This window comes from Micromonospora sp. IBSANI012 (assembly GCF_052814045.1).
Window position 1 is genome coordinate 6512482 of sequence record NZ_CP199933.1, and the last position, 56633, is coordinate 6569114.

At 72.5% G+C, this 56633-nt stretch carries 55 protein-coding genes (2 of these 55 only partly in view); 37 read left to right on the forward strand and 18 right to left on the reverse strand.

The window, feature by feature from the left end:
• From corA to ACTWM8_RS30180, 3 genes are all read right to left on the reverse strand, one after another.
• A protein-coding gene (gene corA / locus ACTWM8_RS30170) for a magnesium/cobalt transporter CorA (protein WP_446211888.1) crosses the window boundary here: on the reverse strand, positions 1–772 show its 5' portion. The gene continues 377 nt to the left of window position 1, outside the view; 772 of the gene's 1149 nt are visible here — the first part of the coding sequence; its start codon is at positions 770–772; its stop codon lies beyond the left edge, outside the window.
• A gap of 389 nt (positions 773–1161) precedes the next feature.
• Complete coding sequence (locus ACTWM8_RS30175) at positions 1162–2256, reverse strand: aminotransferase-like domain-containing protein (RefSeq protein WP_446211889.1); 1095 nt, start codon at positions 2254–2256, stop codon at positions 1162–1164.
• A gap of 166 nt (positions 2257–2422) precedes the next feature.
• Positions 2423–2812, reverse strand: a complete 390-nt coding sequence (locus tag ACTWM8_RS30180; RefSeq protein ID WP_154941200.1) for a CBS domain-containing protein — start codon at positions 2810–2812, stop codon at positions 2423–2425.
• 288 nt (positions 2813–3100) lie between these two features.
• Here ACTWM8_RS30180 and ACTWM8_RS30185 point away from each other — a divergent pair, with 288 nt between their 5' ends.
• From ACTWM8_RS30185 to ACTWM8_RS30200, 4 genes are all read left to right on the forward strand, one after another.
• A complete protein-coding gene (locus ACTWM8_RS30185; RefSeq protein ID WP_377609262.1) occupies positions 3101–3871 on the forward strand; it encodes a hypothetical protein in 771 nt (256 codons plus the stop codon).
• Between the two features lie 90 nt (positions 3872–3961).
• A complete protein-coding gene (locus ACTWM8_RS30190) occupies positions 3962–4693 on the forward strand; it encodes a phosphocholine cytidylyltransferase family protein (protein ID WP_446211890.1) in 732 nt (243 codons plus the stop codon).
• Positions 4681–5748: an iron-containing alcohol dehydrogenase family protein gene (locus ACTWM8_RS30195; protein WP_446211891.1), complete on the forward strand. Its 1068-nt coding sequence runs from the start codon at positions 4681–4683 to the stop codon at positions 5746–5748. Before ACTWM8_RS30190 ends, ACTWM8_RS30195 begins: the two co-directional genes overlap by 13 nt.
• The gene (locus ACTWM8_RS30200; RefSeq protein ID WP_446211892.1) at positions 5723–6445 is read left to right on the forward strand and encodes a CDP-alcohol phosphatidyltransferase family protein; all 723 of its coding nucleotides are present in this window, start codon (positions 5723–5725) and stop codon (positions 6443–6445) included. Before ACTWM8_RS30195 ends, ACTWM8_RS30200 begins: the two co-directional genes overlap by 26 nt.
• Before the next feature lie 119 nt (positions 6446–6564).
• Here ACTWM8_RS30200 and ACTWM8_RS30205 read toward each other — a convergent pair whose 3' ends face one another.
• A complete protein-coding gene (locus tag ACTWM8_RS30205) occupies positions 6565–7821 on the reverse strand; it encodes a glycosyltransferase family 4 protein (RefSeq protein WP_446211893.1) in 1257 nt (418 codons plus the stop codon).
• 137 nt (positions 7822–7958) lie between these two features.
• On the opposite strand from ACTWM8_RS30205, the gene ACTWM8_RS30210 reads away from it, so the two are divergent.
• The 6 genes from ACTWM8_RS30210 to ACTWM8_RS30235 all read left to right on the forward strand — a co-directional run bounded on the left by ACTWM8_RS30210 (position 7959) and on the right by ACTWM8_RS30235 (position 14124).
• The gene (locus ACTWM8_RS30210) at positions 7959–8819 is read left to right on the forward strand and encodes an Fpg/Nei family DNA glycosylase (RefSeq protein ID WP_441143853.1); all 861 of its coding nucleotides are present in this window, start codon (positions 7959–7961) and stop codon (positions 8817–8819) included.
• A gap of 268 nt (positions 8820–9087) precedes the next feature.
• The gene (locus ACTWM8_RS30215; protein ID WP_446214717.1) at positions 9088–10659 is read left to right on the forward strand and encodes a sugar transferase; all 1572 of its coding nucleotides are present in this window, start codon (positions 9088–9090) and stop codon (positions 10657–10659) included.
• Positions 10660–10728: 69 nt separating this feature from the next.
• Positions 10729–11289, forward strand: coding sequence for a cysteine hydrolase family protein (locus tag ACTWM8_RS30220; protein ID WP_446211894.1), 561 nt, complete (start codon positions 10729–10731; stop codon positions 11287–11289).
• A gap of 124 nt (positions 11290–11413) precedes the next feature.
• Positions 11414–12637 (forward strand): sensor histidine kinase, encoded by a 1224-nt coding sequence (locus ACTWM8_RS30225; protein ID WP_446211895.1) that lies wholly within the window; start codon positions 11414–11416, stop codon positions 12635–12637.
• Positions 12634–13404, forward strand: a complete 771-nt coding sequence (locus tag ACTWM8_RS30230) for a LytR/AlgR family response regulator transcription factor (RefSeq protein ID WP_446211896.1) — start codon at positions 12634–12636, stop codon at positions 13402–13404. The genes ACTWM8_RS30225 and ACTWM8_RS30230 overlap by 4 nt, the downstream gene beginning before the upstream one ends.
• A gap of 63 nt (positions 13405–13467) precedes the next feature.
• On the forward strand, positions 13468–14124 hold the full coding sequence (locus ACTWM8_RS30235) for a DUF5701 family protein (protein WP_446211897.1): 657 nt from the start codon (positions 13468–13470) through the stop codon (positions 14122–14124).
• Between the two features lie 60 nt (positions 14125–14184).
• On the opposite strand, the gene ACTWM8_RS30240 is transcribed toward ACTWM8_RS30235, so the two are convergent.
• The 8 genes from ACTWM8_RS30240 to ACTWM8_RS30275 form a co-directional block, all read right to left on the reverse strand.
• Complete coding sequence (locus tag ACTWM8_RS30240) at positions 14185–15426, reverse strand: WD40/YVTN/BNR-like repeat-containing protein (RefSeq protein ID WP_446211898.1); 1242 nt, start codon at positions 15424–15426, stop codon at positions 14185–14187.
• Positions 15413–15934 carry an RNA polymerase sigma factor gene (locus ACTWM8_RS30245; RefSeq protein ID WP_446211899.1) on the reverse strand — a complete coding sequence of 174 codons (522 nt, stop codon included), beginning with the start codon at positions 15932–15934 and terminating at the stop codon, positions 15413–15415. Before ACTWM8_RS30245 ends, ACTWM8_RS30240 begins: the two co-directional genes overlap by 14 nt.
• 110 nt (positions 15935–16044) lie before the next feature.
• Positions 16045–18150, reverse strand: coding sequence for a choice-of-anchor D domain-containing protein (locus tag ACTWM8_RS30250; RefSeq protein WP_446211900.1), 2106 nt, complete (start codon positions 18148–18150; stop codon positions 16045–16047).
• Positions 18151–18319: 169 nt separating this feature from the next.
• On the reverse strand, positions 18320–20398 hold the full coding sequence (locus ACTWM8_RS30255) for a hypothetical protein (RefSeq protein ID WP_446211901.1): 2079 nt from the start codon (positions 20396–20398) through the stop codon (positions 18320–18322).
• Positions 20399–20463: 65 nt separating this feature from the next.
• Positions 20464–20637 (reverse strand): hypothetical protein, encoded by a 174-nt coding sequence (locus ACTWM8_RS30260; RefSeq protein ID WP_446211902.1) that lies wholly within the window; start codon positions 20635–20637, stop codon positions 20464–20466.
• A 258-nt stretch (positions 20638–20895) separates the two neighbouring features.
• A complete protein-coding gene (locus tag ACTWM8_RS30265) occupies positions 20896–23007 on the reverse strand; it encodes a choice-of-anchor D domain-containing protein (RefSeq protein ID WP_446211903.1) in 2112 nt (703 codons plus the stop codon).
• Positions 23008–23174: 167 nt separating this feature from the next.
• Complete coding sequence (locus ACTWM8_RS30270; RefSeq protein ID WP_446211904.1) at positions 23175–25253, reverse strand: hypothetical protein; 2079 nt, start codon at positions 25251–25253, stop codon at positions 23175–23177.
• Positions 25254–25401: 148 nt separating this feature from the next.
• Positions 25402–26778 (reverse strand): hypothetical protein, encoded by a 1377-nt coding sequence (locus ACTWM8_RS30275; protein WP_446211905.1) that lies wholly within the window; start codon positions 26776–26778, stop codon positions 25402–25404.
• A gap of 233 nt (positions 26779–27011) precedes the next feature.
• Here ACTWM8_RS30275 and ACTWM8_RS30280 point away from each other — a divergent pair, with 233 nt between their 5' ends.
• From ACTWM8_RS30280 to ACTWM8_RS30300, 5 genes are all read left to right on the forward strand, one after another.
• Entirely contained in the window at positions 27012–27425 is a 414-nt protein-coding gene (locus ACTWM8_RS30280; RefSeq protein ID WP_446211906.1) for a hypothetical protein, read from the forward strand.
• Between the two features lies 1 nt (position 27426).
• A complete protein-coding gene (locus ACTWM8_RS30285) occupies positions 27427–29067 on the forward strand; it encodes a sodium/solute symporter (RefSeq protein WP_446211907.1) in 1641 nt (546 codons plus the stop codon).
• A 109-nt stretch (positions 29068–29176) separates the two neighbouring features.
• Positions 29177–29941, forward strand: coding sequence for an ABC transporter ATP-binding protein (locus tag ACTWM8_RS30290; protein ID WP_446211908.1), 765 nt, complete (start codon positions 29177–29179; stop codon positions 29939–29941).
• Positions 29926–31614, forward strand: a complete 1689-nt coding sequence (locus ACTWM8_RS30295; RefSeq protein WP_446211909.1) for an ABC transporter permease — start codon at positions 29926–29928, stop codon at positions 31612–31614. Before ACTWM8_RS30290 ends, ACTWM8_RS30295 begins: the two co-directional genes overlap by 16 nt.
• Positions 31614–32129, forward strand: a complete 516-nt coding sequence (locus ACTWM8_RS30300) for an SRPBCC family protein (RefSeq protein WP_446211910.1) — start codon at positions 31614–31616, stop codon at positions 32127–32129. Before ACTWM8_RS30295 ends, ACTWM8_RS30300 begins: the two co-directional genes overlap by 1 nt.
• Positions 32130–32221: 92 nt before the next feature.
• On the opposite strand, the gene ACTWM8_RS30305 is transcribed toward ACTWM8_RS30300, so the two are convergent.
• The gene (locus tag ACTWM8_RS30305) at positions 32222–32476 is read right to left on the reverse strand and encodes a hypothetical protein (RefSeq protein ID WP_446211911.1); all 255 of its coding nucleotides are present in this window, start codon (positions 32474–32476) and stop codon (positions 32222–32224) included.
• 454 nt (positions 32477–32930) lie between these two features.
• Here ACTWM8_RS30305 and ACTWM8_RS30310 point away from each other — a divergent pair, with 454 nt between their 5' ends.
• The 12 genes from ACTWM8_RS30310 to ACTWM8_RS30365 all read left to right on the forward strand — a co-directional run bounded on the left by ACTWM8_RS30310 (position 32931) and on the right by ACTWM8_RS30365 (position 45008).
• Positions 32931–33563 (forward strand): flavin reductase family protein, encoded by a 633-nt coding sequence (locus ACTWM8_RS30310; protein ID WP_446211912.1) that lies wholly within the window; start codon positions 32931–32933, stop codon positions 33561–33563.
• Positions 33564–33804: 241 nt separating this feature from the next.
• Positions 33805–34176: a DUF485 domain-containing protein gene (locus ACTWM8_RS30315; RefSeq protein ID WP_446211913.1), complete on the forward strand. Its 372-nt coding sequence runs from the start codon at positions 33805–33807 to the stop codon at positions 34174–34176.
• Entirely contained in the window at positions 34154–35827 is a 1674-nt protein-coding gene (locus tag ACTWM8_RS30320) for a solute symporter family protein (protein WP_446211914.1), read from the forward strand. Before ACTWM8_RS30315 ends, ACTWM8_RS30320 begins: the two co-directional genes overlap by 23 nt.
• Positions 35828–35924: 97 nt before the next feature.
• The gene (locus ACTWM8_RS30325; RefSeq protein ID WP_446211915.1) at positions 35925–36899 is read left to right on the forward strand and encodes an NAD-dependent epimerase/dehydratase family protein; all 975 of its coding nucleotides are present in this window, start codon (positions 35925–35927) and stop codon (positions 36897–36899) included.
• A gap of 78 nt (positions 36900–36977) precedes the next feature.
• On the forward strand, positions 36978–38210 hold the full coding sequence (locus ACTWM8_RS30330; protein ID WP_446211916.1) for an LCP family protein: 1233 nt from the start codon (positions 36978–36980) through the stop codon (positions 38208–38210).
• A gap of 293 nt (positions 38211–38503) precedes the next feature.
• Complete coding sequence (locus tag ACTWM8_RS30335; RefSeq protein WP_446211917.1) at positions 38504–39715, forward strand: LCP family protein; 1212 nt, start codon at positions 38504–38506, stop codon at positions 39713–39715.
• A gap of 210 nt (positions 39716–39925) precedes the next feature.
• A complete protein-coding gene (locus tag ACTWM8_RS30340; protein ID WP_446211918.1) occupies positions 39926–40864 on the forward strand; it encodes an LCP family protein in 939 nt (312 codons plus the stop codon).
• 58 nt (positions 40865–40922) lie between these two features.
• Positions 40923–41258, forward strand: a complete 336-nt coding sequence (locus tag ACTWM8_RS30345; RefSeq protein WP_088959745.1) for a rhodanese-like domain-containing protein — start codon at positions 40923–40925, stop codon at positions 41256–41258.
• 11 nt (positions 41259–41269) lie between these two features.
• Positions 41270–42061: a glycerophosphodiester phosphodiesterase gene (locus ACTWM8_RS30350; protein ID WP_446211919.1), complete on the forward strand. Its 792-nt coding sequence runs from the start codon at positions 41270–41272 to the stop codon at positions 42059–42061.
• Between the two features lie 52 nt (positions 42062–42113).
• Positions 42114–43571, forward strand: a complete 1458-nt coding sequence (locus tag ACTWM8_RS30355) for a PAS domain-containing sensor histidine kinase (RefSeq protein WP_446211920.1) — start codon at positions 42114–42116, stop codon at positions 43569–43571.
• A gap of 74 nt (positions 43572–43645) precedes the next feature.
• Positions 43646–44062, forward strand: coding sequence for an ATP-binding protein (locus ACTWM8_RS30360; protein ID WP_446214718.1), 417 nt, complete (start codon positions 43646–43648; stop codon positions 44060–44062).
• Positions 44063–44123: 61 nt separating this feature from the next.
• Positions 44124–45008, forward strand: coding sequence for a DUF5926 family protein (locus tag ACTWM8_RS30365; protein ID WP_446211921.1), 885 nt, complete (start codon positions 44124–44126; stop codon positions 45006–45008).
• A 52-nt stretch (positions 45009–45060) separates the two neighbouring features.
• Here ACTWM8_RS30365 and ACTWM8_RS30370 read toward each other — a convergent pair whose 3' ends face one another.
• Positions 45061–46272, reverse strand: a complete 1212-nt coding sequence (locus ACTWM8_RS30370) for an arginine deiminase (RefSeq protein WP_446211922.1) — start codon at positions 46270–46272, stop codon at positions 45061–45063.
• A gap of 163 nt (positions 46273–46435) precedes the next feature.
• Between ACTWM8_RS30370 and ACTWM8_RS30375 the strand changes: the two genes are divergently transcribed.
• From ACTWM8_RS30375 to pheA, 5 genes are all read left to right on the forward strand, one after another.
• Positions 46436–47173 (forward strand): hypothetical protein, encoded by a 738-nt coding sequence (locus ACTWM8_RS30375; RefSeq protein ID WP_088959739.1) that lies wholly within the window; start codon positions 46436–46438, stop codon positions 47171–47173.
• A gap of 183 nt (positions 47174–47356) precedes the next feature.
• Positions 47357–47815, forward strand: a complete 459-nt coding sequence (locus tag ACTWM8_RS30380) for a hypothetical protein (protein WP_446211923.1) — start codon at positions 47357–47359, stop codon at positions 47813–47815.
• 76 nt (positions 47816–47891) lie between these two features.
• Positions 47892–48281 (forward strand): ACT domain-containing protein, encoded by a 390-nt coding sequence (locus ACTWM8_RS30385; protein ID WP_154941152.1) that lies wholly within the window; start codon positions 47892–47894, stop codon positions 48279–48281.
• Between the two features lie 137 nt (positions 48282–48418).
• On the forward strand, positions 48419–48925 hold the full coding sequence (locus ACTWM8_RS30390) for a hypothetical protein (RefSeq protein ID WP_446214719.1): 507 nt from the start codon (positions 48419–48421) through the stop codon (positions 48923–48925).
• A 10-nt stretch (positions 48926–48935) separates the two neighbouring features.
• Positions 48936–49892: a prephenate dehydratase gene (gene pheA, locus ACTWM8_RS30395; protein WP_154941149.1), complete on the forward strand. Its 957-nt coding sequence runs from the start codon at positions 48936–48938 to the stop codon at positions 49890–49892.
• 39 nt (positions 49893–49931) lie between these two features.
• Here the strand turns inward: pheA and ACTWM8_RS30400 are convergent, their stop codons facing one another.
• The 3 genes from ACTWM8_RS30400 to ACTWM8_RS30410 all read right to left on the reverse strand — a co-directional run bounded on the left by ACTWM8_RS30400 (position 49932) and on the right by ACTWM8_RS30410 (position 51638).
• A complete protein-coding gene (locus tag ACTWM8_RS30400; protein WP_377609321.1) occupies positions 49932–50654 on the reverse strand; it encodes an AIM24 family protein in 723 nt (240 codons plus the stop codon).
• A 93-nt stretch (positions 50655–50747) separates the two neighbouring features.
• Positions 50748–51107, reverse strand: coding sequence for a metallopeptidase family protein (locus ACTWM8_RS30405; protein ID WP_446211924.1), 360 nt, complete (start codon positions 51105–51107; stop codon positions 50748–50750).
• Between the two features lie 99 nt (positions 51108–51206).
• Positions 51207–51638: an OsmC family protein gene (locus ACTWM8_RS30410; protein WP_446211925.1), complete on the reverse strand. Its 432-nt coding sequence runs from the start codon at positions 51636–51638 to the stop codon at positions 51207–51209.
• A gap of 134 nt (positions 51639–51772) precedes the next feature.
• Between ACTWM8_RS30410 and ACTWM8_RS30415 the strand changes: the two genes are divergently transcribed.
• From ACTWM8_RS30415 to ACTWM8_RS30425, 3 genes are all read left to right on the forward strand, one after another.
• Positions 51773–52483, forward strand: a complete 711-nt coding sequence (locus tag ACTWM8_RS30415) for a hypothetical protein (protein ID WP_446211926.1) — start codon at positions 51773–51775, stop codon at positions 52481–52483.
• Positions 52484–52717: 234 nt separating this feature from the next.
• A complete protein-coding gene (locus ACTWM8_RS30420; protein WP_446211927.1) occupies positions 52718–53539 on the forward strand; it encodes an HAD family hydrolase in 822 nt (273 codons plus the stop codon).
• Positions 53539–54351 (forward strand): HAD family hydrolase, encoded by an 813-nt coding sequence (locus tag ACTWM8_RS30425; protein WP_446211928.1) that lies wholly within the window; start codon positions 53539–53541, stop codon positions 54349–54351. The genes ACTWM8_RS30420 and ACTWM8_RS30425 overlap by 1 nt, the downstream gene beginning before the upstream one ends.
• A gap of 13 nt (positions 54352–54364) precedes the next feature.
• Here ACTWM8_RS30425 and ACTWM8_RS30430 read toward each other — a convergent pair whose 3' ends face one another.
• Complete coding sequence (locus tag ACTWM8_RS30430) at positions 54365–54967, reverse strand: bacterial proteasome activator family protein (protein WP_446211929.1); 603 nt, start codon at positions 54965–54967, stop codon at positions 54365–54367.
• 80 nt (positions 54968–55047) lie between these two features.
• Here ACTWM8_RS30430 and ACTWM8_RS30435 point away from each other — a divergent pair, with 80 nt between their 5' ends.
• Together ACTWM8_RS30435 and ACTWM8_RS30440 are read left to right on the forward strand one after the other, a co-directional pair.
• The gene (locus tag ACTWM8_RS30435) at positions 55048–55845 is read left to right on the forward strand and encodes an alpha/beta hydrolase family protein (RefSeq protein ID WP_446211930.1); all 798 of its coding nucleotides are present in this window, start codon (positions 55048–55050) and stop codon (positions 55843–55845) included.
• 76 nt (positions 55846–55921) lie between these two features.
• Positions 55922–56633: the 5' portion of an ABC transporter substrate-binding protein gene (locus ACTWM8_RS30440; protein ID WP_446211931.1), read on the forward strand. 515 nt of this gene lie beyond the right edge of the window; the window shows 712 of its 1227 coding nt (coding positions 1–712); its start codon is at positions 55922–55924; its stop codon lies beyond the right edge, outside the window.

Consider the following 56633-nt stretch of genomic DNA (forward strand, 5'->3'; position numbering starts at 1 on the left):
GGATCACCGCCCGCTTGAACTCCACCAGCTCCCGCTTCATCTGGTAGATCCGCTGGATCCGGCCGCTGCTCTGCCGGTCGAAGACGTCGGCCTCCAGCACGTCCAGGTCGTCCTCCAGCCGGTCGGCCACCTCCAGGTAGAGGTCCACCACCCGGTCGGTGACCGCGTACGCCACCGCCCACGGGCCGTGCAGCAGCAGGTCCCGCTTGGCCTCCAGGTCGGCCCGGACCGGGGCGAGCCGGCAGGCGTCACCGTGCCGGACGCTGATCAGGAAGTTCGGCCCGATGAAGAGCATCACCTGGCCGGTCTCGACCACCTCGGAGTTCTCGGTCAGCTCCGCGTGCTCGCAGTAGCGGGCCGTGCGCAGCACCAGGAAGGTGACCTCGCCGAAGCGCTCCAGCTTGGGGCGCTGCTGGGCCTTGACCGCGTCCTCGACCGCCAGCTCGTGCAGGCCGTACGTCTCCGCGATGGCGGTCATCTCGGCCAGCTCCGGCTCGTGCAGGCCGAGCCAGACGAAGGCGTTGCGCTCCCCGCGGGCCGCCTCCAGCGCGTCGGCGTAGTGCCACTGGCCCGGCTGGCGTTCCCCGTCGACGTAGAGGCCGCAGTCGACCACGCCACTGCGCCCGGGCCCGGCCGGGGACGGGATGCGGGGGGAACCGTCGGCGTTGAGGATGCGGGACATCGCCCGGACCGGCGCCGTCCAGGCGCGGGGGCTAAGCACCCGCCCGGCGTGCTGGTTCGTCGACCGCTCCCGCTCGACCCGGTCCGTCATGGCGTCCCCCTCCCCACGCTGCTGCGGCTTGCAGGCTACGCCCCCGCCGGCCGCGCTGCCCCTCGCCGGCATTTGCGGTGATCACGCGGGTGTGCTGCCCATTCGCCCGATCGGACGGAATCCGCCACCGCCCGGCGCAAGATCACAAAGGGGTGGCGCCGGGTGGGCTGCGCCGCGTTCAGGGGGGTGAGGGGGCGACGCGGCCCACCCGGCGCCGGTGGGGGCGGGGGGTGATGCTGGGCGGCGTCGCGCGCGTACGAGCGGCGCGACCGGTGACCCGGCCGCGCGTGGGCAGGTGAGCGACGCTCGCAGCATTGTGAGCCGCCGGCCGCCCCGAGGGGTGCCCCGGGCCGGCCGGCATCGCCAGATTGTCGGAAACCCGACAGTATTCAGCTCCGGACGGCGGCCAGGGCCTCCGCCAGCCGGCGGACGCCCTCGTCGATCCGGTCCGCCGTGACGGCGGAGAAGGCCAGCCGGAGCGCGTGCTGCCCGCCGTCGACCATGAAGTCGCTGCCCTTGACCACGGCGACGCCCCGCTCGGCGGCGGCCGGGGCGAGCCGGGCCACGTCCACGTCCGCCGGGAACTCCACCCAGAGGAAGTAGCCACCGTCCGGCTCCACGAAGCTGGCCTCGGGAAGGTGCCGGCGCAGCGACTCGGCGAGCACCCGGGCCCGCTCACCGAGAGCGGTCGACACGGTCTCGATCGACCGCTCGATGTCCCCCGAGACGCAGAACTGGTGCACGATCGCCTCGGAGACCATGCCGGGCGAGATGTACAGGCTGGTCGCCTTCTTGGCGATGTCGGCGATCAGGTCCGCCGGCCCGACCAGGTAGCCGACCCGGACGCCCGGGCAGACCGTCTTGGTGAAGCTGGAGGCGTGCACCACCACGTTGCGGGTGTCCAGCGAGAGCATCGACGGCAGCGCCTCGCCCCGGAACCGGATGTCGGCGTACGGGTCGTCCTCGAAGATCGTGAACTCGTACTCGACGGCCAGGTCGAGCAGTTCGCGGCGCTTCTCCAGGGAGAGCGTCACGCCGGCCGGGTTCTGGTAGTTCGGGATGACGTGCGCCAGCCGGGGCCGCACCCCGGACTCCAGCAGCTTGCGCAGCTCGGCGGTGTCGAGGCCGTCCGGCTGGATCGAGACGCCGTGGATCTCGCCGCCCATCCGCTGGAGGTTGAGCAGGGTCCGGTCGTACGTGGGACGCTCCACCACCACCGCGTCACCGCGGCGGACCAGGTGGTCGAAGAGGAACGCGTCCGCCTGGAGCGAGCCGTTGGTGATCAGCACCTGATCCGCCTCGACGCCGTGCTTCTCGGCGATCCACTTCCGCAGGGGTGGGTACCCGACGGAAGTGCCGTACGCCGTGATCCCGGCGGGGTCGGCGTCGAAGGCACGGACGGCGGCTGCCTTGAGACCCTCGACATCGACGATGTCCAGCGAGGGAGCTCCACGGGCGAACGAGATCAGCTGCTCGGCGGTCATGCGCACGAGCCTAGGGCCTGTCCCGGCCGGTCCGACCGGCATACACGCCAAGTTCAACATGCGGGCAGATGATCGACCGACGGACGTGAGCGGGACTCTCGTCGGCGGGGAGTTCCGGCCGGTCAGGGGCCGCCGCGACAGGTGCGGACGACCCCCGGCCCGGGACTCAGCCCACGGTGAGCCGCTGCTGCGACCAGACCCGCATGAGGTCGCGTACGGAGATCACGCCGGCCACCTCCCGGCCGTCGAGCACCACCAGGTGACGGAAGCCGCCCCGGGCCATCGCCGCGGCCGCCTCCTCCACCGTCCAATCCGGACCGGCGTAGACGACGTCCCAGCTCACGTGCGCCCTGGTGCGTTCCACGTCGCAGTCCAGCCCGGCCCCGATCGCGTTGAGCACGTCCCGTTCGGTCATGATCCCGACCCCTTCGGACTCCGGATCGATCACCACTGCCGAGCCGACCCGGCGGGCCGACATCATCTGGGCGGCCTGCCGGAGCGTGTGCTCCGGACCGACCATGAGCACCTGGTTGGACATAGCTTCCCGAACCTGCATCACGCATCACCCCTTTGGGACGGCGGCACCCGGTACCCACATGGTGGGCCCAGGTGGCAGACCGGGACAAGACCGGGCATCGGCGCGACCGACGCCCGCTCGCTACTGTCGGCACGTGCCCACCGAGCCTCTCCGCTGCGCCGGCGCGCTGATCGTGGACGACGACGGCCGCCTCTTCCCTCAGCGCCGATCTCCCGAGCGGAGCCTTTTTCCCAGTGCCTGGGACATCGGCGGCGGCCATCGGGAACCGGGCGGGACCGCCGTCGCCGCGCCGCGGTCGATCGGTCGGTGAACTCCGACGTCGAGCTGGCGCCGCACCGGTTCGCCGGACTGGTCGCCCCGGCGGTCGACCGGACCTTCGTCGCCGGCATGCTCGCCGGCCGCGACGGCGGCGGCGCCGAGCTGAGCCAGCGGTACGGCGGGCCGGCCGCCACCGGCTTCCTGGTCGAGTTCCGCACCCGGCTCGCCGCTCCGGGCGGCACGGTCGACGGGGCGGGCTTCGCCGCCGTCACCCGCTACCGGGATCCGGCCACCTGCCAGCGCGCCCTGGACAAACAGGTGGCGCACGGGATGATCGTCCGGCAGCCGGACGGCGGCTTCGCCGCCACCGAGCGCGGTACCGACTTCCTCACCGAGATCTACCAGGTGCACGGCGAGGTCACCGAGGAGCTGTGGGCCGGGCACGACGACCGGGTGCTGCGCCTGGTCGAGGCGTTCGGCCGGCTGCTGGCGTACGCGCTGCTGCTCGCCGGGGAGCCCGACGCCGAGCCGACGCCCGCGTTCGCCACCATGGCCCCGCCGTACGAGCCGGACGGCACGCCGCCCGGGGTGCTCCTGCTGAACCGGCTCGGCACGCTGCGTTACCACCGGGCCGACGCGCACGCCGCCGCGTGGACCGCCGCCGGGCACACCGCGTCGAGCATCAGCGAGCTGCCGGAGGGGCCGGAGCGACGGGCGATCGAGCTGGAGACCGACCGGCGCGCGGCCGGCCCGTACGCGGCGCTCACCGCCGAGGAGCGGCTCGCGGTGCTGGCCGACCTGGCCGCCCTGCCCGGCTGAGAGGCTCTCTGGCCCCGGTTGGCGGCAGCCCCACCGTCACGCGGGGCTATCCTCCACGGTGACCTGGAGTCGTACGAGGGAGGACCCCGCATGATCGGGATGGTGCTCGCGGCCGGTGCGGGGCGCCGACTGCGCCCGTACACCGACACCCTGCCCAAGGCGCTGGTGCCGGTGGACGGTGAGACCACCATCCTGGACATCGCGCTGCAAAACCTCGCCGAGGTCGGGCTCACCGAGATCGTGATCGTGGTCGGGTACGCCGCCGACGCGGTCGTCCAGCGCCAGGCGGCGCTCGAGGAGCGCTACGGCGTCCGGCTCACCCTCGTGCACAACGACAAGGCCGAAGAGTGGAACAACGCGTACTCGCTCTGGCTGGCGCGGGAGCACTTCGCCCGGGGCGTGCTGCTGGTCAACGGCGACACCGTGCACCCGGTGAGCGTGGAGAAGACCCTGCTCGCCGAGCGTGGGCCGGGCATCCTGCTGGCGATCGACAACATCAAGGCGCTGGCCGAGGAGGAGATGAAGACCACCTTCGACGCCGCCGGCCAGCTCACCCGGATCACCAAGATCATGGACCCGGGCGAGGCGTACGGGGAGTACATCGGCGCGACGCTGATCGAGCCGCAGGTGGCCGACGCCCTCGCCGACGCGCTGGAGGCGACCTGGCGGCGTGACCCCAACCTCTACTACGAGGACGGCTACCAGGAGTTCTCCGACCGGGGCGGCGAGGTGCGCGCGGCGCCGATCGGCGACGTCTCGTGGGTCGAGGTCGACAACCACGCCGACCTGGCCCGGGCGCGGGAGATCGCGTGCCGCTACTAGCTCGTAGTGTGCTGACCCCGCTGCACATCGACGTGCGGCGGGGCGCGGTGGCGGATCTCGGAACGATCCTTGCCGACGGCCGGATCTCTTCCGGCGGTGACGTCGCGGTCGTGGTCGGGCCGGGGCAAGGGGAGAAGGTCGCCGACCTGGTTCGCCCGGCGCTGCGGTCGGCGGACGTGTTCACCGTCGCCGGGGGCAGCCTGGAGGCCGCCGACGACCTCGGCGGCAAGCTCCGAGCCCGGTCGTACGACGCGGTGGTCGGGATTGGCGGCGGCAAGACCATCGACGTGGCGAAGTACGCCGCGACCCGCCGGGGCCTGCCGATGGTCTCGGTGGCGACGAGCCTCGCGAACGACGGGATCGCCTCCCCGGTGGCCAGCCTGATCACCGACGGGATCAAGGGCTCCTACGGGGTGCACATCCCGATCGCGGTGATCGTGGACCTGGACTTCGTGGAAGCCGGCCCGGAAAGGCACAGCCGCGCCGGCATCGGCGACGTGGTCAGCAACCTCAGCGCGTTGGCCGACTGGGAACTGGCCCGCCAGGTACGCGGTGAGCCGTTCGACGGACTGGCCGCCTCGCTCTCCCGGGCGGGTGCCGAAGCGGTGATCAACCATCCAGGCGACATGAGTGACGACGTCTTCGTCACGGTGCTGGCCGAGGCACTGATCTCCAGTGGCCTGGCGATGGCGATCGAGGGCACCAGCCGACCGGCCAGCGGCGGCTGCCACGAGATCATGCACGCCGTCGACGCGCTGTTCCCGGGCACCGCCTCGCACGGGGAGCTGGCCGGGCTCGGCGCGCTCTTCTGCACCTTCCTGCGCGGAGACAAGCGCCGGTTCGCCGAGATGTCGGCCTGCCTGGCCCGGCACGGCCTGCCCCGGCTCCCCGCCGACGTGGGGCTGACCGACGAGCGGTTCGTCGAGGCGGTGCAGTTCGCGCCCTCCACCCGGCCGGACCGGTACACCATCCTCGAACACCTGGCGATGTCGCCTACCGAGACGCGGGAGCGGCTGGCAGACTACGCCGGTGCAATCCGCGACCACTGTGGCTGACCCCCGTCCCACCGTTGCCGACTTCCACCGGGTCAACCGGGGCGGCGGCTTGTTCAGCGAGTCGCTCAGCCAGTGGCTCGGCGCGGTCTTCGCGCTGGTCGCCCAGCGCCTGGGGCTGCGCCCGACGGCGCTGACCATCGCCAACCTGGTGCTCGGGCTGGCCACCTCGGTGGCCGTGGTGGCGCTCGCCGACCGGGTCGCCGCCGGCGACGTACCGGCCTGGGTGGTCGGGCTGGCCGCGCTGGTCGGCTGGCAGGTCGCGTACTCGCTGGACTGCGCCGACGGTCAGCTGGCCCGGGTGACCGGGCAGGGCAGCGCGGCGGGCGCCAGGGTGGACGTGCTCTGCGACGTGGCCGCCCAGATCGCGCTGGTGGCCGCCCTGGCGGCGACCGCCGTGGCGCAGCGGCCGGAGACGCCGACCTGGCTGGTCGCGGTCTTCGCCGGCACCTGGATGGTCAACCTGGTGACCTCGGTGATGCAGGCCGGCCCGAACGCCGCCAGCATGGTCACCTCGACCTCGCTGCCGGTACGCCTGGTGAAGCTGGTCCGCGACTACGGCGCGGTGATCTTCGTGGCCGCGCTGGTCCTGATGCTCGCCCCGGCCCTGACCTTCTGGGTGATCATCGCCTTCACGATCGTCAACGGCGGCTTCCTCCTGGCCAGCATCGCCTTCTCCGCCCGCGCCTCCCTCCGCTGACCCCCACCCCCTCCTGCCGCACTTTCAGAGAAAGAGTGGCTATTTCGGCTCCGAAAGCCACTCTTTCTCTGAAAGTGCACGCGAGAAGCCGGCGTGCGGCGGCTGCGGGGGGGGCGGGGTCAGGGGCGGGTGAGGGAGGCGTAGATGTCGAGGAGGCGCTTGGTGACCACGTCGGGGTGGAAGGTCTGCTCGTAGCGGATCCGGGCCGGCTGGGACAGCGCGGCGGCACCGGCCCGGGCGACCGGGAAGGCGGCGGCCATCGCGGCCGGCTCCGGCGGGACCACCCAGCCAGCGGTGCCGGTCACCACGCCGGCGGGCAGCGGCGCGACCCCCTCGCCGGGGACCGCGGAGGCGATCTCCGCCGGCCCGGTGCCGGCCGGCTCGCGAGGACCGTCCGCCCCGACCAGGTACGGGATGCCGCCGAGCGCGGTGCCGAGCACCGGCCGCCCACTGGCCAGCGCCTCGATGATCACGGTCGGCAGGACGTCGTGCCACATCGACGCGGCGATCACCACCGCGCTCGCCTCGACCGCGGCGCGTACCCCGGCCCGGTCGAGCTGGCCCAGGTAGACCACGTCGGCCCGGTCCGCGGCGGCCGCCTCGACCAACGGTCGCAGCTCGCCGTCGCCGGCGACGCGCAGCGTGCCCAGCGTGCCCACCGGGTGCCGGCGCCACGCCTCCAGCAGCAGGTCGAGGCCCTTCTCCGGGGTGAGCCGGGCCATGTAGAGGAACCCGTCGCCGAGCGGGGCCGGCCGGCCCGGGTCGGGCACGGAGTTGGGCTTGACCACGATCCGCTCGTCCGGGATGCCGTAGTCCCGCAGGTGGTCGGCGATCGCCGAGGTCAGCGCGATGAACCGGTCGACCGAGCGCCAGGTGCCCCGGTGCACGGCCAGGGTGGTCGCCATCAGGGCGCTCTGCGCGCGGGAGTTGCGGTAGCAGCGGTGCACGACCGCCGGCACGCCGAGCGCCCGGCCCTTGCAGTCCTGGCAGATCATCCCGTCCCGGAAGTAGATCCCGGAGGAGCAGACCTGCCGGTAGTTGTGCACCGTCTGCACCACCGGCACGCCGTGCCGGTGCGCGGTCCGCACCACCCAGGGCGAGATCAGCGGGTACGGGTTGTGCAGGTGCAGCACGTCGGGGCGGTGCGCGGTGAGCAGCCGGGACAGGTCCTCCTGGGCGCGCGGGGCCCAGATCGGGGAGATCGGCAGCAGCGCCTTGGCCGCCTTCGACATCGACGGGATCTCGTCGGAGCTGCGGATGAACGGCAGCACCTCGACACCGGCGTCGGTCAGCTGGGCGATCTCCGAGTCGACGATCGTGTTCTCGCCGGAGGGCTGGGCTTCCCGGTACCGGTTGTGCGCCACCACGATTCTCACGGAGCTCGCCTTTCGTTCGCGACTGGGCCGCTCTCTGCTCGCGACTGCGGGGCTCGCAAAGCTCGCTCCTCGCACTCGCGGCGGAGACTCGCAAGCTCGTTCCTCGCGCTCACGGGAAAGAAGGCTACCGTTGGAACGTGCCCGAACTACCGGAGGTGGAGGCGCTCGCGGGTTACCTGCGTGAGCGCGCGGTGGGGCGGCGGGTCGACCGGGTCGAGGTCGCCGCGATCAGCGCCCTGAAGACGTACGACCCGGCGCCCTCGGCGCTGTCGGGCCGGGCGGTGGTGGACGCCCGCCGGCACGGCAAGTTCCTCGACGTGGTGGTCGACGGCGGCCTGCACCTGGTGGTGCACCTGGCCCGGGCGGGCTGGCTGCACTACCGGGAGGCGTTTCCGTCCACCACCCCGCTGCGCCCCGGCAAGGGCCCGGTCGCCCTGCGGGTACGCCTTGACGACGGCTCCGGCTTCGACCTGACCGAGGCGGGCACCCAGAAGAAGCTGGCCGTGTACCTGGTGACCGATCCGGCGCAGGTGCCCGGGGTGGCGAAGCTGGGGCCGGACGCGCTCGGCGCCGACCTGCCCACCTTCGCCGAGCGGCTGCGCAGCCGGCGGGGCCAGGTCAAGGGGGTGCTGACCGACCAGGCGGTGCTCTCCGGGGTCGGCAACGCGTACTCCGACGAGATCCTGCACGCGGCGAAGCTCTCGCCGTTCGCGATCACCGACCGGCTCACCGACGACCAGCTGGCCGCGCTGCACGCGGCGACCCGGGCGGTGCTCGGCGACGCGGTCCGCCGCTCGCTGGGTCAGCGGGCCGCGGAACTGAAGGGCGAGAAGCGCTCCGGCCTGAAGGTGCACGCCCGAACCGGCCTGCCCTGTCCGGTCTGTGGCGACACGGTGCGGGAGGTGTCCTTCGCCGATTCGAGCCTGCAGTACTGCCCGACCTGTCAGACCGGCGGAAAGCCCCTGGCTGACCGTCGGTTGTCTCGGCTCGTACGGTGAGTGACGACACTCGGTGATTACGGAGAGGAATCGTCCCGGGCGCGTGGAAGCTGCCCGTCCGCGCCTCTACCGGGGCCGCCATCCATCGGTATAGTGGCTCGGTCCCCGGCTTCGAAAACTGACGTGGAGCCGGCCGGATCCCTGCTGGCAACACCAGGCGCAATGTCCTTCGGGTCAGCGTCCGGCCCACTGGCAGCGTGGGAGACTGGAACGGTGGGCGACCCGGGCCCCTCACTGCGAGTGAGCGGCGCGTGTCATGCGGGAGGACATGGGTGAGGTGACGACAAGCCTCCAGCGCCCGGTAACCAACACAGGCCGGAGCAAACTCGTGCGGCACGTCGACAGCTTCGAGATCCAGCCGCCGACGCCGCCGTCGCACAACGGCGTCCCTCGGTCGGCGTGGGCGAGGGCCCGACGCCGGGTGTCGCGCTGGCACCGCCCGTACACCGTCGCCCTGCTGCTGCTCGACTTCGCCGCCGTGATGCTGGCCGACTGGATGGCCCAGGAGGCGTTCGGCCAGGCGCGGGCGGGTTTCTACAACGCCCAGGAGGACCCCACCTGGTTCTACACGGTGGCGTTCCTGCTGCTGCCGCTCGGCTGGGTGGTCATCCTCTGGGGCAACCGCGCCTACGACCGGCGCTATCTCGGCCTGGGTCCGGACGAGTTCAAGCGGGTCATCCGGGGTGGGGTGGCGGTCGCCGCGACGGTCTCCTTCATCGCGTTCGCCACCAAGACCGACCTTTCCCGCTACACGGTCGGTTTCGCCCTGCTCGGGGCATTGACGCTGGTCCTGGTGGGCCGGCTGACCGCCCGCTTCCTGCTGCACATGGTCCGTCGCCGGGCCGGCCACGCCGGGCACCGGATGGTGCTGGTGGGCACGCTGCCGGAGTGCCTGGAGGTCTTCACGGCGGTCACCCGCAACCCGGGCGCCGGCCTGGTGCCGGTCGCCATCCACATCACCGACGGGTACGCCGCCGCCCGGGGCATCGAGACCCCGGTGCCGGTGTACGCCGGCCGGGACGTCCTCGCCCTGGTCCGCGAGGTCGGCGGCGACACCATCGCGGTCTGCGGCTCGGCCAGCGCCGAGCCCGGTGAGCTGCGCCGGCTGGCCTGGCAGCTGGAGGGCTCCGGCGTCGACCTGGTGGTCGCCCCGCAGTTGACCGACATCGCCGGCCCCCGGGTGCACATCCGCCCGATCGAGGGCCTGCCGCTGCTGCACGTCGAGGAGCCGACCCTGTCGGGTCCGGCGCTGCTGATGAAGAGCCTGATGGACCGGGTCGGCGCCGGGCTGGGCCTGCTGCTGCTCGCCCCGCTCTTCGCGGCCGTCGCCCTCGCGATCCGGATCTCCGACCCCGGGCCGGTCTTCTTCCGGCAGCCCCGGGTGGGCCACGAGGGCCGCACCTTCCGGGTCTGGAAGTTCCGCACCATGTACGTCGACGCCGAGGATCGGCTGGCCGGCCTGGTCGACCAGAACGAGACCGACGGCATGCTGTTCAAGATGAAGCAGGACCCCCGGGTCTTCGCGGTGGGCCGCTTCCTGCGCGCCTCGTCGCTGGACGAGCTGCCCCAGTTGATCAACGTGCTGTGGGGGGAGATGTCGCTGGTCGGGCCGCGTCCGCTGCCCGCCGACGACGGCGACTTCCTGGGTGACGTGCGGCGCCGGCTGCTGGTCCGGCCCGGCATGACCGGGCTGTGGCAGGTCTCCGGCCGCTCCGACCTCTCCTGGGACGAGGCGGTCCGGCTGGACCTCTACTACGTCGACAACTGGTCGCTGGCGTACGACCTGAGCATTCTGTGGCGGACGGTGGGCGTGGTGCTGGCCCGCAAGGGCGCGTACTAGGGCGGGTCCGCTGTCGGTGGGTCGGCCTACCGTGGGCGGAAACGGAAGCCCGACGTGGGTGAGGCAGACATGACCACACTCGAGAACCGGCCGCACACCGCACTCCTGGTCGTCGACGTCCAGAACGGCGTCGTCGAGGGGACCCACCAGCGCGACCCGGTGGTGGCCAACATCGGCAGCCTGGTCGAGAAGGCACGCCGGGAGGGGATCCCGGTCGTCTGGGTCCAGCACTCCGACGAGCAGCTCGTTCGGGGCAGCGAGGACTGGCGGATCGTCCCCGAGCTGACTCCGGGCGAGGCCGAGCCGCTCGTCGAGAAGAGCTGGGCCGACTCCTTCGACGGCACCACCCTGGAGAGCGTGCTGTCGGGCCTCGGGGTCGGGCGGCTCGTCGTCGTCGGCGCCCAGACCGACGAGTGTGTCCGCTCGACGCTGCACGGCGCGGTCGTGCGGGGCTACGACGCGACCCTGGTCAGCGACGCCCACACCACCGAGGACCTGACGGCCTGGGGCGCGCCGCCGCCGGAGCAGGTCATCGCGCACACCAACCTGTACTGGACGAACCACAGGGCGCCGGGACGGTCGGCCGGGACGGTCGCGACCAGGGAGGTCGACTTCGCCCGCGCGTCCTGACGCGCGCCGGACGTGGGCAACCGCCACGGGACGGCACCCCCGGTCGGGCGTCGTCGGTGCCCGACCCCGGGGGCCGACCCGGTTAGGGCTTGGCCTGGCGGCCCGCAGCGGCAAGGATCGCTGCGTGGATGGCAACCTCTCCGCCGCCGTCGGCGTCGTCTCGCTGGTCACGGCGCTGGCCGCCGCGCTCTGGGCGGTGCTGCGGCTGCGGGGCCGGCGAGGCATCGCCACCGCCACCCAGCGGGCCACCTACGAGGTGCTGCACACCGCCGGCCTGGCCGCCGAACCGCTGCGTACCGGCCTGAACCCGGCCGGCGCGGCGAAGGCCGTACGTCACCTGCGGACCCTGGTGGGGGCGGCCGGGCTGGCGCTCACCGACTCCGACACGCTGCTCGCCCTCGACGGGCGCGGCGGGCACCACGGCGACCAGCTGCTCGCGGCGGCCCGGCGGACGGTGGAGGCGGGCCGGTCGACGGTGCTCGGCGAGTCGGAGCTGCACTGCGACCGGGTCGACTGTCCGGTACGCGGGGCGGTGCTCGCGCCGCTGAGCGCGCAGGGCCGGGTGGTCGGGGCGCTGGTGGCGATCGCCGACGCCCCGCCCGCGCCCGGGCTGGTGCAGGCCACCCTGGAGACCGCGCACTGGGCCGGCAACCAGCTCGCCCTGGCCGAGCTGGACTCGTCCCGGGAGCGGCTGGCCCGGGCGGAGATCCGGGCGCTGCGCGCCCAGATCAGCCCGCACTTCATCTACAACGCGCTGACCGCGATCGGCTCGTTCGTCCGCACCGACCCGGAGCGGGCCCGGGAGCTGATCCTGGAGTTCGCCGAGTTCACCCGGTACTCGTTCCGGGCGCACGGCGAGTTCACCACGCTGGCCGAGGAGCTGCGCTCGATCGACCGCTACCTGACCATCGAGCGGGCCCGGTTCGGCGACCGGTTGCAGGTGCGGCTGCAGATCGCGCCGGAGGTGCTGCCGGTGACGCTGCCGTTCCTCTGCCTCCAGCCGCTGGTGGAGAACGCTGTGCGGCACGGGTTGTCCCGCAAGCCCGGCACCGGCATGGTGAGCATCGAGGCCCGGGACGCGGGCGCCGAGTGTCACATCACGGTGGAGGACGACGGAGTGGGCATGGACCCGGCCACGCTGACCGCGGGAATCGCGGAGCTGGCCCGCGCCGGCAGCGACCCGACCGACGACACCGGCCAGCACGTCGGCCTCTCCAACGTCGACGAGCGGCTCCGGTCGGTCTTCGGGGACCGGTTCGGCCTGGTCGTCGAGACCGGCCCCGGCTCGGGTACGAAGGTGAGCTTGCGGGTGCCGAAGTTCCACCCCGGCGTACGGGCGGGATCGTGACCGTGAACGCGACGACGGGTTTCCTCCGGGTGCTGGCGGTCGACGACGAGCCGCCGGCGCTGGACGAGTTGGCGTACCACCTGCGGGCCGATCCCCGGGTGGCCCGGCTGCACACGGCGGGCGACGCGACCGAGGCGCTGCGGGTGCTCCGCGACGCCGACGTGGACGTGGTCTTCCTGGACATCCGGATGCCCGGCCTGGACGGGATGGAGCTGGCCCGGGTGCTGCGCCGGTTCGCCCGGCCGCCGGCGATCGTCTTCGTCACCGCGTACGACGACGGCGCGGTGGACGCCTTCGACCTCGGCGCCACCGACTACGTCCGCAAGCCGGTACGCGCCGACCGGCTGGCCGAGTCGCTGCGCCGGGTGATCGGCTCCCGCGTGGTGCCGTCGCACCCGGCGGCCCTGGCCCGGGCCGAGGAGGACCCGACCATCCCGATCGAACTGGCCGGAACGACGCGGATGCTGCCCCGGTCGGCGGTGCGCTGGGTGGAGGCCCAGGGCGACTACGCGCGGCTGCACACCGCCGACGGCTCGCACCTGGTCCGGGTGTCGCTGGCGACGCTCGCCGAGCGCTGGGCCGACGCCGGGTTCGTCCGGATCCACCGGTCGCACCTGGTGCAGCTGAAGCTGATCGCCGAGCTGCGGCTGGTCAATTCGGGCTACGTGGTGGTGATCGACGGGACGGAGCTGCCGGTGAGCCGGCGGCACACCCGGGAGCTGAAGGACAAGCTGGTGCGGGCGGCCAAGCAGGATTGGAATCGCTGAGCGGGAATAATCCCGGACAGTCGTACACTGTACGGTAGGCCATACGACAACGGGAGGCCAACCGTGACCGTGTTCGACCCCGCCACCGAGTTCGACCGCCAGCTCGACGGGCTGATCCGCCTGGGCTACCCGGAGCTCGCCGGGCTCACCGAGACCGCCTTCCGCGACCTGGTCGCCCCGCTGCGGGACGCCGCGGTCAGCGGCGCGGCCGGGCTGCCCGCCCCGACCGAGGCTCGGGTGCCGTTCCTGCTGGTGACCACCCGCGACCTGGTCCCGGTGCCCGAGCGGCTGGCGCTCACCACGCTGGCCGGCAAGCGCAAGCCCGGCTTCCTCGACCGGAACTTCCCCCTCGACGACCTGCCCCGGTTCGACCCGATCAAGGAGCTGGAGGCGCCGGCCGGTCCGGCGTACCTGCTCTTCGACGTCGACCGGGGCGAGGAGTTCCGCAACCTGGCCCCGGCCGCCGCGATGGAGCAGATCACCGCCCAGGACCGGTTGCCGCTCACCATCGACGAGGGGATCGCCTTCATCACGCACTTCCCCGCCGCGCTGGCCAGCAACCGATGCTTCTCGCTGGTCGGGTCGCGCTGTGGGGACAAGCGGGTGCCGGCGCTCTGGATCAGCCAGGGCGCGCCGAAGCTCGGCTGGTGCTGGTACGGCAACCCGCACACCTGGCTCGGCTCCGCCACCGCCCGGCCCGAACGGGTCGGCCTGAAGTGACTGCGCGGCGCCGGCAGGGAATGCCTGCCGGCGCCGCCCTGCGGGGCCGTTCCCGGCCGATCACATGGGGAGCGGGAAACGGGTCCAGGTCCCGCCATCGGCAGTGAGAAGCACGTGGTCCGCGCCGAGCGCGGACATGTCGTCCCGGCCGTAGAGCCAGGCGTAACCGGGACCGGCCCCCACCGCGCCGTCGCGCCGGTCGTACTCGCGTGCGGTGGTGAAGTGCCGCCCCCCGTCCCGGCTCACCAGCAGCGACGAGGTGAGCTCCGGCGTGGAGTTGCCCGAGTGGGCGACCAGTAGGGAGCCGTCCGCGCCGATGACGAGGGGCCTGTGCCACGGCACCGCGGGCAGGTCGGTGCCGACGTCCGTCCAGGTCGCTCCACCGTCCGTGGTGTGCAGCAGCTGTGACGGACCCACGACCTCCATCGGCTGCGCGCCGGGCGGCGGCGGAGGTTCGATCAGCAGGTACGCCTCCCGGGCGCTGACCCCGGCCACCGCGATCACGTCCGCCCCGGCGGCCGGCCGCCAGGTGTTCCAGGTGGCGCCCCGGTCCGCGCTCCGGGCGACCACCATGGGACGGTCGATCTCACCCGGCGGGTAGGTCACCCAGATCGTTCCATCCGTGCTCGGGTAGATGCTGAACGGCGGGTAGGGCGACGGTTGTTCTCCGCTGAGCCGGTAGACGGTCCCGGTGGAGGGGTCCACGGCGACCGGCTGGCGGAGCGCCCCGCAGCCCTCCTGGCAGTAGACGGGACGGGCCTTCGCCGGGAAGGCGGACACCGTGACCACGACCTGCTCCTCGTCCCGCCACGTCCGGCCGTAGTCCGTGGAGAGCCGGAACCGGTCGCCGTCTCGGACCAGGTAGGAACGCTGCCCGAGGACGGAGAACTCCACATCGGCATCCTCGTCTCCGTAGGCGTTGGTCCGGCACGTCGTCGCTCGGTAACGGGCCGCGTCGTAGTCGGTCCAGCTGCGCCCGCCGTCGTCGGTGTGGGTGAAACGGATCGTGCACGAGCCGTGCTCCACACCCACCGCTGAATCGGGGCCGGTCATGAAGAGCTGGGTGCCGCGGTCCCGCGCCCGCGGCGGGGGCGTCGGGTCGGCCCAGTCGATCCCGCGCCCGCCCGCCGCCAGGGGCAGGGCCGCCATGCCGGCGAAGACGACCACGAGGGCGATCGCGATGCCGCCTGAGCGCCGCCTGCGGCGGGCCCGGGCGGTCGCCCACAGGTCGTCCAGGGGCGGCTGCCGGACGGCGTCCACGACCGTGTCGACGTCGAAGCCGGTGAACTCACGATCGGACATCGATCCTCCCGGTGCTCGTGCTGTCGGTGACGTCGGAGTCGGTGAGCAGCGCCGCCAGCGCCTGCCGGCCCCGGGACAGGCGGGACTTCACCGTCCCCGCGGACACGCCCAGGGTGGCCGCGACCTCGTCCACCGGCAGGTCGACGAGGTAGTGGAGGGCCAGCGCGTGCCGTTGCCCGGCCGGCAGCTCGCGCAACGCGGCGAGCAGGGCCAGGTGCTCGGGCGAGCGGTCGGCGACCGCCGGCGGCGGGCCGATCCGGCGCAGCAGGCCGTCCAGCACCCGCCGACGCCGGTGCCGGCTGCGGGCCACGTTCACCGCCACCCGGCGCAGCCACGCCTCCGGGTTCTCCAAGCCCGCAAAGCGCCGGGGCGCCGCCAGCGCGCGCGTGAACGCCTCCTGGACCGCCTCCTGCGCCTCGTTCAGGTCGCCGGTCACGGCGTACAGCTGGACCACCAGCCGCCGGAAACAGCCGGCGTAGACCTCGGAGATCACATCGCCGTCGGACACCGTCACCTCCCTTCTCCACCTGTCCCACTCCCGGGCGGGGCGGAAGGTTCCCGACACGCCGACAGGGCGCCCCGGCCGAGCCGGGACGCCCTGTCGAAGGGTGGCGGGAGTCAGCCGGTCGTGCCGACGCGGCTCCCCGAGTCCAGGAGCGCGAAACGCGGGGTTGCGGCGACCTTCGCCGCCGCCGGGTCGCTCGCCGTGCCCGGGTAGAGCCAGAAGGTGCCCACCACGTCGGCGACCAAGTGCGTGCTGCCCGAGAGGTTGTGCGCGTTGAACGCGTCCTGAGGACCGATCCCGGTGAACACGGCGTTGGAGACGATCTGCCCGGCGGCCGGGTTGAGGTTGCTCGCCGTCGGCTTGGGCAGGCCCAGGTCGGCCGGCCACACGGTGATCACGGTGTTGTTGGTCGGTGACACGGCGGTCACATTGGTCACCAACGCCTCGGTGTCCGCGGCGACCACCCTGGACGGCGCGGTGATCTTTCGGGTCACGTTCGCGCCCAGCGCACCGGCGGTGCCGAGCCCGGTGCGGCTGTCCAGGATGCGGGTCGGGCTCAGCGAACGGAAGCGCAGCCCGTCCGGCACCTTGCCGTCGTCCATTACACCGACCAGGTCGACCACCACGTTCGAGGACTGCGACGTGAAGACCGCGAAGGACGGCACGGCGGCCGGCGTGCCACAGTCGGTGCAGAGCCTCGTCTTGACGATGGTCAGGTTCGGCACGATCTTGCCGGCACCGTAGTTGACCGTCGAGGAGGTCGGCACCGGGCCGTCACCCGACCAGACGCTCAGGAATCCCGACCTCGCCGGAGCGACCGCGGTGACGTTCAGGACCAGGCCCCGGACGTGTCCGTTCAGGTCCGGGCCGAAGTCGGTCCAGATCTCTGTCGCACTCCCGGCCGGGATGGCGCCGCCGTCGGTGCGCGAGTCGTAGAGCCGGGTCGGGTTGACCGAGCCGTACTGGCCACCCACCCCGACCTGGTTTCGCACCGACTCGGCGCCGGCGTAGAAGCCCATCACGTCGACGACCACATCGGTCGAGCCGCTGCGGTTGTAGACGGCGACCCGACCGGCCGCGCCGACCTTCACGGTGACGTTGTTGGAGCCCAGCCAGCTGGCCGGGAAGTTGATCGACGAGGCGTTCGGCCGGCTCTCCCCGGCGGGGTAGACGGCGAGGAAGCTGCTCGCCGTCGGGCCGGTCACCGTCACGTTGAGCACCACCGAGCCGACCCCGTCGGCGGGCACCCCGCCTCGACCGGCAACATCCAGTTCGACGGTCTGGCCGGCGCCGATCTTCGCCTTCGGCGCGCCCAGCCCGGACCGGGTGTCCATCAGCCGCTGGGGGGCCAACGGGTAGTACATGCCCGTCACGCCCTCGAAGGCCCAGTAGCGCAGCGGCAGCAGGCGCTGGCCGTAGCTGCTGTTGTCGGGCAGCACGAGGTTGCCATAGATCTCACCGCTGCGGCTCGCGCGGGTCGCCACGGTCATCGTGCAGGTGCCGCCCGGCGCGATGGTCCGACCGGAGCAGGTGTCGCCGGTGATCGCGAACTGTGCCGAATCGGCGCCACCCAGGCTCGCCTGGCCGAAGACCTCGGACGTGCTGCCCAGGGAGGTGAAGCTGACCGTACGGATGACCGGAGTGGCCCCGACCTCGACGGTGGTGCCGAACTCGAGGAAGCTCACGTTCGGCACGGCGGCCAGGTAGTCCAGATCCGAGTTCCACCGGATCTCGCCCCGGAGCGACTCAGGCTTGCGTTCACAGTGGAACTCATAGGACGCCGCAAAGGAGGTCACGGCCTGGGTGGCCGGGTCGCGGCCCACTTCCCTGACGGTGATCGAGCCGTAATTGTCGCTGCACCCCCGCCCGCTGGACGAGATGTTCAACATGCCGTTCTCGGTGTCATACAAGGGAAGAGTCGGGTACGTCTGTCCCGCTGTCCAGGACTGGCCGCTCGGCGGCCGCATGCTCGCGTCGACGTACTCCGACCCCCCGGCCCAGGTGGCGTAGACCGAGAACCCCTCGTTGGCGGCGTTCACCGACATCTGCGAATTGCCGGCGTCCCAGACACGGGAGTCGCGGATGGGGAAGCCGCCCGTATCGCCGACGTCGGCGGTGAAGACCGTGTAGGGCGCCGTCGGAGCGGCGTTCGCCGCTTCCGGTACCCCCGACACCACACCTGTCACGGCGACGACGACGCCGAGCAGCGCGCGGAGCATATGCATGGAGACCCCGAGATGTACGAGAGGGGGAAAGAGTCGGCCCAGGCTAGAAGCCGTGCTCGGCGGATGGCAAGGTGGTGAGCCACCTCCGCCCGGAACCGGCTGTTCGGCGGATACGCGGAAGGGCGCCCCGGCCACCGCCGGGACGCCCTTCACCCGACGAACGTCAGCCGGGTACGCCGGTGCCGCGTACGGCGAGCGGCTGCCGGCCGGCCAGCGCGGTGGTGCTCGCGGTGCCCGAGTAGAGGTAGAACCGCCCGACCACGTCGGCGACCAGGTTGACGCTGCCGGTGAGGTTGTGGACGTTGAACGCGTCCAGTGGGCCGATCCCGCCCAGCACCGCGTTGGAGACGACCTGCCCGGCGGCCGGGTTGAGGTTGCTCGCACCCGGCTTGGTCAGGTCGGTGTCGGCCGGCCAGACGGTGATGACGGTGTCCTTCGTCGGGGCCACGGCGGTCACGTTCATCGCCAGCGCCTCGGTCGTCGGGGTGACCACCGCCGACGGCGCGGTGATCTTCCGGGTCTCACCGGCGCCGAGCGCGCCGCTGGTGCCGAGACCGCTGCGGCTGTCCGCGATCCGGGTCGGGCTGAGCGGGGTGAACCGCAGCCCGTCCGGCAGCGAGCCGTTGTCGACGACCCCGACGAGGTCCACCACCATGTTGGTCGCCTGGGACGTGTAGATGGAGAATTTCGGCACCGCGTACGGGAGATCGTTGCAGTCGGTGCACTGGCCGGTCCGCACGATCGCCAGGTTGGGCACCACCTTGCCGGCCGCGTAGTTGACCGTGGAGGTCGTCAGCGCCGGGCCGTCGCCGGACGAGGTGCTGAGGTAGCCCGACTTCGCCGGCTGGACCGCGGTGATGTTGAGGACCAGCGCCCTGACGTGCGGGCTGGCCGGGCCGAAGTCGACGTAGCTGTCGATGCTCGATCCCGCCACCAGGCCCGTGGGGCGGGTGTCGATGAGCCGGGTCGGCTCGACCGGGTGGTACTGGCCGCCCCAGCCGAGACTGCTCTTCACCGTGTCGCTGGCGGCGTAGAAGCCGACCACATCCACCACCACGTGGGTGGAGCCGGCCCGGTTGTAGATCATGATCTTCCCGTCCGGGCCGAGCTTCACCGTGACGTTGTTCGAGCCGAGCCAGCCGGCCGGGAAGTTGATCGACGACGCGGTGGGAGTCGACTCGGTGGACGGGTAGAGCGTGAGGAAGCTGTTGGCGGTCGGGCCGGTGACGGTCACGTTCAGCACCACCGAGCCGACACCACTGGCCGGCACGCCGCCCCGCCCGGCGACCTGCAACTCCGTCGCCTGGTCGGCGCCGATCGGCCCCCGACCCGTGCGGGTGTCCAGCAGCCGCTGCGGCGCCAGCGGGTAGTACATGCCGATCACCGTGTCGTACGCGGTGAACTTCAGCGGCACCACCCGCTTGCCGTACGCGCTGTTGTCCGCCAGTTCGAGGTTGGCGGTGTAGTCGCCCCAGCGCAGCGCCTTCGGCGCCACGACCACCCGGCAGAAGTTGCCCGGCGTCACCGTCCTGCCGGAGCAGCCGTTGCCGACAATGGAGAACGACGACGCATTCGCCCCGGAGATGCGGGCCACGTCGAAGGTGCCGGGCAGGGTGCCCTTGACGAGGAAGGTGGCCGCCGCGCTCGGCGTCGTGCCGTCGATCGCCACCCGGCCGAAGTCGACCGGCGCGGGCGAGGAGACCACGCCGACGTAGTCGAGGCTGGAGTTCCACCGCAGCTCACCGGTGACCGCCCCGGCGTTCGGCGAGCAGTGGAACTCGTACGCCCCGGCGAAGGCGGTCGCCGCGCCGGTCCCCGCGTCGTACGCGATCTCGCGGACGGTCAGGCTGCCGTACGAGTAGGCGCCGTTGCAGCCGGTCGAGTCCGAGGACATGTCCAGGCCGGCGTGCGTGGCGTCGCTGGAACCGGAGGTCTGGTAGGTCTGGCCGGCGGTGAGCGACTGGCCGACCGGAGGCGTGATCCACATGGCGATGGTGGAGCCGCCCGGCAGGCCGCTCACCCCCATGCTCAGGCCGCCGGTGGCGTACGCCCGGCCGGTGACGGTGGAGTTGGTGCCGTCGTACACGCCGGACTGCTTGACCGGCTTGCCGTAGGCGTCGCCCACGTCGACGGTGAGGACCGTGTACGGCGCGGTCGGCGCGGCGAGCGCCACCCCCGGCAGCACGGCGGTGGCACAGGCCCCGACGACGAGCGCGCCGAGGAGACTGCGGATTCTGCGCATGAAGACCCCGTGGAAGAGAAGGAATGGAGAGGGGTGCCCCGGCCGGAGCCCGGGCACGCCCCGCGTCACGGCCAGTAGAACCGGCCCACCACGTCCATGACGACGTCCGTGGTGCCCGCGTTGTTGCGTACGTTGAATCGCTTGTTCGGCCCCAGTTCGGCGAGCACCGCCGCGGGCAGCGCGGTGATTGCGCACGCCCCGGCGCTCGTCGCGCCGACGAGGGCACGAATTTTGCGCATGAAGACCCCGTAAAGAAAAAGGAGGGGAAGGCCCGGCCAGCGTAAGGCGACGGTCGATGGCCGGCAACCCCGTTCGGAAGGGCGAACGGGGCACTGCCGGCGTACCGGGCCAGCGCCCGAACCCGCCGGAAGCGGGGAAGGGCGCCCCGGCCGATGGTCGGGGCGCCCTTCGGTGGTGCGGGTGCTCAGCCCCCACAGGAAGAACGGAGAATGCGGTGCGGGTGCCCCGAACCTGCCGGGGCACCCGCGCCCGGGGAGTCAGCCGCGTCGCGTGACGCGCTGCGCCGAGTCGACCACCTCGGGCCGCTCGGTGGCAGTTGCCCGGGTCAGCGTCGCCGCGCTGGCGGTACCCGGGTAGAGCCAGAAGGTACCCACCACGTCGGCCACGAGCTGGGTGGTGCCGGAGAGGTTGTGCACGTTGAACGCGTCCTGCGGACCGATGACCCCGAGCACCGCGTTGGACACGGTCTGCCCGGCGGCGGGGTTGAGGTTACTGGCCGACGGCTTGCTCATGCCGTAGTCAGCCGGCCAGACGGTGATCACCGTGTTGTTGGTCGGCGACACGGCGGTGACGTTCATCGCCAGCGCCTCGGTCGCATCGGTGACCAGGTTGGCCGGGGCGGTGACCTTACGGACGGAGCCGGGACCCATGGCACCGGCGATGCCCTGGTTGATCCGGCTGTCCACGATCCGGGTCGGGGCCAGCGGCGTGAACCGCAGCCCGTCGGGGGCCGTGCCGTCGTCCATCACGCCCACCAGGTCGATGACGATGTTCGAGGTCTGCGAGGTGTAGACCGCGAACCACGGCAGGTAGTAGCCCTTGCTGCTGTTCCACTCCTGGCGAACCTTGACCACGGCCAGGTTCGGCACCACCTTGCCGGCGCCGTAGTTCACCGTCGAGGACTTCGGCACGTCACCCACGCCGTCCCAGGCGGTGAGGAAACCGGCCTTCTTCGGCGAGACGGCCGTGATGTTGAGAACCAGCGCCTGCACGTGCGGGCTGAAGTCCCTGCCGAAGTCGACCGGGCCGTCGGTGTAGTAGCCGCCCGGCAGGGCACCCCCGTCGGTACGGCTGTCCCAGAGGCGGGAGGGCTTGAACCATTGGTACTGGCTGCCCCAGCCGCGGCTGGAGATGGAGTTGTTGCCGGCGTAGAAGCCGACCACGTCCACCACCACGTCAGTGGAGCCGGCATGGTTGTAGACCGACACCTTGCCGCCCGAGCCCAGCTTCACGGTCACGTTGTTCGAGCCGAGCCAGTACTTCGGGAAGTTGATCGACGATCCGGTGGGCCGGCTCTGCCCGGCCGGATAGAGGGTGAGGAAGCTGGCGGCGGTCGGACCGGTGACGGTCACGTTCAGCACCACCGAGCTGACCCCGCTGCTCGGCACCCCGCCACGGCCGGCGACCTGCAGGTCGACCTTCTTGCCGGCGCCGATCCGGGCCTTCGGTGCACCCAGGCCGGTTCGGGTGTCCATGAGGCGGGCCGGGGAGATCGGGTAGTACATGCCGGTGACGCCCCGGAAGGCCTCCACGGAGAGCTGCACCCGGCGGGTGCCGGTGGAGCTGTCGTCGGCGAGCAGCAGGCTGCCCGTCTGGACGCCCTCCTTGACCGGGTGGGTTACCACGGAGACGGTGCAGGTCTGGCCCGGGGCGAGCGTCTGGCCCGTGCAGCTGGAGCTGGTGACGCTGAACGAGTCGGGGGTAGGGCCACCGATGCTGGCGGCACCGAAGGTGATCGGCTTGCTGCCGATCGACGTGAAGGTGACCGTCTTGGCCGCGCTGCCCACCGCCAACTCCTGGAACCCGAACGAGACGGGGTTGGGCGAGCCGTGGGCGACCACGTAGTCCACCGAGGAGTCCCAGCGCAGCTCGCCGCTGATCACGCCGCTGTTGGTGCCGCCGGGGCAGCTGTAGTCGTACGACGCGGCGAACTTCTCGACCAGGTTGGTCTCGGCGTTGCGGACGACCTCCCGCACCGTGATCGAGCCAGTGGTGTTTCCGCAGCCCCGGCCGTCGGAGGCGAGGCTCAGGCCGGCGGACGTGTCGTCGGCGAGCTCGCCGGTGCGGTACGTCTGCCCCTCGACCCACTTCTGCCCGGTGGGCGGCTCGGTCCGGAGGTTGACGTAGGAGCTCTGCTGGTACGCGTAGACCGAGATCCGGTCCAGCGCGTCCGGGGTCAGGGAGAGAGTCGAGTTGCCGGTGTCGTAGACGCCCGAGTGGTCGATCGGGTAGCCGCCGGTCTGGTCGCCCACATCGACGGTGAGGACCTTGAATGGCGCGGTGGGCGCGGCGAGCGCCACCCCCGGCAGCACGGTGAGCGCGCAGGCCCCGGCGACGAACGCGCCGAGAATGCTGCGGATTTTCCGCATGGATACCCCGTGGAGGAAGAAAGTGAGGGATTGGCGGAGACAGCCTAGGAGCGTCGATGGTTTGCGGCAACCCCGTCACCAGCGTCTTCGTCCACGGTCGACCCCGGTAACCGGAAAGGGCGCCCCGGACGGACCGGGACGCCCTCGCCGGGTCGGCACGGATTCGGCTACCCCGCCGGGCCCGCGCGGAACACGCTGAAGGTCCCGCCGCTACCCATCGTGTAGGGGTAGAGGTCGAACCGACCCACCACGTCGGTCACCAGGTGGGTGGTACCGGCGAGGTTGTGCGCGTGGAACGCGTCGGACGGGCCGATCCCGCTGATCGCCGCGTTGGACACGGTCTGCCCCGCGGCCGGGTTGAGGTTGCTGGCGGTCGGCTTGGTCAGGCCGGCGCCGGCCGGCCACACCGTGAGCACGGTGGCGTTCGTCGGAGTCACGGCGGTGACGTTCATGGCCAGCGCCTGCGTGGCGTCCGTGACCAGGGCCGGCGGCGCGGTCACCGTGCGGGTCACGTTCGGGCCGAGGGCGCCGCTGGTGCCCAGCCCGCCGCGGCTGTCCACGATCCGGGTCGGGCTGGTCGGGCTGAAGCGCAGGCCGTTGGGGGTGAGCGAATGGTCCATCACCCCGACCAGGTCCACCACCACGTGCGCCTTCTGCGAGCTGAACAGGGAGAACGTGTTCACGCCGTAGGTGGTGCCGCAGTCGCACTGGTAGTTCGACTGCACCACCGCCAGGTTCGGCACCACCTTGCCCGCGCCGTAGTTGACCGTCGACGCCGACGGGACGTCGCCCAACCCGGACCACGCGGTGAGGAAGCCGCTCTTCTCCGGGGCCACCGCGGTGATGTTCAGGACCAGGGCGCCGGCCCGCCCGCTCAGCTCGGGCCCGAAGTCCACGAAGAACCGGCGCACCGCGCCCGCGGGGATGGCCGTGCCGGTGGTGCGGGTGTCGACGAGCCGGGTCGGCTTGACCGGGTGGAACTGCCCACCGAGCCCCTTGGTCTGCCGGACGCTGTTGCTGCCGGCGTAGAAGCCGACCACGTCCACCACCACGTGGGTGGAGCCGGCCCGGTTGTAGACCTTGACCTTGCCGTTCGCGCCCAGCTTCACCGTGACGTTGTTCGAGCCCAACCAGCCCTTGGCGAAGTTGACGGAGGAGGCTGTGGGGCGGGCCTCGCCCGAGGGGTAGACGGTCACGAAGCCGTCGGCGGTCGGCCCGGTGACGGTCACGTTCAGGACGACCGCGCTGACACCCTCGGCGGGCACGTCGGCCCGGCCCGCGACCTGGAGGTCCACCTCGCCGCCGGGACCGATCGGGGCCTGCGGCAGGTTCGGGACGCCGTACCGGGTGTCCATGATCCGGCCCGGGTTCACCGGGTAGTAGGTGCCGACGACGCTGTGCTCGGCCTGCACGGTCACCGGCACGCGGCGCTCGCCGTAGCTGCTGCCGTCGGCCAGGAAGAGAACCGCCTCATGGGTGCCGGCCCTGGTCGGCACCGCCCTGATCCGGACGTCACAGATGTCGCCGACGACGAGAGTGCGGCCCGAGCAGGTGTTCTCGACGATCTCGAAGGCGGCCGCGCCGGTTCCGGCGAGGGAGGCGGCCCCGAAGGTGACCGGCACGGTGCCCTGCGGTGCGAAGGAGGCGCTCGACCTCGCCGTGGCCCCGAGCACCATCTCGTCGAAGTCGACACGGGACGTGTGGTCCAGCGCCGAGTAGCCGAGGTCGGAGTTCCAGCGGATCTCGCCGTCGATGACGCCCCGGTCGCCGTCGCAGTGGAACGCGTACGCGGCGGCGAACGCGGTCATCCGCCGGGTCGCCGCGTCCCGTTCCACCTGCTTGACGGTGACCTCACCGGAGCCGGCGCAGGTCTGCCCGCTGCCGTCCAGGCTCAGCGTGGCGCCGGTCCCGCCGGCACTGGTGGCGGCGTACGTGCGCCCCACCTGCCAGCTCTCGCCGGCCGGCGGTGCGGTGCGGACGGCGTTCCAGACATGGTCGGTCTCGTCCCGCCAGTGGGCACCCAGGGTGAACGCGTCCCCGTCGCCGAGCTGAGCCTCCATCGCGGAACCGTCGCCGCCGTCCCAGGCGCCGGTGAACAGGTCGGTGCTGAGCCGCTGGTGGTCGTTCAGGTCGATGACGAGAACGGTGTACGGCGCGGCCGGGGCGGCGAGCGCCACTCCCGGCAGGCCGGTCAACGCACATGCCGCGGCGATGGTCATGCCGAGCAGAGCGCGGATTTCGCGCATGAAGACCCCGTGAGTAAGAAAAGAAGATTGGTCGGCCCAGACTAGGAGCGTCGATGGACGACGGCAACCCCGTGACACCGCCACAGGCCCGCGTACGAGAAGGGGCGCCCCGGCCGTCGGCCGGGGCGCCCTTCGGTGGTGCGGGTGCTCAGCGGTGGGAGGCGCCCACGAACTGAGGCTGGCTCTTGCCGGCGTCACCGGAGAGCGTGGCCGCCGGAGCGGCCGGGTAGTAGAACGTGCCGACCATGTCGGCCACCAGGTGGGTGGTGCCGGAGAGGTTGTGCACGTTGAACGCGCCGTTCGGCTCGACGATGCCCAGCACGGCGTTGGACACAACCTGGTTGGCGTACGGGTTCAGGTTGCTGGTGCTCGGCTTCGGGATCTCCGGGATGTCGGCCGGCCACACGGTGATGACCGTGTTGTTGGTCGGCTTCACCGCGGTCACGTTCATGACCGCCACGCCGGTGTCCGGGGTGACCAGCGTGCCCGGAACGGTGACGCGACGGACGCTACCGGGACCCATGGCGCCGGCGATGCCCAGGCCGGTGCGGCTGTCCACGATCCGGGTCGGGCTCATCGGCGCGAAGCGCATGCCCCACTCCGAGAAGCCGTCGTCGACCGCGCCGACCACGTCGACCAGGACGTGCGCCGAGGCCGAGGTGAAGATCTTGAACTTCCGCGAGCCCGGGGTGCACCAGCCGAACTGCTCGGTGCCGGTGCACGGGGTGGTCTGGATGAACGCGGTGTTCGGCACGTTGCGGCCGGCGCCGTAGTTCACCGTGGACGCGGTCGGCTTGCCGGTGGCACCCGACCACGCGGTGAGGAAGCCGGCGCTCGCCGGCGCCACCGCGGTGAGGTTGGTGACGAGGGTCCGCATGTGCGGGTTGCGCTCCGGCCCGAAGTCCAGCGCGTACTCGAGGGTGGTGCCGGCCGTCGGCTTGCCCTCGGGGTCCTCGCGGGTGTCGAACGCCCGCTCGGGTGCGTACCACTCGTACTGACCACCGTTGCGGTTGGTCATCGAGTTGTCCTTGGCGTAGTAGCCGACCACGTCGACCACCACGTCGGTGGAGCCGTTGCGGTTGTAGACGGAGACCTTGCCGCCCGTACCGAGCTTCACGGTGACGTTGTTGGAGCCCAGCCAGCCCTTGGCGAAGTTGACCGACGAGGCGTCGGGCCGGGTCTCGCCCGCCGGGTAGGCGGTGACGAAGCTGTCCATCGTCGGACCGGTGATGGTCACGTTCAGCACGACGGCGCCGGCGCCGGCGGCCGGTACGCCACCCCGGCCGGCGACCTGGAGGTCGACCTTGGCCAGCGGGCCGATCTTCGCCTTCGGCGCGCCGAGGCCCTCGCGGGTGTCCATCAGACGGGCCGGGGAGACCTCGTAGTAGGCCCCGGTCGTGTCGGCGAGATCCGCCATCGCCTGCTGCGGCGCGGCGGCGGGAGCCGCGGATGCCGTACCCGGCACCACGGCCAGTGCACATGCCCCGGCGAGAGTCGCGCCGAGCAGAGTGCGGAATTTGCGCATAGAAACCCCGTGGAGGAAGAGGAAACAGGGAATTGCTGCCCCAGCGTAGGGGGCGGGGTCAATACCGGCAAGGACATAACTCGCCACAACACAAGGGGTGAACGCGCGGGGACTTAATGCCGTCTTAATGTTCAACTCGTGGGTTGTCCACAGGGGTGAAGCGTTCTCCACAGGTTGTCCACAACCCCGGTGGACACCCTTGACATCCGCGCTGAGCAGGCGAGACTGCCCAGGTGACCGCTGCCGACGATCCGGTACCGGCCCCTCGGGAGCCACAGCCACCCGGGCGGGCGCGCATCGTGCTGGCAGAGGTGTCCCGCCGGGACAGCCGGGCCGAACGCACCCGCGTCGAACTCGCCCAGCAGACCCGGGTCGGTGAGGCGCTGGTCAGGGGCCTGGTCCGGGCGCAGCTGGCGCTCGCGCTGCGGATGAGCCTGGTCGTGCTGATCGGGCTCGGCGGCCTGCCCTGGCTGTTCGCGATCGCGCCGGCCGTCGGCCGGGTCACCGTCTTCGGCGTCAACCTGCCCTGGCTGCTGCTCGGGCTCGCCTCGTTCCCGCTCCTGATCGCGGTGGGCTGGGCGTACGTGCGGCTGGCCGAACGCAACGAGCAGGACTTCACCGACCTGGTCCAGCGGCCGGAGCGCTGAGATGGGCAACGGCTACGTCGTCCCGGCCATCGTGGCGGTCACCCTGGTCACCCTCGGCATCGGCTTCTACGGGCTGCGACTGGCCCGTACCACCTCCGACTTCCTGGTCGCCTCCCGCGCGGTGAGTCCGACCTGGAACGCCGCCGCGATCGGCGGGGAATACCTCTCCGCCGCCAGCTTCCTCGGCGTGGCCGGGCTGATCCTCAAGTACGGCGTGGACGTGCTCTGGTACCCGGTCGGCTTCGCCGCCGGCTACCTCGCCCTGCTGCTCTTCGTGGCCGCGCCGCTGCGCCGCTCCGGCGCGTTCACCCTGCCCGACTTCTGCGAACTGCGGCTCGGCTCGCGCCGGTTGCGCACCCTGGCCACCGTCTTCGTGATCTTCATCGGCTGGCTCTACCTGGTGCCACAGTTGCAGGGCGCCGGGCTGACCCTGGCCACGGTCGCCGGCTCGCCGTACCCGGTGGGGGCGCTGCTGGTCGCCGTCGTGGTGACCGCGAACGTGGCGTTCGGCGGGATGCGGGCGATCACCTTCGTCCAGGCCTTCCAGTACTGGTTGAAGCTGACCGCGCTGGCCGTACCCGCGATCTTCCTGGCGTTGCAGTGGCAGGCCGACGCCCGGCCCGCGGTGACCCCGCCCGACGGGCCGGCGTTCCGGACCGCGACCACCGTCGTGGTCGAGCACCGCGCGGCGCTCACCTTCGCCGACGGCACGATCCGGGAGGTACGCCCCGGCGACCGCCTCGACTTCGCCGCCGGCGACCCGGTGCCCGAGGTGTCCGGAGTGGCGACCGACGCGGCCGACTGGCTGCTGCCGGACACCGCCGGGGACGACGACCGGGGCCTCTTCGCCACGTACTCGCTGATCCTGGCCACGTTCCTCGGCACCATGGGGTTGCCGCACGTGCTGGTCCGCTTCTACACCAACCCTGACGGCGCGGCGGCCCGGCGCACCACGCTGGTGGTGCTCGCCCTGGTCGGCGTCTTCTACCTGCTGCCCACCATCTACGGCGTGCTCGGCCGGATCTACACGCCGCAACTGCTGGTCACCGGGCAGACCGACGCGGTGGTGGTGCTGCTGCCCGGGGCCGCGCTCGGCGACGGGGCCACCGGCCGGCTGCTCGCCGCGCTGGTCGCGGCGGGCGCGTTCGCGGCCTTCCTCTCCACCTCGTCGGGGCTGCTCACCAGCGTCGCCGGGGTGATCTCCACCGACGTGCTCGGGCGCGGCTCCGTACGCGGCTTCCGGCTGGCCACGGTGATCGCCGGCGGGGTGCCGGCGGTGCTCGCGCTCAACGTCTCCGGGCTGGACGTCTCCCAGGTGGTCGGGCTGGCCTTCGCGGTCGCCGCGTCCAGCTTCTGCCCGCTGCTGGTGCTCGGCATCTGGTGGCGCGGGCTGACCGATCTGGGCGCGGCGGCCGGGGTGCTGGTCGGCGGCGGGGCGGCCGTGGCGGCGGTCCTGGTCACCGTGCTCGGGCCACCGCTGTCCGGCTGGCCGGCCACGCTCATCGCGCAGCCGGCCGCCTGGACGGTGCCGCTCGCCTTCACCGTGATGGTCGCCGTCTCGATGGCGACCCGCCGGCGGGCCCCGGCCGACGTCGGGGCCACCATGCTCCGGCTGCACGCGCCCGAGGCGCTACGGCTGTGACCCCGTCGGTGGCGATGGTGCGGGGTGGGGGCGGGTACGTCCCGGGGAGGACACGGGATCATCCTGCGGCCGGAGCTTCGGCTGGTCCGGCCCGGATACGGTCGGACGCATGACTGGTGGGCACCCCGCGCTCGCGCTGCGCGGCCTGGCGAAGCAGTTCGACGGCAAGGTCGCGGTGGCGGGCGTCGACCTGGCCGTTCCGGCCGGCTCCTTCTACGGGCTGCTCGGCCCGAACGGCGCCGGCAAGACCACCACGCTGTCGATGGCGGTCGGGCTGCTGCGCCCCGACCACGGCCGGGCCTGGGTGCTCGGGCACGACGTGTGGGCCGACCCGGTGGCCGCGAAGCGGCTGCTCGGCGTCATGCCGGACGGCGTACGGCTCTTCGACCGGCTCACCGGGGCGGAGCTGCTGGCGTACCACGGTCTGTTGCGTGGGATGGACCCGGCGGTGGTCGACCAGCGGGCCGCCGAACTGCTGGACGTGCTGGCGCTCACCGACGCCGGCCGGACCCTGGTGGTCGACTACTCGGCCGGCATGAAGAAGAAGATCGGCCTGGCCTGTGCACTGCTGCACGGCCCCCGGCTGCTGGTGCTGGACGAACCGTTCGAGGCGGTCGACCCGGTCTCCGCCGCGCTGATCCGCGACATCCTCCAGCGGTACGTCTCCGGCGGCGGCACGGTGGTCTTCTCCAGCCACGTCATGGAGGTCGTCGAGCGGCTCTGCTCGCACGTGGCGATCCTCGCCGAGGGCACCATCAAGCGGGTCGGCACCCTGGACGAGGTGCGCGGGGACCGGTCCCTGGAGGAGGTCTTCGTCGAGGTGGTCGGCGGCCGTACCGCGACCGGTGAGGAACTGTCGTGGCTGTCACGGTGACCGTCCCGGCCGAACCGGTCCGGCGGGTCTCCGCCCGGCATTTCGTCCGGCTCAAGCTGCGGGTGATGGGCAACAACTTCCGGGGCCAGGGCTGGCGGATCGCGATGTTCGTGATCGGCGCCCTGGTCGGCCTCTGGTTCGCCGCCGGCGCTTTCCTGGCGCTGGCCGCGCCGGGCTTCGCCGACGAGCCGCGGTACGCGCTGATGACCGCCGCGTTCGGCGGTGGGCTGCTGGTGCTCGGCTGGCTGCTGCTGCCACTGGTCTTCTTCGGCGTGGACGAGACCCTGGACCCGGCCCGCTTCGCGCTGCTGCCGCTGCCCCGCCGCACCCTGGTCGCCGGGCTGTTCGCGGCGGCGCTGGTCAGCGTCCCGGTGCTCGTGGTGCTGCTCGCCGTCTCCGGGCTGGTGGTCACCGCCGCCGCGCTGGGCGGCTGGGCGGCCGGGCTGGTCGCGGCCGTCGGGGTGGTCGCCGGGCTGCTGCTCTGCGTCGCCGCCAGCCGCGCGGTGACCAGCGCGTTCGCCACCATGCTGCGGTCCCGCCGGGTACGCGACCTGGCCGCCGTGCTGCTCGCGGTGGTCGCCGCCCTGCTCGGGCCGTTGCAGATCGCGGTGCTGGCGGCGGTGCGGGAGGCCGACTGGGACCGGCTGACCGGGGTGGCCGAGGCGGTGGGCTGGACCCCGTTCGGCGCGCCCTGGACGGTCGGCGTGGACGTGGCCGAGGGGCGGGCCTGGGCCGTACCGGTGAAGTTGCTGATCACGGCGGTGACCATCGGCCTGCTGCTGCTGTGGTGGTCGCGGTCGCTGGAGTCGGCGATGGTCGGCGCGGTCAGCGCCGCTCCGGCCAAGGGCCGGCGCGGGCCGGCGGGCGGGGCCGTCGCGCAACTCTTCCCCCGGGCGCTGGCCTGGACGCGCCGGGACCGGTTCGGCGCGCTGGTCGCGCGGGAGGCGCGCTACTGGTGGCGGGACGCCCGGCGCCGGGCCAACCTGATCACCATCGCGGTGGTCGGGGTCTTCGTGCCGGTGATGGTGAACCTCGGCGGCCCGCAGTTCGCCGCCGAGGACGGCCCGGACCTCACCGCCGGCAACTCGTCGCCGGTCCTGCTCAGCCTGTCGATGCTCTTCGTCGGGGTGCTCGCCTCGGTCACCCTGGCCAACCAGTTCGGCTTCGACGGCAGCGCGTACGCGGCGAACGTGGTGGCCGGGGTGCCCGGTCGGCTGGAGTTGCGCGCCCGGATGACGGCCTTCTCGGTGTACGTGGTGCCGATGCTGGGCGTCGTGTCGGTGGTGATCGCGCTGGTGGTGGGCGAGCCCGGCTGGATCGGGGTTGCCGGGGGCGCGCTGCTCGCCGCGTACGGTGCCGGGTTGGCGATCAACGGGTTCGTGTCGGTGCTCGGGGCGTACTCGCTGCCGGAGACGAGCAACCCGTTCGCGATGAACACCGGGGCGGGGGTGGCGAAGAGCTTCCTCACCCTGCTGTCCATGGTCGCCTCGGCGGCCGCCGCGGTACCGATGGTGGTGGCCGCGGCGCTGCTCGGGGACGCCTGGCTCTGGCTGGCCCTGCCCCTCGGCGCGGCGTACGGGCTGGGGGCGGCGCTGCTCGGCTCGTACCTGGCCGGGGACGTGCTGGACCGGCGGATGCCGGAGCTGCTGGCCACCGTCACCCCGCGCCGCTGATGCCGGTCGTCGAGGCGGTGGCGACCGTCCCGGTCCCGCCCGAGCTGGCCTTCGCGGTGTCGCAGACCACCGCGCCGGTGCGCTACCGATGGGACCCGTTCGTCCGGGAGCAGCACTTCACCGACGGGGCGACCCGCCCCGGCAAGGGGGTGCGGACCTTCACCCGCTCCCGGCACGGCCTGGTCATGGTCAGCGAGTACGTCTCGTTCGCGCCGCCGAGGAACGTCGGCATGAAGATGGTGCGCGGCCCGTGGTTCTTCGAGATGTTCGCCGGCGGCTGGCGGTTCGCGCCCGCCCCGGAGCCCGGCCACACCGTCGCCACCTGGCGGTACAGCTTCCGCTGCCGGCCGGCGTTCCTGCGGCCGGTCGCCGACCGCGTCGGCGTCTGGCTGCTCACCCGGGACATCCGCCGCCGGATCGCCGGCTACGCCGCCGGCTGCGCGGACCCTGAGGTGCTGGCCGCCGCCCGCCGCCCGCTGGCCGCCGACGATCCGGCCGACGGGGGTACGACCTGAGCCGCCCCCGCCTCGGCCGGGCCACCGGGTGCGGCATGTCGCGGGGTCCGGCCTGACGGACACCGCGACCCGGCGCCTGGATCGAGCGTGGGTCAGACCCGGCGCATGAAGGCGTAGAGGAAGTGGCTGCCGGTGACCGAGGCGATGTTGACCAACTCCCAGCCGTAGTTCGACAGGTGCTCGACGGCCTCCATGAGCTGGGTGACGCTGTTGCCCATGAACCCGGGCCGGGCCGAGACGGCCAGGTGCCGGAACGGGTAGGCGCGGAGGTCGACCTCGCCCCGGAGGATCGAGTCGGCACCGACGGACCGGGACTGGGCGAGCTGCGGCGGCGTCACGAAGGCCATGCCCGGCACGATAGGCCGTCCGGGCGAGGGTGCTGCTCCGGCGAGATGGCGCGCTGCCTGACGCCTTGCGGCAGGTCGGGGTGTCCAGCCCCCGGGGATACCCCGACATGCTGCAGAGCGGCGCGGATCGTGCGGGCAGAGCCGGACCTCAGTCGGTCGGCGGGGCGGGGGGGCCCTGCCGCGACCGGGCCGCGCAGGCTGGCTGACCCCGGCGCAGACCTGTCGGGCGAACGGGGGGCGATGGTGACCACCGCCCGGGCGTGTCGCGGCGGGAAGGCGGACATGACCCTGAGCCTGATGCCTCTCAGTCATAAATATGCCTCTGAGTCATATCGCTCGTTGCGGCACGCGTCTCCGGCCGCCGACACGCCGGAACGCAACCGGCGTAGCGCCACCGCGCGGACCGCCACCGCGTCGGCCATCGCCGGCACTGGTCGTGTACCTGGGCGGGCTGATGGCCGAGGCGGCTGACCAACTGGCGCGCCTCCACCCGCAGGCGGCACCGGCCGACCTGCACGAGCGCTTCCTCGACTGGGCGCGGGCCCGGGGCGGCACAATGTTTCACGTGAATCATGAGCCGGGTGCCGAGATCCACCACACCGATCCGTTTGCGGTGCCCGCCGGGCAGCGCTCGCCCGTACGTCGGCTGCGGGGTCGGCTGGCGGCGCCGGTGACCCTCTGGACGGCGCCCGGCCCGGCGGGGCTGACCGTCTCGTCCACCCTGGTCGCCGAGGGCGAGCCGGACCGGCTGCTCGGGCTGATCGACGCGGAGTCCGACCTGTGGGCGGCGGTGGAGGAGACCGGGCGGTTCGCGGTGGCGCCGTTGGGTCCGCCGCACCGGCAGCTCGCCGACCGGTTCGCCGGGCTCTTTCCCTCCCCGGGCGGGCTCTTCGCCACCGGATCGTGGCTCGACACCCCCTACGGCCCGGTCCCCAGCGACGCCGGCGGGTGGGCCGGCTGCCGGCTCGACAACGCCCGGGAGTACGGCTGGGGCCTGCTGGTCGAGGCCATCATTGAGGCGGTCGACCTGACCGAGGAGACCATGCCGCTGCTGCACTACCGGGGCCGGTACCACGAGCTGACCTGACGGCCCGACGACAGCTCGTGGCGGCCCGGCGACAGCTCGTGGCGGCCCGGCGACAGCTCGTGGGGGCCCGGCGAGCGCCCGCCCGACCTACCGCTCGTCGGAGTGACCTAGGTCACTCGGCGCAGCCCGCAGACCGTTCGGCGCAGCCGCCGACCGGCCCCGATCTCAGCCTTCCCTGGATGGGAGCGCGCTCTCTACGGTGCGCGAAACTCCCCAGGCCTGTGAAGGTGGTGATCCACAGATGTCCACGGACACACCCGCGTCCGCGCCCGCCGAGTCGGCGGCGGAGCGGTATCTCGCCGTACAACGGTCGGACGAGTTCGCCGGGTTGCGTCGCGCGTTGCGCGGCTTCGTCTTCCCGATGACCGTCGCATTCTTCCTGTGGTACGCGCTGTACGTCATCCTCTCCGCCTACGCGCGGGGCTTCATGGGCACGAAGCTCTTCGGCAGCCACATCAACGTCGCGCTCGTCTTCGGCCTGCTCCAGTTCGTCTCCACGTTCCTGATCGCCTGGCTGTACTCCCGGTACGCCGACCGCAAGCTCGATCCGGTCGCCGACCGGATCCGCGCCGAGATCGGGGAGGTGAACCATGAACACGGTCCTCGCGGCTGAGGCGGGCGGCAGCACCGCCCGGAACCTCACCATCACGCTCTTCCTGGTCTTCGTCGCGATCACGCTGGCCATCACCGTCTGGGCCAGCCGGCAGACCAAGACCGCCACCGACTTCTACGCCGGCGGCCGCTCCTTCTCCGGCTTCCAGAACGGCATGGCGATCGGCGGCGACTACATGTCGGCCGCGTCCTTCCTCGGCATCGCCGGCATCATCGCCCTCTACGGCTACGACGGCTTCCTCTACTCCATCGGCTTCCTGGTCGCCTGGCTGGTGGCGCTGCTGCTCGTCGCCGAACTGCTGCGCAACTCGGGCCGGTACACGATGGCCGACGTGCTGGCCTTCCGGATGCGGCAGCGCCCGGTGCGGACCGCCGCGGCGGTCTCCACCATCACCGTGTCGATCTTCTACCTGCTGGCCCAGATGGTGGGCGCGGGCGCGCTGGTCGCGCTGCTGCTCGGCATCAAGCCGGGCACCACCTTCCTCGGCATGGACGCCGACACCGCGAAGGTCGCCACCATCATCATGGTCGGTGCCCTGATGATCATCTACGTCACCGTGGGCGGCATGAAGGGCACCACGTACGTCCAGATCGTCAAGGCGTTCCTGTTGATGACCGGCGCGATCGTGATGACCCTGCTGGTGCTGGCGCATTACAAGTTCAACCTCTCCACGCTGCTCGGCGACGCGGCGGCGGCATCGGGCAAGGGAGAGAACTTCCTCAGGCCGGGCCAGCGGTACGGCGTGGAGGTGGCCGGCAATGCGACCCAGACCTTCTACAACAAGATGGATCTGCTCTCGCTCGGCATCGCCCTGGTGCTCGGCACGGCCGGCCTGCCACACATTCTGATCCGCTTCTACACCGTTCCGACGGCGAAGACGGCCCGCAAGAGCGTGCTCTGGGCGATCGGCATCATCGGTACGTTCTACCTGCTCACCCTGGCGCTCGGCTTCGGCGCTGCGGCGATGGTGGGCGGCACGGCCATCACGGCGCAGGACAAGGCGGGGAACACCGCGGCGCCACAACTGGCCGAGGCGCTGGGCATCAAGTTCCTCGGCGGCGACCTGGGCGGGGCGACCCTGCTGGCGATCATCGCGGCGGTCGCCTTCGCCACCATCCTGGCGGTGGTCGCGGGACTGACCCTGGCGTCGTCGTCGAGCCTGGCGCACGACTTCTACGCCAACGTGGTCAAGAACGGGCAGGCCTCGGAACGGCAGGAGGTGAACGTCGCCCGGATCTCCGCGCTCGTCATCGGCGCGATCTCGATCGTCCTGTCGATCTTCGCGCAGAGCCTGAACGTGGCCTTCCTGGTGGCGCTCGCCTTCGCGGTCGCGGCCTCCGGCAACCTGCCGGCGATCCTCTACAGCCTGTTCTGGAAGCGGTTCAACACCTCGGGCGCGGTCTGGGCCATCTACGGTGGCCTGATCTCCGCCGTGTTCCTGGTGTTCTTCTCGCCGGTGGTCTCCGGAGCGCCGACCTCGATGTTCCCCGAGCAGAACTGGCAGTGGTTCCCGCTGTCCAACCCGGGCATCATCTCGATTCCCTTCGGTTTCCTCTGTGGCTGGATCGGCACGGTGATCTCCAAGGAACACGACGAGGAGAAGTACGCGGAACTGGAGGTGCGGGCGCTGACCGGCGCGGGAGCGCACTGACGTCCACCACCGGAGGGGCCCCGGCGCGGCACGCGCGCCGGGGCCCCTTGCCGCATGCCGCGCCGCATCCGGGGGCACCCTTAGTAGGCTGGCCGGCATGAAGGTAGCCCCGCGTTTCGGCAGCGGTCATCGCGTCCTGGTCACCGGCGGCGCCGGTTTCGTGCCGTCCCACCTGGTCGACGCCCTCGTCGGGCGCGGGTGCGAGGTCGTCGCGCTGGACAACTTCGTCACCGGCTCGAAGGACAACGTCGCGCACCTGCTGGACAACCCGTCCTTCGCCCTGGTCGAGGCGGACATCTCCGACGGGCTGCCGGCCCACCCGGCGCTGGCCGAGCCGTTCGACGCCGTCCTGCACATGGCCTCCCCGGCCAGCCCGACCGACTTCGAGAAGCTGCCGGTGGAGATCCTCCGGGTCGGCTCGGCGGGCACCCTGCACCTGCTGGAGCGCGCGCTCGCCGACGGCGCCCGATTCCTGATGGCCTCCACCTCGGAGGCGTACGGGGACCCGAAGGAGCACCCGCAGCGCGAGACGTACTGGGGCAACGTCAACCCGATCGGGGTGCGCGCCGTCTACGACGAGGCGAAGCGCTTCTCCGAGGCGGCCACCATGGCGTACCACCGGAGCAAGGGGCTGGACGCGGCGATCGTCCGGATCTTCAACACGTACGGCCCGCGGATGCGCCCCGACGACGGCCGGGCCATCCCCACCTTCATCTCCCAGGCGCTGCGCGGCGAGCCGATCACCGTGCACGGCACCGGCAACCAGACCCGCTCGATCTGCTACGTCGACGACCTGGTGCGCGGCATCCTGCTGCTGCTCGACTCGACCGAGACCGGGCCGATCAACTGCGGCACCGAGCACGAGATGAGCATGCGGCAACTCGCCGAGACGATCGTGTCACTCTGCGGAAGCAGTTCCGAGGTGACGTACATCACCCGCAGCGCGGACGATCCGGAGATGCGGCGACCTGATCTCACCCTCGCCCGGGAGCTGCTGGGATACGAGCCCACCGTGGCGCCCGAAGACGGTCTGCGACGCACGATCGACCACTTCCGGGCGCGGCTAGGGTAGCTCCCCGCCCGGCACGCGGGGCGCGACGCGGCGTTCGCCTTCGGGCAACGCTCGACCGGCATACGTACGCTGAATCGCATGTCCGCCACATCGTCAGCCGGCGTCCCGCTTCCGTACCTGCACCGGAGCACCGGACGCGCCGCGGTTCCCGGTCCCGACCGGGCCGCCGGGCGCGCCCGGCCGTCCGAGACGCAGTGGTACCCGTCGTACGACGAGGAGCGCCCCCGCTCCGGCGGGCCCGGCGGCCCGGGCGGACCCGGCACACCGCCGGGGCCGGGCGGTCCGGGTGGCCCCGGCCGGCGTGGCCCCCGCCCGCGCTGGGGTCGGATCGGCCTGCTGGCCGGCGTGGCGGTGCTGGTGCTGGCGCTGCTCGGTGGCCTGGGGGCGTGGGTCTACACCGACAACCTCGACAAGGACCTGGCCCGCACCGACCCGTTCTCGGAGATCACCGGCGGGCGGCCGGCCAAGGCGGTGGACGGCGCGCTGAACATCCTGCTGGTGGGCTCGGACTCGCGCGACCCGGACGCGCCGGTGGACAAGCAGAGCCAGTGGCGGGCCGACACGATCATCGTCATGCACATCCCCGCCGACCACAAGTCTGCCTACCTGGTCTCCATCCCGCGTGACCTGTACGTGCCGATCCCGGAGAGCGCCGGCGCGGAGTGCGACTCCGGGCGGCGCGCGAAGATCAACGCGGCGTTCGCCTTCGGCGGCCTTCCGCTGGCGGTCCGCACGGTGGAGTGCTTCAGCGACGTCCGGATCGACCACGTGATGGCGATCGACTTCGGTGGCTTCAAGGAGGTCACCGACGCGCTCGGCGGGGTGGACCTCAAGGTGGAGCGGAGCATCACCTCGATCCACAAGCCGTACCGGAAGTTCACCAAGGGCACCATGCACATGGACGGCGCCACGGCGCTGGACTGGATCCGGCAGCGCAAGCAGTTCCCGGAGGGCGACTTCGCCCGGATGCGCCACCAGCAGGAGTTCCTGCGCGCTCTGATGGACAAGGCGGCGAGCACGGGCACGCTGGCCAATCCGAAGAAGCTGAACGCCTTCCTCCAGTCGGTCACCGACGCGGTGACCGTCGACAACGGCTTCTCGCTGGTCGACATGGGCGTGCAGTTCCGCAGCCTGCGCGGCGAGAACCTGACCTTCATCACCAGCCCGAACACAGGCAGCGACACGATCAACGGCGAGTCGGTGGTGGTCTCCGACCGGGCGAAGGCGCTGGCGATGTACAAGGCGATGTCGGCGGACACGATGGCGGCCTGGGTGGCGGCCAACCAGAACCCGGACACCAAGGGCAACTGACCCGGTTCCTCCCCGGGCGGCCGGACCTCCCGGCCGTCCCGGGCGGACCAACGAGGGCCGGTGGCGGCGGCCGATATTGCCGGCACATTTCGACGGACGTCATCAGAGGTGCGTTCATGTCTGGTTCCATCATCGGCCGCCAACCACCGAGTAGACGTATCGCCTCATCCGTTCGGTTGAATTGCCGTCGCAAGTGTCGGGATATCCAGGAATTGAGCGTCTGACGATCTCGCCTTGACGGGAAGCGGTACGTAGAGTGGTCCCGCCCCCCGACCAAGCGAGCTGGAGCACGCATGCCGGTTCAGACCAGCCCCCGCCCGACGTCGCTGGATTCCGACCCCTACGCACGGGCGTCGACAACGATCCCGTCCCAGGGCGGTCGAAACGGGCTGCGCACCGGCGGCGCCAGGAAGCGCACCAAGCGCAAGGACCCGCTCTGGGCCCGCCTGACGTTGATCTTCGGCGCCGTGCTGATGATGACCAGCGGCGTCGCCATCGTCGGCAGCAAGGCGCTGATCAGCCAGGCGACCGGCAACATCGCCCAGAAGAACCTGCTGGGCGGGGCGGGCAAGACCGACGCCGAGGGCGGCGCCGACCTGGACGGCCCGATCGACATGCTGCTGCTGGGCGTGGACGCCCGCGAGCGCTGGGCCGCCGACGACGTCCGGGCGGACAGCATCATCGTGCTGCACATCCCCGCCAGCCACGACCAGGCGTACCTGATCTCGATCCCCCGGGACACCGAGGCGCAGATCCCGGCGTTCAAGAAGAGCGGCTACCAGGGCGGCACCGACAAGATCAACGCGGCGTTCCAGGCCGGCGCGCGCAACGGCGGCGGCTGGGAGGGCGGCGCCCAGCTGATGGCCCAGACCATCAAGAACATGACCGGGGTCAGCTTCGACGGCGCCGCGATCATCAACTTCGGCGGCTTCAAGAACGTCATCGACACCCTCGGCACCGTGCGGATCTGCGTCAGCCACGAGGTGAAGTCGCACCACATGATGATGGTCGACGGCAAGCAGATGTGGAACGCGGACGCCAAGAAGACCGGTCGCCCGATGACCCCGGTGGTCTACAAGAAGGGCTGCCGCGAGATGTCCGGGCTTCAGGCACTGGACTACTCCCGGCAGCGCTACGGCCTGCCGAACAGCGACTACGACCGCCAGCAGAACCAGCAGCAGCTGATCAAGGCGATGGCCCGCAAGGCCACCGACAAGGGCATGCTGACCAACCCGGTGAAGATCAACCAGCTGATCCGGGCGGCGGGCAAGGCCTTCATCCTGGACACCGGCGGCGTGCCGGTGGCCGACTTCGTCTTCACCCTGCGCGGGGTCACCGCCAACGAGCTGACCATGCTGCGCACCAACGGCGGCACGTTCAACGGCAACGCCAACAACCGTGAGGCGCTCAGCGCGCAGACCCTGGAGATGTTCCAGGCGGTCAAGAACGACAAGCTGGGCGAATTCGTGTACGCCAACCCGGCCGTGCTCTCCAACCGCAAGTGACCCGGTGACCGGCCGGTAGCCACGCCGAAACCGGCCGGAGGGCGGTGACCGGCCCGTAGCCTGATGTGAGCAGTTCTCACGTCACGGCCACGGGGAGGCGTCACGGCCAGGTCAGCGCGGTCCGACCGGGGGCGGGGCACACCGCCACCCGACCGCCCGGCCTCCCGCTGGCCCCGGGTCCTGCTGACGGTCGGTCTCGCCCTGGTGCTGGTGGCCGTCGTCGCCGTCGTCGGCATGAAGGCGCTCACCGCGCGGTACGAGCGCACCATCACCCGGGAGCAACTGCTCGCCCCGGACGCCCGGCAACCCCGCACCGACCTCTCCGAAGGGCTGAACTACCTGCTCGTCGGCACCGACCGGCGGGGCGCCAGCGACGGGCCGGACCAGCGCTCGGACACCATCCTCATCGTGCACCTACCGCCCGGCATGCGGCAGGGCTACCTGATCTCCGTCCCGCGCGACCTGCTGGTGGCCATTCCCCCCGGCGGCACCAACGGCTACCGCGGTGGCCAGGACAAGATCAACGCTGCGTACGAGCACGGCGGGTCCGGCCAGGGCGGGGCCCAACTGCTCTCCTCCACCCTGACCCGGCTCACCGGGATCCGCTTCGACGGGGCCGCGCTGGTCGACTTCGCCGGCTTCAAGCAGGTCATCAACCTGCTCGGCGGGATCCGGATGTGCGTGGACACCGAGGTCCGGTCGATCCACACCGGGACCGTGTTCTCCGCCGGCTGCCAGCAGATGGACGGCGCCCGGGCGCTGGACTACGTCCGGCAGCGTTACGACCTGCCCGGTGGCGACTACGACCGGCAGCGGCACCAGCAGCAGATGCTGCAGGCGGTACTGGACCGGGCCGGGGAGACGAACCTGCGCGGCGACCCGCTGAAGCTGGACCGGGTGCTGCGGGCGGTCGGCGGCTCGCTGACCCTGGACACCAACGGCGTCGGGGTCGAGGACCTGATGGTGGCTTTGGGGTCGCTGCCGTCGGACGCGCTGAGCGGGGTGCAGGTGCCGTCGTACCCGGAGACCATCGACGGGATCTCCTACGTGGTGCTCGACAACGGCGGCAACGGCCTCTTCGACGCCGTACGCGGCGAGCGGGTGCCGGGCTGGGCGGCGGCCAACCCGCGCTGGGTCACCCGGTTGTGAGCCGGCGTACCGGCCCGGCCCGTGCCGATGTCGCCGGTGAGGATCTAGGCTGCTACCCGTGTTCGGATCCCAGGTACCCAGCGTTCCCGTGACCGAGATCGACGACGAGACCTACCTGCTGGACGTCCGCGAGGACGACGAGTGGGTGGCGGGCCACGCCCCCGGCGCCCACCACCTGCCGATGATGGAGCTGCCGGCCCGGCTGGCCGAGGTGCCCACCGACCGGGACGTCGCGGTGATCTGCCGTTCCGGCGGGCGCTCCGCCCAGGTCGTCGGCTACCTGCTCAACAACGGTTGGGAGCAGGTGCGCAACGCCGACGGCGGGATGCGTCAGTGGGAGGCCGTCGGCCGGCCGGTGGTCGGCGGGGACGGGCAGCCCGGCCGGGTCATCTGAGAGCCGGCGCCATGGGCGATCCGCTGGTCTTCGCGCACCGCGGCGCGTCGGCCGACCTGCCCGAGCACACCCTCGCGGCGTACCTGCGGGCCCTGGACGAGGGCGCCGACGGGCTGGAGTGCGACGTCCGGCTCACCCGGGACGGGCACCTGGTCTGCGTGCACGACCGCCGGCTGGACCGCACCAGCAACGGACGCGGGCTGGTCAGCGCCCGTACCCTCGCCGAGCTGGAGATGCTCGACTTCGGCTCCTGGCATCCGGGCTGCGTGCCGGCCGACGGCGACGAGGTGCTGGACGAGTCGCACACCCGGCTGCTCACGCTGGAACGGCTGCTGGAGGCCGTACTGGCCGCCGGCCGGCCGGTCCGGCTGCTGGTGGAGACGAAGCACCCGTCCCGCTACGGCGGCGACGTCGAGCGCCGGCTGGTCGCGCTGCTGCGTCGGTACGGACTCGCCGAACCCGGCCCGGACGACCCGGTACGGGTCACCGTGATGTCCTTCTCCCCACTGGCCGTACGCCGGGTCCGGGAGCTGGCCCCGGCGCTGCCCACGGTGCTGCTGCTGGAGGTGCTGCCGCGCTGGCTGCGACTCGGCCGGCTGCCGTTCGGCGCCGGGATCGCCGGGCCCGGCATCGGCCTGGTCCGGGCCCGCCCGCAGCTGGTGCCCGCCCTGCGGGCCGCCGGCCACCAGGTGTACGTCTGGACCGTCAACGAGCCGGACGACCTGGAGCTGGTGCTGGACGCCGGGGTGGACGGGGTGATCACCGACCGACCGGCGCGGACACTGGCCCGGCTGGGCCGGTGAGGCCCACCGGACGGGGCTGCCCGAACTCCGCCCGAGGGGGCACACTCGGGACATGCCGGAGCGTACCGATCTCGCCGCCCTGGTCACCGGCCACAGCGCGGTGATCGAGATGATCAATTCCGGAGACGCGGGCCTGCCCGTCCTCACCCAGCTGCTCCGGGTGGCCCGCTCGGCGGTGGGCGCGGCCAGCGTGGCCTTCGTCGAGTTCGCCCCGAACGGCGGCCGGGTCATCGCGGCCAGCGGCAACGCCAAGTGGATGATCGGTCGCCCGCTGCCGGCGTCCGACCCGGTGACCGTCTGCCTGCTCACCGGCCCCCGGGTCCGGCAGGTCCGGGTGGACCACCTCCCCGGGCAGCTCGCCGGGGAACTGGCCGCCCGGGGGCTGCGCCGGATGATCGGGGCCCGCGCCGAGATCGGCGGGCTGACCGTCGGCAGCCTGCACGCCCTCTACGCCGACGGCGAGGACGCCGCGGACCCGGAGGGGCAGGCCGTGCTGAACTACGTGGCCGCCTGCATCGCCCACATGTACGGCGACCAGAGCGGCCTGCCGGTGCACGGGGACGGCCCGGTGGTCGCGGCGCTCGCCGACGGTCTGGCCGTGGTCGACCGGGAGGGGCACGTGCGGCTCTGGAACCCGGCCGCCGCCCAGGTGACCGGCCGCTCCTCCACCGAGGCGCTGAACCGGCCGCTGCCCTTCCCGCTCCCCCCGTCCGGTCAGGTGCTCGACCACCAGATGCCGGACGGACGTTGGCTGCGGATCACCTCCGGGGAGTTGGCCGGGCCCGGCACCCAGCGGGTGGTCACCTTCCGCGACATCACCGACCAGCAGCGCCGCGACTCCGAGCGCGACCTCTTCGTCGCGGTGACCAGCCACGAGCTGCGCACCCCGGTCACCGTGATCAAGGGGTACGCGGACACCCTCACCGACCACTGGGAGTCGCTGACCGACACCGACCGCCGGCAGGCCGCCCGGATCATCGGGCAGCGCGCCAACGAACTGGCCCGGCTGATCGACCGCCTGCTCTCCTCGGCCATCGACGGCCGGCCCGGCAATGAGCCGGCCGTACCGTTCGACCTCGGCGACGCGCTGCGCGCCACCGTGCCGGACCTCCCCGCCGACCTGCGCCACCGGCTCGTCCTCGACCTGCCGGCCGACCTGCCCAAGGCGCTCGGCGACCGGCACAGCATGGCCACCGTCCTGACCGAGCTGGGCACCAACGCCGCCAAGTACTCGCCGCCGGAGTCGCCGATCGAGGTCACCGCCGGCACCGACGGGCAGACCGTGCTGTTCCGGGTCAGCGACCGGGGCATCGGCATCCGGCCCGAGCACGTGGAGCGGGCCTTCGACCGGTTCTGGCAGGGCGAGTCCGGGGACCGGCGGGGCTATCCCGGCGCCGGGCTCGGCCTCTATCTCGTCCGCCGGATCGTTGAACAGCAGAATGGATGGGTATCCCTCCGGCCGAGGAACGGTGGCGGTACCGTCGCAGAGGTGCGGCTGCCCCGGGGATGACCTGCGCGGGGCACCGGGGGACGGGGCGAGAAGGAGCAAGGGTGTCGACGCACGCGGTCGAACGTTCGTGGTGCGTGGTGGTTCCCCACCACGCCACCGGAGCGCGGCTGGCCCGGCACCGGCTCGCCGACGAACTCGCCGAGGTCGTACCCCCGATCCTGCTGGCCGATCTGGTGGCGGTCCTGGCCGAACTGGTGGGCAACGCGGTCCGGCACGCCGACCCGCTGCCCGGCGGGGTGGTCCGGGTGGCCTGGCGGCTGCGGCCCACGCCGGGCGGCCCGACCGTGTCGATCCGGGTGACCGACGGTGGCGCGCCGGCCGGCCCGCGGATGCGGGCGGCCAGCCCGGACGCGGTCGACGGCCGTGGCCTGCACATCGTCGCCGGCCTGGCCAGCCGCTGGGGAGTCGAGCGGGACGGCCTGGGCCAGAGCGTCTGGGCCGAGTTCGACCCGACCGGCTCGGCCCGAGCGGACCTGGTCATCGCCGGTTGAGCCGGCCCCGGGGGCGGGTCCTCCCCACACCGCCCCGGCCCGGCCTCTAGGCTGTCTCGCCGTGAGCAAGCGTCGAAAGAACCAGCGCGCCGTCGAAGCGACCCCCCGCCGGGAGAAGGTCCGCGACATCTTCGTCCCCCGTCCCTTCGAGGGGCTGGCGGACGAGCCGGAGTGGATCGCCCTGCGTGAGCTGGTGCCGGCCGCCTCCGCGCCGCTGCGGCTCACCCCGGAGCTGGTCGAGGAGTACGGCGACCGCCCGGTCACGCTCGCCACCGTGCTGCCGATGGCCGCCCCGGCGATGACCAAGCCGGACGGGCGGGTCTTCATCGGGCTGCAGCGCCACCAGCAGTCCGGTGACGTCTCCCGCGACCTGGCCGAGGCGCTGCTCTGCGCGCTGCGCACCGAGCCGGGCGGCCAGGTGACCGTGCCGCCGCTGCCGGGTCCGGGCCCGCGCCTGCAGGACGTCCTGGTGGACGGCCCGCTGGAGATCACCATGCACGACGGCTTCGACTTCTGGCTGGACCCGGGCGCGGCCGACGACCCGTCGGTGCAGGCGTCGCTGGAGCGGGCGAACGCCGCGATCTACCCGACCGTACGGCTCGCCGCCGCCCGGGCCGCCTACTGGTGCCAGGTGCCGGAGAAGGCGCACGTGCGCTGGGTGCTGCCGGAGGACGAGGACACCGCGCTGGACGCGTTGTCCCGGCTCTCCGCCGCCGGCACCCTGACCCTGGGCGAGGGCACCCGCTTCGCCGGCATGTTCCGCGCGCACGGCCGGCTGGTGCCGGTCTGGGACCTGCCCGAGGACGTCCCGGCCGCCGACTGGGAGGCGCCGGTGAGCGCCTTCGCCGAGCGGTACGCCGAGATGCTGGAGGAGAAGGAGCCGCTGGACGCCGCCGGGCGGCGGGCCCGCCAGGGGCTGCTCGGCCGCCAGCTCACCCTGCGCTGACGCACGCTCGACCGGCCGCTTCCGGGCCCGCATGACCGGCCCGGAAGCGCGGTCAGGGCCGCCGTAGTGGCTCGCGGACCAGCGGGCAGGACATGCAGCGCGGGCCGCCCCGGCCCGAGCCCAGCTCGGAACCGGCGATCGGGATGACCTCGATGCCGGCCCGTTCGAGCTGGGCGTTGGTCTCGGTGTTGCGCTCGTAGCCGACGCAGAGCCGGGGCGCCAGGGCGAGGGTGTTGTTGCCGTCGTCCCACTGCTCGCGTTCGGCGGTGACCGGGTCCAGCCCGGTGTCGATCACCCGGAGCTGGTCGAGGTCCATCGCGTCGGCGGCGGCGCGCAGGAACGGCGCCGGGCCGTCCACCCGCGGCTCGCCGTCGGGCCCGGCGATCACCGTGTACGCGGACAGGCTGCTGGCGATGTTCGGGTACATCAGCACCGCGTCGGCGTCGACCATCGTGCAGACCGTGTCGAGGTGCATGGTGGCGCGTTCCTGGGCGATCGGCACCACCAGGATGGTGTGCGCCAGCCCGGCGGCGAAGACCTGCCGGGCCAGCCGCTCCGCGCCGGCCGGGGTGGTCCGCTCACCCACCCCGACCGCGAGCACACCGGGCGCGAGCAGCAGCACGTCGCCGCCCTCCAGGTGCTCCAGCTCCGGATGGTAGACGGCCTGGGTGCCGACGAAGCGCGGGTGGTGGCGGTAGATCGCGTCGGTCAGGGTGGACTCCCGCCGGCGGGCCGGCATGGCGAGGCTGGTGACCCCGACCCGGTCTCCGATCCACAGTGACGAGTCGCGGGTGAAGAGCAGGTTGGGCAGCGGGTCGATGACGAAGTCGTGCCGGTCCATCAGCGTCCACACCAGCCCGCCGGGGCGTTCCGGGCTGATCCGCACCTCCTCGTGGGCGAGCCCGGCGATGAACACGTCGGCCAGCGCCGCCGGATCGAGGTAGGCGAGGTGATCGGCGACGCGGCGGCGCAGCGTGTCGCCGAGTCGGGGCGAGCGGAGCACCACCTCGGTCAACTCGGCGCGCGCGTCGGGGACGGCCAGGGTCTCGGCGAGCAGGTCGGCGAGGTAGAGCACCTCCACGCCGCGCCCGCGCAACGCCGCCGCGAAGGCGTCGTGCTCCTCCTGCGCCCGTCCCACCCATGGGATAGCGTCGAAGAGCAACGAGTCGTTGTTGCGAGGGGTGAGCCGGGCCAGCTCGGGCCCGGGGCGGTGCAGCAGCACCGTGCCGAGCCGACCGACCTCGCTGTCCACGTAGTGGGTCACCCTCGCAGCGTAGGGCAGGTGCGAAGGGTGTTCGGGGAAAGAAGTGTGGATGAATATGGCATTCATCCGCACTCATTCCGGCGCTCCAACTTGCCCTACCCGGGGGACGGCAACGTAGGGTAGTGAGGACATAACTTCGAGGGACCTTTTGCCGGAGGTCGCGATGACTGTCTTTCCCGCTCGTCGAGCCGTACCCACCCGGGCACTGCCGCCCGTGGCGGTGCCGCACCCCCGGGCCGAGGCGCCGTCGGCGCTGGAGCCGGCCCGCCCGACCCCGTTGGAGTGGGCCCGCCGCCGTCGGGCGGAGCGGGGCGCGCGCCGGCTGGAGGCCGCCGGGGCGCGCGCGCTCGGTCAGCTCGACCACCTGGGGCCCGCCTGGCACGTCATCGAGTGGCCGCGTACGGACGTCGCCGACGTGCTGCTCGACCGCGGCCAGGACGACCGGGCCGGCTTCCTCGCCATCGGCCCGAGCGGGCTCTTCGCGGTGAGCATCGCCGACCACGGGCGCGCCCGGGTGCTGGTCGCCGGGGACGTCGTCCAGATCAACGGCAAGCGGCCGCCGTACGTGGCCGAGGCCCGGCGCGACGCCAAGCGGGCGAGCAAGGCCCTCTCCGACGCGGTCGGCCTGCCGATCCCGGTGACGCCGGTGCTGACCTTCGTCGGCTCCGGCGTCATCAGCGTCTACGGCCTGCCCAAGGACTGCCTCATGGCGACCCATCGGGAGCTGGACCGGCTCCTCGTCGCCGGGGGCAACCGGATCAGCCCGGCCACCGCCGAGAAGCTGTCCCGGGTCGCGCAGCAGCCGCAGACGTGGCTCAACGGCACGTACCGTCCCGCCGCCGACTACCGGTGGTACGACGAGGGCCGAACGGCCGCTGACAAGCCGGCCGCCCGCCGGTAACGTCACCGTCGACGCCACGCGGCCCGGTGTTCACCGAGGTCAGCTACGATCCGCGCCGTCGCCGGCCGCCCGGTCGTTCCGGGCATCCGATCGTCACCGGCGGCCGGTGGCAGCAGCGCGGTACAGCGACCGTCGCGACGACCGGCTAGCGTGGACAGACCGTCGGTGTACATAGGAGGCTCGGTGGCCCACGTCGAACTCTCGCTCTCCAAAGTGTTCGCGCCAGCGTCGCGGACACCGACAGAGCCGGGGGGCGACAACGTCGGGCAGTGGTCGGCCATGGTCTCCCACGCCGAGGAGCCCTGCCTCCTGATCGACGCGGACACCCGGGTCGTGGCGATCTCGTCCGCCGGCTGCGACCTGCTTTGCCTGGGCGCACCGGAGGACGTGGTGGGCCTGCCGCTGCTGGAGGGCGGCCTGCGGCTGCTCGACTTCACCGCCGCCCGGGGCGAGCTGACCGAGCAGGAGACCGACAAGATCCCGCCGCTGCTCGCCCTGCACTCCGGCCGGCTGGCCCGGGGCCTGCTCCGGGTCCAGCCCGCCGGCGAGGACGCGCCCGACGCCACCGTCGACGCCATCTCCACCCCGGTGCTCACCGACGGCTCGGTCGCCGGCTCACTCACCTTCTTCTCCGAGATCTGACCTGCGTCCGAGATGTGGCGGGCGCCGCACGCCGCGATGCTGGGGCGGGCCGGCACCGACGCCGTAAGGTGCCCTCATGCTCGATGTCGCCCTGCTCCCGGGGGAGTACGCCGTGTGCCGGCTCGCCGCCGGCACCTCCCTGCCCCCCGCCCTGTGGGCCGAGCCGGGCGTCGCGGACGTGGTCACGGTGAGCTGGACGGCCGACGGGATCTCGGTCATCTGCCCCGCCGGCCGGGCGCCCGCACAGGCGGACGTGGAGACCGACTGGCGGTGCCTGCGCGTGGTCGGGCCGGTCGGCCTCGCGCTCACCGGCACCCTCGCCGCCCTGGTCGACCCGCTCGCCGAGGCCCGGGTCAGCGTGGTCGCGTTCTCCACCTACGACACCGACCACGTGCTGGTCCCGGCGGTACGCCTCGGCGAGGCGACCGGCGCGCTGGAACGGGCCGGGCACCGGGTGCTGCGCTGACCTTCACCGCGCCGCCGGATCCTCCTACGATGGGCTCGGCCACCCCCGGCCGTCACGACCCGATGCCACCCGAGGCTCGATCCCCCGAGGACCGGTCCGTGCCGCCTGACGCACCGCCCCGCACCCCACCCCGCCGGCTGGTCGGCGCCGGCGTACTGCTCGCCGTCGTGCCGCTCGCCGCCTGCGGCGCCCCGCCGGAACCCGCCCCCGCGCCGGCCACCAGCTCCCGGCCGGCGCTCGTCACCCCTGCGGCGCCGACCGCCGCCCCGCCGGTGACCCCGCCGCTGGGCATCGCGCCGACGTTTCCGCCGACGCCCAGCCCCACGCCCGGCCTGGTCGCCGTCGCCTGCGCCGGCCGGCCCTCCGCCGACCGGGTGGTGGGGCTGCTGCGCGGCCGGGTGCTCCCCCGGGGCGTGTCGGTGCGCGCCACCCAGGGGCCGCTCTGCGCGGCCGACTGGCAGTACACCGTGCTGGCCGTGACCGGGCACGAGGAACTCCAGGTGGTCACCCGTACCGAGTCCACCGCGCTGCGCCTGGTCACCGCCGGGACCGACGTCTGCTCGATCGAGGTGCGGACCGTCGCGCCGCCCGGCATCCGGACGTTGGCCTGCGACGCCGGCACGGGGGCGGTACCCGGTGCGTAGGCTGGGCGACATGCCCGGTACACCACCGACCCGCTACGTCTACCTCGGACCCGAGGGCACCTTCGCCGAGCAGGCGCTGCGCACCGTGCCCGCCGCCGAGCACGGCAGCCGTACGCCGGCACGCAGCGTCGGCGAGGCGCTGGAGAGCGTACGGGCGGGGGACGCCGACGCGGCCCTGGTGCCGCTGGAGAACTCGATCGGCGGCGCGGTCGGGGTGACCCTCGACGAGCTGGCCGAGGGGGACCCGGTGGTGATCACCCGGGAGGTGATCCTGCCGGTCGAGTTCGTGCTCGGCGCCCGCCCCGGCACCACGCTCGGCGCGGTACGCAGCGTGGCGGCCCATCCGCAGGCCTCCACCCAGTGCCGGAACTGGCTGCGGGACCACCTGCCCGACGCGACGGTGGTCGACGTGCTCTCCAACGGCGCGGCGGCGGCCGGCGCGGCCGCCGGTGACTACGACGCGGCGATCTGCGCCCCGATCGGGGCCACCCGGCACCGGCTGGCCGTGCTCGCCGACAAGATCGCCGATCACCCCGACGCGGTGACCCGCTTCGCGCTGGTGTCCCGCCCCGGCCCGCCGCCGCCCCCCACCGGGGACGACGTCACCTCGCTCGCCGTGTACATCGCCCACGACCGGGTGGGCGCCCTGCTGTCGGTGCTGATGGAGCTGGCCGTACGCGGGGTCAACCTGACCCGGATCGAGTCCCGCCCGACGGGCGAGGCGCTGGGCCGGTACGTCTTCTTCCTCGACTGCACCGGGCACGTGGCCGACGTACGGATGGGCGAGGCGTTGCAGGGGCTGCGCCGGGTCTGCGCCGACGTGCGCTTCCTCGGGTCGTACCCCCGGCACCGCTGGGTCGACGGGGCGGCCGAGCGGCCGGTCCCGGCGCCCGCCGGTCTCTCCGACGCCGACTACGCCGACGCGGCGGCCTGGCTGGCCCGGCTGCGCGCCGGCGAGCTGAGCTGACCCGGCGGGGCACCCGGACCGGGCACCCCGCCGACCCGGTCAGCTGAGCAGGCCGCCGAGCAGGCCACCCTGCTGCTGCTGGGTGCCGCTGCCCATGACCGGCGGCTCCTCGGAGGGCTGCACCACCACGAAGCCCTGACCGGCGAAGCTCATCGTGAACGCCTCGCCGGTGCTGCGGCCGAGCAGCGTGCCCAGGCCGAGCTGCTCGGCGCGGTGGTAGCCGGTCTGGAGGTTGGCCGACCAGCAGACGGCGGCCTGCGGGTCGACGTAGGTGGGTGCGTCGACGTTGAGCACCACCGGGGTGCCCTTGGTGGTGATGGCGATCCGGCCGTGGCCGCTGAAGACGCAGTTGAACAGGCCGGACGACGAGGCCATGCCGGCGCCGCCGACCATCTTGATGTCGTACGACAGGGTCGAGTCGAAGGCCAGCACGCTGGAGCCGTTGATGGAGAGGGCGTCGCCCGGCTCCAGGTCGATGATGTGCACGTCCTTGCTCAGCTCGGCGAGGAAGACGTCGCCCTGGCCGCTGAGCTTCATCAGCGGCACACCCTCACCGGTCAGGCGCTGCTTGATGAACTTGCCGATGCCACCGGAGCCGAGCGCCTGGAACTGCACCTGCCCCTGGTAGGCGACCATCGAGCCGACCCGGGCCATGGCCTCGCCGTTCAGCTCGATCTTCAGCATCTTGGAGTTCTGCAGCCGCATGCCGGGCTGGGCGGACTCCTTCTCGAGGTTCTCCGCGGAGAACAGCGCGCTGCGCATCGGTTTCCTCCTGGTTCGGGGTGTGTCTCACCGGAGGGTAGGTGACCAGCGCAACCGGTGGCATCGGCCGCGCGGGGCCGCCGAGCAGGGCCGTCAGGCCCAGCCCAGGGCGTGCAACCGGTCGTCGTCGATGCCGAAGTGGTGGGCGATCTCGTGAACGACGGTCACCGCCACCTCGTCGACCACGTCGTCCTCGCTGTCGCAGATGCGCAGGATCGGGCGGCGGTAGATGAGGATCCGGTCCGGCAGCACACCGGAGTAGTCCCATCCCCGGCTGGTGAGCGCGTGCCCCTCGTAGAGGCCGAGCAGGTCCTCGCCGGGCGGCGGGTCGTCCTCGACCAGGATCACCACGTTGCTCATCAGCCCGAGCAGTTCCTCGGGCACCTCGTCGAGGGCTTCCCCGACCAGTTCCTCGAAGCGTTCCCGGCTCATCTCGACCGCCACGCCGTCCATTGTCCCCGACGCCGGGCGGCCCGCCACGTCAAGATCCGCGCGGAGCCACGGAAAGGGTGCCGGTCCGGCACCCTTTCCGTCGCGTACGACCGGTCGGGGTCAGGAGGCCAGGCGGGCGGAGAGGCTGATCTGCGCGCCCGGGGAGAGCAGCCGCGAGATCGGGCAGTTCTCCTTGGCGGCCTCGGCCAGCTTGGTGAACTGCGCCTCGTCCATGCCCGGCACCTGGCCGACGGTCTCCAGGTCGATCCGGGTCACGGACATGCCCGCGTCGGTCTTGTCGAAGTGGACCTTGGCAATGGTGTCCACCGACGAGTCGGTGGCGCCCGCGTCGGCGAGCTGCTTGGAGAGCGCCATCGAGAAGCAGCCGGCGTGCGCGGCGCCGATGAGCTCCTCGGGGTTGGTCCCCTCGCCCTCCTCGAAACGCGACTTGAAGGAGTAGTTCCCCTGGAGTCCGCCCTTGCCGGTGCGGACGGTCCCGGAACCCTCGGTGAGGTTGCCCTGCCAACGTGCGGAAGCGGTACGGATAGGCATGCACCCGACGCTAACCGAAACCGCCCCGTCGGGCGACCGACCCGGCGTACCCACCGCCGCCACGTCGTGTCCCCGACCGGCGCCGCCGGGCGTGTCATGATGCGGTTCAGGCCCGCGACGGCGGAAGGTGGCCGATGTCTGAGGATCTCCCCGTCCCGCGACAGGAGGACCGCTCCGACGGCACGGCCGTCGTCGAGTGGGGCTCGCCGTCCCCCGCCCCGGCCGGACGGTGGGGCCGCGCCCTCGGCGGGCTCGGCCGGGACCGCCGGCTGCCCCTGGTGCTGGCCGTCCTCGGCGCGGTCGCGGCGACGGCCTCCCTGGTCGGCGAGTGGCTGGTGATGACGCTGCCGAACGGGGGCCCGGAGGGCAACGTCACCGTCCGGGTGCCCGGCGGGGTGGCCGAGGTCGCCGGCTTCGGGGTCGCGTACCTGGTGGGGCTGCTGCTGCTCGCCGCCGTGACGGCGCTGGCCCTGCGCGGCGGCCCGGCCGTCCGGCGGGAGGCGCGGCTGGCCGGGCTGGCCGTGGCCGGCGCGCTGCTGGCGCTGCTGACGGCGACCGCCTTCTCGCTGGACGATTCCGGACAGCGGGCCCTGTTCTACTCGTCCGAGGACGGCTTCCGGGTGGACTACGGGCGGGGCCTGGTGATGGCCTTCGTGGCGACCGCGCTGGCCGGGGCCGCGCTCCAGCTCGCCGGCCGGCAGCCGGCCGAGCAGTCGGAGGGGGACACCGACCCGGAGGCGGAGCCGGTCGACTACCGCCGGCCCGGCCGCGCGGAGGACGACGGCCCGGCCGACCTCACCGTCACGCCGACCGTGCCGTTCGCCCGTCGGGAGTCGGCCGGCTGACCGGCCGTCCCGACGACGCGGTCTCCGGTGACTCGGACGCGGGCCGGGCCGCGCCGGTGCCGCGGCGCTCACCGGGACGGGACCCGGACGTCACTTGGCGTTGACGCCGGATTCGCCGGAACGCCGTGGTCGGGACCGGTACCGCGAGGTACGGTTGCTGCCCGCCGTCACTCCGGGTCGAGGCACCGATGACCGAAACGGCTGGCTGCGACGGCGGCGGGCGAAGGAGGAACCATGATCCGCCCGGGCCTGCCCAAGCTGATCGCCACCGATCTGGACGGGACGCTCGTCCGTAGCGACGAGACCGTCTCCGCGTACACCCACCAGGTGCTGGACCGGGTGCGGGCCGCCGGCATCCCGGTGGTCGGCGCGACCGGTCGCGGCCCCCGGCTCAAGGAACTCACCCGTAACGACATCCGCGCCGCCGACTTCCTGGTGATGGCCGGCGGCGGCTGCGTGGTAGACCAGAGCGACCCGGGCGGCCCGGTGGTGCTGCGCGACGAGCGGCTACCCGGTGAGGTGCTGGCCGGGCTGCTGGCCGACCTGGAGGCCGAGGTCGGGCCGCTGACCGTGATGGTCGAGGCGTCCGGCGAGCAGGACGCGCCGCTCTGGGGCGACTACCACCCGAGCTGGCCGTACCAGGACCGGTTCGAGGCGCGCAGCCGCGCCGAGTGCCTCTCCTGCGACGTGATCAAGGCGTTCGTCCGGACCGCCGACCACCACGTGGACGAGCTGCTGGCCACCGCCCGCCGGATCGTCCCGCCGCAGGTGGCCACGCTCACCCAGGCCGGGCTGGGCTTCGTCGAGATCTGCCCGCCGGGGGTGGACAAGGCCACCGGGCTCAGCGTGGTGGCCGAGCGGCTCGGCGTCGACCCGGCGGAGGTGCTGGTCTTCGGGGACATGCCCAACGACCTGCCGATGTTCGCCTGGGCCGGCTGGGGCCGGGTGGCCGTCTCCAACGCGCACCCCACGGTCCGCGCCGCCGCGGACGAGATCACCCTGCGCAACGACGACGACGGAGTCGCGGTCTACCTGGACCGGCTACTCTCCCGGTGATGGGAGAGACACCCCGACTGGTCGCGACCGACATCGACGGCACCCTGCTCGGCGACGACCGGACGCTCAGCGCGCGTACCGCGACGGTGCTGGAGCGGATCTGCGCGCAGGGCACGCCGGTCGTGCTGGTCACCGGCCGCCCGATCCGCTGGCTCCAGCTCGTGTACGACCAGCTCACCGCCCCGCTGCCGGCGATCTGCGCCAACGGCGCCGTGGTGTACGACCCGGTCGCCGACGAGGTGCTGCGGGCCGACCCGCTCGCCCCGGAACTCCTCGCCGAGGTGGCCCGCCGGCTGCGCGCCGCGGTGCCCGAGGTGAGCTTCGCGGTGGAGATCGTCGACAGCCGGCAGATGCGGCACGAGGCGCAATACCCGCTGCGCTGGGACGCCGACCACGACGCCATCCGGGCCGTCGAGTCGCCCGAGGAGCTGCACTCCGTACCGGCGGTGAAGCTGCTGGCCCGGGCCGGGGAGCAGGACCCGGACGTCTTCGTCCGGGTGGTGGCCGGGGCGCTGCAGGGGCTGGCCGAGGCGACGCACTCGTCGTACAGCGGGCTGGTGGAGATCTCCGCCGCCGGGGTGACCAAGGCGGCCGGGCTGGCCTGGTACGCCGCCCGCCTCGGCATCGACGAACGCGACGTGCTCGCGTTCGGCGACATGCCCAACGACCTGCCGATGCTGACCTGGGCCGGTCGGGCGGTGGCCGTGGCCAACGCACACCCCGCCGTCCTGGCGATCGCCGACGAGGTGACCGGGGCGAACTCCGCCGACGGCGTGGCGGCGTACCTGGAGAAGGTCTTCGGGGTGGGCTGAGCGGGCCCATCGGTCAGAGGTACTGGCCGGTGGGATGCCCCTCGCCGCCCTGCGGCTGGCCGATGCCCGGCATGCCCGGCACCATCCCGCCGGGGCCGCTCGGCAGCGCCTGCCGGCCGGAGCGCATCTGCTCCAGCTGCACCCGGGCGGCCATCTGCTGGGCGACCAGCGCGGCCTGGATGCCGTGGAACAACCCCTCCAGCCAGCCGACGAGCTGGGCGTGGGCGATGCGCAGCTCGCCCTCACTGGGCGCCTTGTCCTCGGTGAAGGGCAGCGAGATCCGCTCCAGCTCCTCGCGCAGCTCGGGGGCGAGGCCCTCCTTGAGCTCGACGATCGACCGCTCGTGGATCTCCCGCATCCGGTGCCGGCTGGCGTCGTCCAGCGGGGCCGACTTGACCTCCTCCAGCAGCTGCTTGATCATGCTGCCGATCCGCATCACCTTGGCCGGCTGCTCGACCAGGCGGGTCGGGTCCTCGCCCACCGCCTCGTCGGTCTGCACGGTGCCGACCGGACGGCCGTCCGGGCCGATCACCACCACGGTGCCCGAGTGCCCGGTGTCCTCGGTGCCCGGCTCGTCGTTCTGTCCAGCGGAGTGCGCGTCGGTCATGGCACCCATCTTTACCCACGCCCGCGAGCCACACGCGGTGGGACCGGTCACGCCCCCCGGCCGGTGGCGGTCGCGCTACCGTCGCCGACATGCCCGCCGACCCGCGCGCCGTGCTCACCCGGCCCGCTCCGCCCCCCGACCTGACCCTCGCCTACGGCGACCACGCCGACCAGATCGTCGACCTGCGCCGCCCCGCCGGGGACGGCCCGGCCCGGCCGCTGGTCGCGGTGCTGCACGGTGGCTTCTGGCGGGCCGAGTACGACCGGACCCACACCGGCCCGCTGGCCGCCGCGCTGGCGGCGCTGGGCTGGCCGGTGGCGCAGCTGGAGTACCGGCGGACCGGGCAGCCGGGCGGCGGCTGGCCCGGCACCCTCACCGACGTGCTGGCCGGGGTGGCGGCGCTGCCCGCGCTGGCCGCCCGCGCCCTGCCCGGCCGGGTGGCCGCCGGGCCACCGGTGCTGCTCGGGCACTCGGCCGGCGGGCACCTCGCGCTCTACGCGGCGGCGCACGCCCCGGTCACCGTACGGGGGGTGCTGGCGCTGGCCCCGGTCGCCGACCTCGCCGAGGCGTACCGGCTGGACCTGGACGGCGGGGCGGTGGCCGCGCTGCTCGGCGGCGGCCCGGCGGAACACCCGGACCGGTACGCGGCGACCGATCCACGGGAATTGGTGCCGATTCGGACACGCACCGTGATCGTGCACGGGGTCCAGGACCTGCAGGTGCCGGTCACGATCAGCCGGGGTTACGCGGCCGCAGCCCAGGCGGCGGGGGGCGATGTGAGCCTCGTTGAACTGCCAGAATGCGAGCACTTCGGGCTCATCGACCCGGAGTCGGCCGCCTGGCCGCGCGTCAGAGATGCGTTGCAGTCGCTGCACGAAGATCAATAGCCATTGACGCAGCGTCGTCAACCAGGTAGAACGCCGAGGGGGCGGGGACGCCCCGCAACGCTCCGGAAGGATTTTGGTGTCGCAGATGAACCGCAGGCGCGCCCTGCAGCTGCTGGCCGCGCTCGGTACCACCGGGCTGGTCGCCGGCTGTGGCACGGACGACGAGGCTGAGCCGGTCGCGACCGGCTCGCCGATCAAAATCGGTCTCGTCGCGCCCGAAAGTGGCTCGGGCAAGACCATCGGCGAGGACATCGTCAACGGCTTCGAGCTCTACCTGGCCACCCACGGCCAGCGCCTCGGCGGGCACCCGGTGACCCTGGTGAAGGCCGACGAGGGCGACAAGGCCGAAACCGGTCAGGACGCCGTCAACGGCCTGCTCAAGCAGGGCGTGCTCGCCCTCACCGGGGTGGTCAACCCGACGGTGATGTCCGGCATCCGGGACATCGTGGAGAAGGCCCGGGTGCCGCTGATCGGGTCGAACGCCTCGCCGGTCAGCCTGCAGAGCGTGGTCTACATCTGGCGCACCTCGTACGTGCTGGACGAGCCGGGCCGGGCGCTCGGGGCGTACCTGAAGCAGCGGCTGCCGGCCGGCAGCCGCGTGTTGATCATCGCGCCGGAGGGCGGTGCCAGCCTCGACGTCGTGCAGGGCTTCCGCCAGGGCTTCGGCGTCGACGACCCGCGGATCGCCGGCGAACCGGTCTGGACGAACCCCACCGCCAACCCGGGCGAGAGCACGTACGCCTACGACATCCGGCAGGCGCTCAACCGCAGGCCCACCGCGATCTTCT

Coding starts and splice junctions, on each gene's coding strand:
- ACTWM8_RS30175 (WP_446211889.1), bottom strand. CDS start 2,256: ATGACCGCCGAGCAGCTGATCTCGTTCGCCCGTGGAGCTCCCTCGCTG.
- ACTWM8_RS30180 (WP_154941200.1), bottom strand. CDS start 2,812: ATGCAGGTTCGGGAAGCTATGTCCAACCAGGTGCTCATGGTCGGTCCG.
- ACTWM8_RS30190 (WP_446211890.1), top strand. CDS start 3,962: ATGATCGGGATGGTGCTCGCGGCCGGTGCGGGGCGCCGACTGCGCCCG.
- ACTWM8_RS30215 (WP_446214717.1), top strand. CDS start 9,088: ATGGGTGAGGTGACGACAAGCCTCCAGCGCCCGGTAACCAACACAGGC.
- ACTWM8_RS30220 (WP_446211894.1), top strand. CDS start 10,729: ATGACCACACTCGAGAACCGGCCGCACACCGCACTCCTGGTCGTCGAC.
- ACTWM8_RS30240 (WP_446211898.1), bottom strand. CDS start 15,426: ATGTCCGATCGTGAGTTCACCGGCTTCGACGTCGACACGGTCGTGGAC.
- ACTWM8_RS30250 (WP_446211900.1), bottom strand. CDS start 18,150: ATGCTCCGCGCGCTGCTCGGCGTCGTCGTCGCCGTGACAGGTGTGGTG.
- ACTWM8_RS30255 (WP_446211901.1), bottom strand. CDS start 20,398: ATGCGCAGAATCCGCAGTCTCCTCGGCGCGCTCGTCGTCGGGGCCTGT.
- ACTWM8_RS30260 (WP_446211902.1), bottom strand. CDS start 20,637: ATGCGCAAAATTCGTGCCCTCGTCGGCGCGACGAGCGCCGGGGCGTGC.
- ACTWM8_RS30265 (WP_446211903.1), bottom strand. CDS start 23,007: ATGCGGAAAATCCGCAGCATTCTCGGCGCGTTCGTCGCCGGGGCCTGC.
- ACTWM8_RS30270 (WP_446211904.1), bottom strand. CDS start 25,253: ATGCGCGAAATCCGCGCTCTGCTCGGCATGACCATCGCCGCGGCATGT.
- ACTWM8_RS30275 (WP_446211905.1), bottom strand. CDS start 26,778: ATGCGCAAATTCCGCACTCTGCTCGGCGCGACTCTCGCCGGGGCATGT.
- ACTWM8_RS30285 (WP_446211907.1), top strand. CDS start 27,427: ATGGGCAACGGCTACGTCGTCCCGGCCATCGTGGCGGTCACCCTGGTC.
- ACTWM8_RS30290 (WP_446211908.1), top strand. CDS start 29,177: ATGACTGGTGGGCACCCCGCGCTCGCGCTGCGCGGCCTGGCGAAGCAG.
- ACTWM8_RS30300 (WP_446211910.1), top strand. CDS start 31,614: ATGCCGGTCGTCGAGGCGGTGGCGACCGTCCCGGTCCCGCCCGAGCTG.
- ACTWM8_RS30305 (WP_446211911.1), bottom strand. CDS start 32,476: ATGGCCTTCGTGACGCCGCCGCAGCTCGCCCAGTCCCGGTCCGTCGGT.
- ACTWM8_RS30310 (WP_446211912.1), top strand. CDS start 32,931: ATGGCCGAGGCGGCTGACCAACTGGCGCGCCTCCACCCGCAGGCGGCA.
- ACTWM8_RS30315 (WP_446211913.1), top strand. CDS start 33,805: ATGTCCACGGACACACCCGCGTCCGCGCCCGCCGAGTCGGCGGCGGAG.
- ACTWM8_RS30320 (WP_446211914.1), top strand. CDS start 34,154: ATGAACACGGTCCTCGCGGCTGAGGCGGGCGGCAGCACCGCCCGGAAC.
- ACTWM8_RS30325 (WP_446211915.1), top strand. CDS start 35,925: ATGAAGGTAGCCCCGCGTTTCGGCAGCGGTCATCGCGTCCTGGTCACC.
- ACTWM8_RS30330 (WP_446211916.1), top strand. CDS start 36,978: ATGTCCGCCACATCGTCAGCCGGCGTCCCGCTTCCGTACCTGCACCGG.
- ACTWM8_RS30335 (WP_446211917.1), top strand. CDS start 38,504: ATGCCGGTTCAGACCAGCCCCCGCCCGACGTCGCTGGATTCCGACCCC.
- ACTWM8_RS30350 (WP_446211919.1), top strand. CDS start 41,270: ATGGGCGATCCGCTGGTCTTCGCGCACCGCGGCGCGTCGGCCGACCTG.
- ACTWM8_RS30355 (WP_446211920.1), top strand. CDS start 42,114: ATGCCGGAGCGTACCGATCTCGCCGCCCTGGTCACCGGCCACAGCGCG.
- ACTWM8_RS30375 (WP_088959739.1), top strand. CDS start 46,436: ATGACTGTCTTTCCCGCTCGTCGAGCCGTACCCACCCGGGCACTGCCG.
- ACTWM8_RS30385 (WP_154941152.1), top strand. CDS start 47,892: ATGCTCGATGTCGCCCTGCTCCCGGGGGAGTACGCCGTGTGCCGGCTC.
- pheA (WP_154941149.1), top strand. CDS start 48,936: ATGCCCGGTACACCACCGACCCGCTACGTCTACCTCGGACCCGAGGGC.
- ACTWM8_RS30400 (WP_377609321.1), bottom strand. CDS start 50,654: ATGCGCAGCGCGCTGTTCTCCGCGGAGAACCTCGAGAAGGAGTCCGCC.
- ACTWM8_RS30405 (WP_446211924.1), bottom strand. CDS start 51,107: ATGGACGGCGTGGCGGTCGAGATGAGCCGGGAACGCTTCGAGGAACTG.
- ACTWM8_RS30410 (WP_446211925.1), bottom strand. CDS start 51,638: ATGCCTATCCGTACCGCTTCCGCACGTTGGCAGGGCAACCTCACCGAG.
- ACTWM8_RS30415 (WP_446211926.1), top strand. CDS start 51,773: ATGTCTGAGGATCTCCCCGTCCCGCGACAGGAGGACCGCTCCGACGGC.
- ACTWM8_RS30420 (WP_446211927.1), top strand. CDS start 52,718: ATGATCCGCCCGGGCCTGCCCAAGCTGATCGCCACCGATCTGGACGGG.
- ACTWM8_RS30425 (WP_446211928.1), top strand. CDS start 53,539: ATGGGAGAGACACCCCGACTGGTCGCGACCGACATCGACGGCACCCTG.
- ACTWM8_RS30430 (WP_446211929.1), bottom strand. CDS start 54,967: ATGGGTGCCATGACCGACGCGCACTCCGCTGGACAGAACGACGAGCCG.
- ACTWM8_RS30435 (WP_446211930.1), top strand. CDS start 55,048: ATGCCCGCCGACCCGCGCGCCGTGCTCACCCGGCCCGCTCCGCCCCCC.